Below are 57,036 nucleotides of genomic sequence, written 5' to 3'. Positions count from 1 at the left end.
GCCCTGGGCGGGTCGCATGCCGCTGTGCTACGGGCCTTGCCTCCCGCAGCGTACTGCCGGGCATCGCGAATCGATGCCCGGGAAATCTCGAAGTCGAATCGACGAAGGGTCAGTCGAGCGTCTTGGGGGCAGGACCGGAAAGGAGTTCGATGCGGCTGGCCAGCTTGCCCAGCGATCCGGTAATGCGCGCGTGATCGCAATCCGCGCCGACAAGGACACCAACACGGCGGCTCCCCGCCTTATTGCCGACCAGCGCCTGCTTGATGCGCAGCACCGTCGGCGCGTGAGGAAGACCGTTGCAGTCAAGAGTGAGCGAACGTTGCATTTCTTTGCTCCTTACCGGCCGTAAAGGCGGCAGCACGTCGGCATCTTTGTCGCTGGCAAGCCATGAAAAACGCACGCATTGCCGGACAGATACGTCCCGACGGCCAGCACAGGCCGGACTTGCGTTAGCCTGACGCACACAGACCTTCGGGCCTGGCATCAGAACATAGCGCCCGCCGTGCCAAAGCACATGCAGCGAGCCTGATTATAGTTCTTGTTGGAACGACAGAACCACCACTGTAACCAAACAGCAGACCAGCCAAGCCCATGCCTTTCACAACATGCGCTCCATCAAATGCTGTCGCCCTCTCCCGACGCCACAAGTCGCCACGCGACCTGAGCTAAAGGCGCCTAGTTCTTATAAAAGAATTTGTTTCTTTTTGCGAAACTCAACTTCAGGCTATGTAGGCTCCCCGGCCTTGTCAAGCGCATTCCCCCTTTCATGTCCACCTGACCAAACCGCGAATTTTCGCCACTTTCACCTACCCGCTCAGCTGCTATAGCCTGGGTCAAGCCGGTCAAGCAGACGCAGGTGTGCCTTCCATTCAAGGCCGATCTCGCTGTCGTCCTGGTCAAGCTCGTCATACTGGCTGACAACCCGCTCCGCGATCGCCGGGTCAAAGTGCTGTAGGGGCCGCCCCATCGCCAGCGCCGACTCCTGAATTTCGCACGCCTTGTTGAGATAGAACATCTTGGAAAACATGTGCGCTGCGCTCGCCCCCACGGTGAGAAGGCCGTGGTTGCGCAGGATCAGCGCGACGTTGGAGTCCAGGCTCGCGACCACCCGCTCGCGCTCGTCCAGATCGAGCGCGATGCCCTCGAAATCATGGTAGCCGATACGGCCATAAAACTGCAGGGCAATCTGGTTGATCGGCAGCAGCCCCTCCGCAAGACACGAGACCGCAACGCCCGAGCGCGTGTGCGTGTGCATCACCCAGGCCGCATCGTGACGCCCGCGATGAACCGCGCTGTGAATGGTGAACCCGGCCGGGTTCACACGGTAGGGGCTTTCAGAAACCTTGTTGCCATCGACATCAACTTTCACCAGCGAGGAGGCTGTGATCTCCTCCCACATCAAGCCGTAGGGGTTGATGAGGAAATGCCCGTCCTCCCCCGGCACGCGCGCGGTGATGTGCGTGTAGATGATGTCGGTCATCCGGTAGTGCGCGGCCAGGCGATAGCAGGCCGCAAGTTCGACCCGGGTCTGCCACTCGGCCTCGCTCTTGCCGGCCCGTTGCGAGCCCGGCGCCTTTACCAACTGCTGCGTCTCTCGTCCCATCGAATATCCGTCCCTTGCCTGTGTTGCCATTCGTGCGCGTGGCGCCGGGGAGCTGAAGATCCCGCACCGGGAAACATTCAGTTCGGGTTTACTCATTGATATACATTTGTATAAATTGACTAGCATCGAACGCACGCAAATTCCAGTCGAAGGTGCCTGCTGAGTTTCATGCCGCAGCACCGCACCGCCCTTTATCAGGCCCCAACCGGCCCGCCCAACCGCAGCCCGCGCAAGTCAGGAGAGACGAGAGAACATGGCCCCCACCGGAACGATCCACGGTGTTCTGCTGAGCGATACCTTCGACCTCAAGACCTTCTACAAGCTGGACTTCGAGGGGGTCCATGAGGACGTGCGCCTGCTCAATCCCGACGAGGTCGAAGACCCCGCCGCGATCCGCTTCGCCGTGTGCTGGCTGCCGGGACCGGATGCCTTTGCCCCTTACCCCAACCTCGAAATGGCGATGTCGGTGGGCGCGGGCGTCGACGACCTGCTCGCGCACGACGGGCTCAACGAGGGCATCGCGATCTGCCGCGTGCGCGACCCCTACCAGGCCGAACTTATGGCCGGATTCGCCGCCCACGAAGTCCTCCACCTTGAACGCGATTTTCCGGCCTATGCCGCCAATCAGGCCGAGGCCACCTGGAACCCGCTGCCCCTGCGCCCGCCCCACGCCCTGAAGATCGCGGTTCTGGGCCACGGCTCGATGGGAGCCGCCGTCACCCGCGCCCTCGCCGTGCTTGGCTTCTCGGTCTCGGTCGCCTGCCGCAGGCCTCCCGCCACCCCGATCGAGGGCGTCACCTATTGCACTGGCGAAAGCGCGATCAGCGAGGCTGCGAGCGGCGCCGACGTCCTCATCAACGTCTTGCCGCTGACGCCCGAGACCCACGGCATCCTTGCTCGCCCGCTGTTCGACAAGGTCGCGCCCGGCTGCTGGCTGGTCCAGATCGGTCGGGGCGAGCACCTGAACGAAGCTGACTTCACCGCCGCTCTCGAAGGCGGCCAGCTCAAGGGCGCGAGCCTCGATGTCTTCGCCACCGAGCCCCTCCCCGCCGGGCACGCGTTCTGGTCGGACCCGCGCATCCGCATCACCCCGCATATCGCCAGCGACACCACGCCCCACATCGTATGCGAGCAGGCCCTCCAGTCCGCGCGCGACGTGCTCGCAGGCAAGCGGCCCCGCCTCGCGGTCGACCGCGCGCAAGGGTACTGACGGGTCCGCCTGCGGCTTGCCCATATATTATTCGTGCGTATAACAGTGAGCATGACAGCCACGCTTCGCCCCGTCAGGACGGCCGCGGCATGAGCCGCAAGACCTTCCAGCGTCTCGCCCTCGACGAGCGGCGCCAGAGCCTCATGGAGGCGACGCTGACCTGTGTGGCGCGCCATGGCCTCGACGGAACGACGGTGCGGCGCATCACCGAGGAGGCCGGGGTGACCCCTGGCCTCGTGCGCCACTACTTCGGCTCCAAGGACGAGCTGATCAAGAACGCCTATGCCTACCTGATCGGCCAGCTGACCGCACGCGCCAGTGAGAGTGCGGACACGGATGAGGATGAGCTGCCCGCGGCGCAGCAATTGCGCCAGTTCCTGCTCGGCAATCTCACCAGCCCCAATCTGTCCGAGGACAAGGTGTCGCTCTGGGCCACGTTCATCGGCCAGATCCGGCACGATCCGTTCTTCGCCGAGATCCACCGCGAGGGCTACCGCGAGTTCCTCGAGTTCCTCGAGCGGCTCGTCGAAGGCGTCCTCATCGACCACGGCCTGCCGCACCGCGGACCGCAGTGCCGCCGCCACGCGATTGCCATCAACGGCCTGATCGACGGGCTGTGGATGGAGGGCTCGCTCAATTCCGGGCTCTATAATCGGGCGCTCCTGCCCGGTCTTGCCATCGAGGCGACCGAGCGGCTGCTCGGCCTGCCCACAAGGGCGCTCGGCACGGCCGGGCTCGCTCCCCATGCCACCGCTCCCCAGCTTCAGGAGGAAGACGCAAAATGCGCTATGCCGGAATAACCGACCGCCTTGCCGATCTCGGCGGCGAGAAATGGGCCGTCCATAACGCCGGGCGCGCACGCATGGCGGCGGGCGAGGAGATCATCGAGCTCACCATCGGTGAGCCCGACATCCCGGTCGATCCCGCGCTGATCGAGGTCACCTACGAATCGATGAAGCGTGGGCGCACCCACTATTCGAACGGACGCGGCGAGGACGGCCTCCTCGGCGCCCTTGTCGACAAGTACAAGCCGCTCTGGCCCGAGATCACCACCGACAACATCCTCGCCTTCCCCGGCACGCAGACCGCACTCTACGCCGTCATCACCGCGCTCGTCGACGAAGGCGACGGGGTCCTGGTGGGTGACCCCTATTACGCGACCTACGCGGGTGTAATCCGCGCGCCCGGCGCGCTGGTCCAGCCCGTCCCCCTCGATATCGCGAACGGCTTCATCATGCAGCCCGTCGACCTCGAAGCGGCCGTTACGCCCGAGAGCCGCGTGCTCGTCCTTAACACGCCGCACAATCCCACAGGCGCGCTTCTCGACCGGGAGACGATTGCGCAGCTGGGCCGGATCGCCACTGCGCATGACCTGTGGATCGTTTCGGACGAGGTCTACGAGGACCTCATCTTCACCGACGACGAATTCGCCTCGCCGCTGGAGATCGCCGAGTTGCGCGAGCGCACCATCGTCGTCTCCTCGATCTCCAAAACCTTTGCCGCAACCGGCTTTCGCAGTGGCTGGGCGGTCGGCCCGGCCGAGTTCTGCACGAAGCTCCTGCCGATCTCCGAGACGATCCTGTTCGGCAACCAGCCCTTCATCGCGGACATGACCGAGGCGGCGCTGCGCGGCACGTTCGACACCGCCGAGCGCATGTCGAAAAGCTATGCCCAGCGTGTGAAGGTCATCACCCAGGAGCTCAAGGAATGCCCCACAATCACCGCAGGCAAGGTCTCGGGCGGTATGTTCATCATGCTCGATGTCGCCGACACCGGCCTTGATGCCGAGGGCTTCGTGTGGGGACTGCTCGAGCAGCAGGGCGTCGCGATCATGCCCGGCACCTCGTTCGGCGAAAATGCCAGGACGCTGATCCGCGTTGCGCTGACCGTACCCGACGAGACCCTGCGCGAGGCGATGCGGCGCATCTGCGCCTTTGCCGCCTCGCTTCAGGAAAATGCGAACACGGTGCCTGCCCAGTAATCCAGTCGCGGAGCGCGCAGGGGCAATCAGGCTTCCGGCGCGTCCGCGCGCAAGGGACTGGCCTTCATCGCCTTCATGAAGGCCGCGACATGCGGCAGAAGCGGCGCGAACAGCGGATCGCGCCGGTGGCGCAGCAGGACTTCGGAAAAGAGCTTCACCCCCACGAGGAACTCCGCCGCCTCTTCGCGCGGCAGGAAGGCCTTGGCCTCGATGCGCGGGATCAGGCCCAGGATTTCGTCGTGGTTGGTCACCTCGAAGGTGACAGGCTCACGCGGCGCGGCCCCGCTTTCGGGCGCGGGCATGGGTTCGACGGTGATGCGGTAGGAATGGGACATGGCGCGGACTTTCAAGGCTATAAGTTGACTTAAATCAAGTCACACACTCAATTGCCCGAGTCAACCAACATGCTATGCCTGGGCCATGACTGAGAAACTCGCCAACCGCATGCGCAACATCGCCGAGTCCTTCCAGGACCATCTGGCGCACATGCCCGCGCTGCGTGAGCTTGCGCTGACACCGTTCCAGGCCCGGCTCCTGCGCGTCATCGGACAGCGTCCGGGGGTCTCACAGCTCGAACTTGCCCGCCGCACGCAGCGCGACAAGGCCCAGATCGCCCGCGCCATCAAGGAACTCGACACGCGCGGCCTCGTTGAACGCCGCGCCCATCCCGACGACTGGCGCAGCCAGTGCCTGTTCCTGACGCCAAGCGCATGCACCGCCCGCGAAAAGGTCGAAGACCAGCGCCGCGAAATCGCGGCCCTCGCCTTCTCCAGCCTTGGCGAGGCCGAACAGGACCAGCTCATGACTCTACTTGGCCGGATCGAGACTACCCTTGCCACGCATCCCGGCCTGTTTGCCAACTCACAGGCGGACGCGCCCCGCCCCACGCCCAACGAAAGCGCCGACGACACCTGAAAAGCGGATATTCATCAACGGCATGCCACCCTGCGCCAAAGTGTAATCCGCAGGTGATACAGCTGTAGCAAAGGCTCGCCCGGAAAGCTCCGCCCCCGCGTGCGCCCCGTCCGTAGCAGGACGAGCATCCCAATCTCTCGCCGCCTCGCTCCCGTTCTGCTGGGAACCGCCGTCCTTGCCCTGACGCCGTTGGTCGCCCAGTAACAGCCGGCCTCCGCTCCGCCGGCACGCCCTACGCCGCACGCAATCTGCCCGATCGCGTCGTCCTCACCCCTGCCGCCGCCCCCAACACCGTCTACGCCTACCGCCTCATGGGCAGCGCATGCTGGGGAGAATGGCGCCAGTTCCACACGGCAGCGACGGAAGCCAAACCCTTCCGCTTCCTCTACCTCGGCGACCGGCTCCAAGATGTACGGCCTCAACGACCGTGCCCCCAACCAGTCTGACCGGGTGGCCGAGGCGAACGAACTCTACCAGATAATCGACGTCGCCGATGACCACATCAGATTCCGCACCTACACCGCCTCGGGCAAGCTCTGCGACGGCTTCGAGCTCGAGCGCCGCGCCAATCGCAACCACCTGACCGAGATCGACGAACCCGTCATTGCCGAGCGAACCTGTCACGGCAGCGTTGGTCCCGACGGCGGCATGTGCATCGCCAAGCCAAGTAAGCGCGTAGCAAGTCACTGAGGCGGCAGCATTCTTACCGCCACCTTGCGTGATCTCCCTCGTCACAGCCTTGCCGTTCACCCGAAGCCGTGCCGGTCTCGCCTTCCTGCCGCGCGCGTGTCACCACGGGCACAGCGTACCGTCCCGGCGTCAAAAATGGCTCGGAACAACTGCGCGCGTCGTCCGATGTGTTGTGCACACAGTGGTCGAACGGGAAGGCGGAAGGTGGCTATGCGGCAGATCCTGCTTCCGGCGCTGACTCTGGCCGCGGCATTCCCCACCACGGCCGAGGCGCAGGAAAACAATCCGGAAAATACGCAGCAGGGCGAAAGCCCGGCGGCTGGAGGTATGCCCAAAGCCCCAAAACCCTCTGACGACGCCGACACCAAGGTCGACCGGTTGACCCTCACGCTTGGCGCGACACTCGTTACCAGTTATATTTCGCGCGGACTGGTTTTCGCGGCCGAGGCCAGTGTCCAGCCCTCCGCGCGCCTAAGCGTCGCGGTTCCCGAACTCGACACAGGCCCTGTATCGGACGTCAGCTTCCACGTGGGCACCTGGAACAACATCAAGATCGAACCCACACCCGAAGGCGTGGATCCCGACGATTCCAACCGCTTCTACGAGGACGATGTCTATGCCGGGCTCGCCTTTCAAGTGGCCGGAGACTGGAGCGTCTCGGCAACCTATTACCGCTATGGGTCGATCAGCGGCGCCTTTGCGTCGTACAACGACTTCGAGTTGATCGTCACCTACGACGACACCAAGCTGTGGGCGCACACCCCGCTTCTCAAGAACTTCAAGCTGAGCCCTTCACTGCGTTCGGTCCAGGAAGGCAGCCGCCCCAACCGCCGCGATGCTCTCTACCTGCAGCCCTCGATCACACCGTCCTTCGACGTCGATCTTGGCACGGGCAGCGTCCACGTCGCTGTCCCGCTGATGTTTGGGCTCTCCGATCACTATTACGACGGGCGCGAGGGCGGCACCTATGCATTCGGCTATTTTCGGACCGGCGTACAGTTTTCGGGCGAGCCCGCGCCCGACACTCTGCCGGGCCTGACCCTGAGCGCCGGCGCGGACCTGTGGTTCCCAAACACGAAGGTCGCGAGCGGCATCGATGGGCACCACTTTGTCGGTTCGCTCGGTATCAGCTGGACGCACTGACATTCTGCCTCTCACGGCGTCTGCCCGCGCACCAACCAGGAACGGGCCGCGGTAGTCGATGACCCGTTCCCCATGTCCTCGGGGAGTCGAACCCTACCCAGCGGGTACCTCGAAAGAAACATGCAACGCCTGATGGTACCCCTTGGCGGGGCTTTGTTGCGCAAATGACGGAGGGATTCCGTTTGTGAATCCAGTCAGTTAATGGTCCGCGATGAGCAAACCGCCCCGGGCCCGCTACCGCACGACGAACGGGAAGTCCGACAGGAGCCGCCTACTGCGGATCGAAAGCTGCCATGCTGATGACCACCAAAACAGCCGGGCGTGCGGCCGGTCCGTACGGGATCCGGATCAATGCAGTGCTGCCCGGAGCAGTCGAGCCGGCGATGTTCATGGTCAACATGACCGGCGATGACGATAGGAGGGACTTCCTCGCAAACACGCGTGGCGCGGCGATTTCTGGGGGGCGATCCCTGCCGATGGCGGCGCAATCCCCGGTGCATAAACGCACAACCGCCTGCGCGTTTCAAAGCGCAATCCCCTTTCTGCTTAGACGCGGACAGCCCGGCGGCCCCGGATTCCTGTCGGCAGTGCCGAGGCGCAGACAGCCCCCCCGCCAGGTTCCGGCCCGCGGCGGAAGATGGGCGAGTGATGCGCAGCCATGCCGCGCAAAATGCAAACAATTCGCAATAGCTATTGCAATGTGAGGCGTGGTAGCTAGGACGCCGCTGAACCTGCGAATAATTCGCAGCAATGTAGCAGGGGAGATACACGTGCTTTCATTCCGGGCCGCGCTCATCGCGTCGGCAGCCGCTTTCATTGCCATGCCCGCCGTCGCCCAAGAGGCCCGCGGGGAGTCGCACCAGAAGGCAACGCCCCTCGATGCCGCGGCCAAGGCCGCCGGGGACAGGACAACCGCGGACGAAATCCTCGTCACCGGCCGCGCGCAGCGCCTCTACCGTGTCGAGGAGACCACCGTCGGTAAGGTCGCGCAGGACCCGATGAACATTCCCCAAGCCCTCCAGGTCATCAACTCCGACCTCTTCGCCGACCAGGGCGCACGCGATGCGACCGACATCTACCGCAACATCTCGGGCGTCAGCTTCTTCAGCTATGCGGGCGTCACCTTCCGCGGCTTCCGGCAGGACCAGTCCTTCTACGACGGGCAGCGCGGCAACCCCTTCATCGGCTTCTCGGTTCCCCAGCTCTTCAATATCGAGCGGGTGGAAGTGCTCAAGGGCCCGGCCGGTCTGTTCTTCGGGCCCGGCTCGCCCGGCGGCATTATCAACTACGTCTCCAAGACCCCGTCCGAGGAAAGCGGCCTGCGCGCCGTCCTCACCGGCGGCACCTACGACCGGATCGGCCTGTCCGCCGAAGCGACAGGGGCGATCGACCGCGACGGAATCGTCACCTACCGGCTCGGCGGCTTCTACGAATCGATGGATCCCTACCGCCGCAACACCCAGAACAAGTCGCGCATCGGCGATGCCGGGCTTGCCATCCGCACCAACGAGGGCGGCAAGCTGACCCTGCAGGCCACCGTCTACGACAATGAACTGCAGGCCAATCGCCTGCGGGGGGTGCTTGTCGATGACAACGGCAACTTTCTCACCGACATCCGCTGGAACGCAAACGAGAAGACCGACTTTCTCAACCTACGCTCCGAAGCCTATCAGGCGCGCTACGAGACGCGCATCTGCGAGGCGGTGACCTTCAACGCGGGCGCGCGCTACTTCAAGGCGAAGGAAACGCAGCAGTACCACGAGCCGCGCGGGCTCGTGGCCGACAACCCAGACCTGGTCGTGCGCGAATTCCGCGACCAGATCCGCCCCGTCGACGGGCTTTCATTCATGGTCAACGCAGCGGCGCGGGTGGATCTGCTGGGCATGGAGCACAGCTTCCAGGCCGGGGCCGACTGGTACGATGAGACGAGCGTGCTGCATTCGCGCATCCTGCGCACCGACGTCGCCCCGCTCAGCCTCAGCAATCCGGTCTATGGCCTGGGAGCGGGCGACGCGCGGCGCGCCGCGCAGCTTCCTTATACCACCACGGACACGCGCACCCGCCGCAAGGGCGCTTATCTGCAGGATCAGATCAGCCTCACCGAAGCACTGCTGCTGGTGGCGGGCATTCGCTACGATCATTTCGAGGACGAAGTGATCCGCAGCCTTGGCGGCGCGCTGCAGGACCGTACGCGCTACGCCGACAGCGACGTGACGCTGCGCGGCGGCGCGATCTTCAAGCCGCGCTCCGACGTCTCACTCTACGCCAGCTGGTCGCAGAGCTTCGAGCCGCAAAGCGCAGCCGACCAGAACAGCGATGCAGGCGGCCCCTTTGCGCCTGTCACCGGCAACCAGATCGAAGGCGGCGTGAAGACGCAGCTCTTCGATGGCCGCCTCCAGGCCAACGCGGCGCTCTACCGGATCGTACGCCGCAACATCCTGCAGGTCGACCCCACCCTCCTGCCCGTCAACGGCGTCGACCAGCTCGCGCCCATCGGCGAGGTCACCAGCAAGGGCTTCGAAATCGACCTCACCACCGACATCACCCCCGACTGGGTGCTGATGGTGAACTACGGCTACAACGACACGCGCATCACCGACACGGTCGAGGGCCAGGCGATCACCAACGGCGTGGGCGACCGCTTCGCCAACGCGCCGCGCCACAAGGTCGGCTTCTGGACGCGCTACCAGGTTCCCGCCATCGCCGCTGCCTTCGCTTTCGGAGGCGAACATGTCTCGCGCCGCATCAGCCTTTCGGGCCAGACCGTAAAGCCTTACACCATCTTTGACGCCTCGATCACAAAGAGCCTGGGCTTTGCCGAGCTTTTGCTGCGCGCCGACAACATCTTCGACAAGGTCTACGCGGCCTCGGGCTTCTCCAATCGCAGCGGCCACTTCCCCGGATCGCCGCGCACGTTCCTGGCCGAACTGCGCGTACGGTTCTGAGCAGGACGGCACGCATGGCAAAGGCGCGCAAACCCAAGGGGCGTTCGCTGTGGTGGCGGATCCACAGCTGGGCGGGATTCAAGCTCTCGATCTTCATGACCTTCGTGCTGGCGACCGGCACGCTTGCGGTATTCGCCCACGAGATCGACTGGCTGGTAACGCCTGCCATGCACGCGGCCCCGCAGCCAGGGCCGCGCGCCAGTTGGGGCACTCTGGCGGCCGCTGCGGCCGAGGCCGTGCCCGAGGGACGCCTGCAATCACTGCACACTCCGATCGATCCATGGTTCACCGCCGAAGCCTGGGTCGACACCGGAGCGGGCTCGCCCCGCAGGGTTTATGTCGATCCGTGGAGCGGCAAGGTCACCGGCACGCATGGCTGGGCCAACGTGCACCGCTTCCTACGCCAGATCCACCGCCATCTGATGCTGCCGACGCAAGTCGGCATTCCCATCGTCAGCGCGCTGGCGCTCCTCCTCCTGGCCTCGCTCGTGACCGGCATCATCACGTACAAGAAGTGGTGGCGCGGATTCTTCAAGCGGCCGCGGGGCGGCGATGCCCGGCGCCTGAGCGGAGACCTGCATCGCCTCGGCGGGCTCTGGAGCTTGTGGTTCATCGCCCTCATTTCACTGACCGGCCTATGGTATCTGGTCGAAGCCCTGGGTGGCCACGCGCCTGTTCCCGAGCTGGCCCGGACCGAACAGCCGCGCGCCGCGCCGACAGGTGCGGCGCTGGACCGGCTTGTCGCGCGCGCGCGGCACCTGCGCCCTGCCCTCGACATCCGCGAGATCCGCTTCACGCCCCGGCAGGGCGTTATCCTGCTCGGGCAGGACGCCGCCTGGCTAGTGCGCGACCGCGCGAACGCGGTTGCACTCGACCCTGCAGACGGTGTGGTACTGACACAGCTGGCGGGTGAGGACCTGGGCCTGCATGAACGCATTTCGGAGATGGCCGACCCGCTGCATTTCGGCACCTTCGGCGGGCTCTTCACCAAGGTCATCTGGTTCCTCTTTGGCCTGATCCTCACCGGGATGTCGGTGACCGGGGTCATCATCTATGCCAAGCGCCTCGAAAAGGCCGAGCGCGGCGCGCGCGGCGCTGTCACCATGGGCTGGCAGGGGATGGGTGCCTGGGCCTGGGCCAGTCTGGCGCTGATCCTCCTCGCCCTTGTCCTCACGCCTTTTGCTATCGGCGGAGCCGTGTGAGCCAGCGCGCATCACACACAGGATTGCCAGAACGCACAAAGCGCCCGATACCCGGAGCATGAACGCCTCCTCACTGCTCCGCCACGCCCCCTGGGTCGGGCTCGCCCTCGCCGCCACCGTGTGCCTGACCGTGCTGGCCGTGTCGCGCGGGGAGGATGTCAACGCGCTGTGGATCGTGGTCGCGGCAGTCAGCAGCTTCCTGGTCGGCTACCGCTACTACGCGCTCTACATCGCGCGCCATGTGATGAAGCTCGATCCCCGGCGCGCGACACCGGCTCACACCCGTGCCGACGGGCTCGACTATGTCGCCACCGACAAGCGCGTCCTGTTCGGCCACCACTTCGCCGCCATCGCCGGAGCCGGCCCCCTCGTCGGGCCGGTGCTGGCTGCACAGATGGGCTATCTTCCCGGAACCTTGTGGATCATCTTCGGCGTGGTGCTGGCAGGCGCGGTGCAGGACTTCATGGTGCTGTTCATCTCGATGCGGCGCGACGGCAAGTCGCTGGGCGAACTGGTGCGTCTTGAGATGGGGCCGGTCGCCGGCACGATCGCGCTTGGCGGGGCCTTCCTGATCATGGTCATCATCCTTGCCGTCCTCGCGCTTATCGTCGTGCGCGCCCTGGCCGAAAGTCCCTGGGGCATGTTCACCGTCGCCGCCACGATCCCGCTGGCGCTTGCGATGGGGGTCTATACCCGCTGGATCCGGCCCGGTAGGATCGGCGAAGTTTCGATTCTGGGCTGCCTCGGACTGATCGCGGCCATCGTCTTCGGGCAGGATATCGCAGCATCAAAGGTCCTGGGTCCGCTCTTCACATTCAGCCCGGAGGCCTTGTGCTGGATCCTCATTGGCTACGGCGCGCTCGCCTCGCTGCTGCCGGTGTGGCTACTGCTCGCTCCGCGCGACTATCTTTCCACCTTCCTCAAGATCGGCGCGATCAGTGCCCTGGCCATCGGCATCGTGGTCATGGCGCCGCCGCTGCGCATGCCCGCGCTCACCCAGTTCGTGGACGGCGGCGGCCCGGCCTGGTCGGGCGCGCTCTTCCCATTCCTTTTCATCACCATCGCCTGCGGCGCGGTTTCGGGCTTCCATGCCCTCATCGCCAGCGGCACAACCCCCAAGCTGATCGCGACCGAAACCGATGCCCCCTTCATCGGCTACGGCGCGATGCTGATGGAAGCCTTCGTCGCAATCATGGCGCTGGTGGGGGCCACGATCCTCGATCCGGGCATCTATTTCGCCATGAACAGCCCCGTCGCGGTTCTCGGCACCGATCCCGCCAGCGCCGCGCAGGCGGTCTCGGCCATGGGCTTCCCGGTCACGCCCGAACTGCTGACCCGAACCGCGCGCGACGTGGGCGAACACACCATCATTTCGCGCACGGGCGGCGCCCCCACCCTTGCCGTCGCCATGGCTGAAATCTTCAGCCATATCGCGGGCGGCAGCGCGATGAAGGCGTTCTGGTACCACTTTGCGATCCTGTTCGAGGCGCTCTTCATCCTCACCGCAGTCGATGCGGGCACGCGCGCAGGGCGCTTCATGCTTCAGGACCTGATCGGCCTTGCCCTGCCTTCGTTCCGGACCGGAACCTCGTGGGTCCCGGGCGTCGTCGCCACGGGCTTGTGCGTCGCAAGCTGGGGCTTCTTCCTCTATCAGGGCGTCACCGATCCGCTGGGCGGGGTGAACACGTTGTGGCCGGTTTTTGGCATTTCCAACCAGATGCTGGCGGCGGTCGCGCTCATGCTGGCAACCTGTGTCCTGTTCCGCATGAAGCGCGAGCGCTTTGCCTTCGTCACCGTAATCCCCACAGTATGGCTGCTGATCTGCACGCTGAGCGCCGGGTTCCTCAAGCTCTTCTCGGCCAATCCCGCGGTCGGTTTCCTCGCCCACGCCGCCAAGTTCGGAGCTGCCGCGGCAAGTGGCACCGTGCTGGCCCCGGCCAAATCCATGGCCGAGATGGAGGCGATCATCTTCAACGACCGGGTGGACGCAGGCCTGTGCGTCATCTTCCTTGCTGTCGTCCTCTCGCTGCTCGGCTTCACGGTGCGCACATGCCTTGCGGCGCTGCGAAGCGAAGCGCCCAGTGTCCAGGAAAGCCCCGCGCAAGTGCTGGCCGCATCATGAAGATCCTGCGCGATACCTTGCGCCTCATGGTAGGGCAGCCCCCCTACGAGGTCTATCTGGCCCACATGGCCCGCCGCCATCCAGACGTTGCGCCGATGAGCCGCGTCGAATTTTTCCGAAACCGCGAGGCGGCCCGCTTCGGCGGTGCGGGCGGCGGCAAGTGCTGCTGAGCGCGCAACGCCGAACCGCGCTGCTGCCGCGCGGCAATTCAGACCTTCATCCACCGCCGCCAGAAGTCGAGAACGCAAATCCAGTGAAAGCGGATGACCCATCCATGCCAGCCTCTTTCACCAGCAAGGATTCTCAATCAGAAGTCGGCATCGAGGCCCCCCAACGATACAAAGCGGTCGAAAACCACTCTAGAAGCGAAAGCGCACACCGCCGGAGAAGCGTCGTCCCGTTCGGCGATACTCCTTGGTCCGGTTCGGGCTCACCGAATAGATGAACTCCTTTGCATCGTTGAGGTTGATTGCGTCCATGAAAACGGTGAAGCGCGGCGTGACTTCATAGGAGAGCCCCGCGTCAAGCTGGCCGTAGGCATCGAAATATTCCGGTTCGCCGTTGCGGCCAGAGGCGACCTGCAGGAAGTTGTCGCGCCAAGTATAGGCCACACGCGCCTGGATTCCGTACTTCTCATAGAATCCCACGAGGCTGTAGGATGTCTTTGACAGGCCTTCCAGTCCGTAGGATACGCCCGCCACCGCGTTCGTGTAGTTCGCGTTGGATTCGGTGTAGTTGAAGCTCGTTTGAACACCGAGACCATCGAGCGGCGAAGGCAGCCCGGAAAATGCCTGGCGGTAGCCCAGTTCGAAGCCCTTGACGGTCGCGCCCTGGCCATTGTCCGGAACGGTGACCTGGAAAGTGACCTCGTCAACCAGTTGCGGGGTAGTCACCAGCGTCACGAAAGAATCGATCTTCTTGTAGAAGGCCGCAAAGGACAGGAGCGAGCTGTCCGCGAAATACCATTCCGCGCCCACCTCGACCTGCTTGGCACGAAACGGATCAAGGTCAGGATTGCCGCGGCTGATCGTCTCGTTGCCGGGATTGGTCTGGATGGTCTGACGCGGAGAAAGATCGGTCAGCGTGGGCCGCGTCATGACCTTGGAGGCCGAAAGGCGCAGGATCAGGTCCGGGGTAGGCTCCAGCTTGATATTCAGTGAGGGTAGCCAGTCGTGGTACTGGCCCTTGAAGCCGACCGGCACGACATCGGAGACTTCAATGATGTTCTGGCCCTGGCCGTTCGGCCGCGCGCTGATGATTGTGCGCGAGGCCCCATCTGACGTGTAGCTCGTCCCCTCGTAGCGCAAGCCAGCATTGATGGTGAGCGGCATGTCTCCGAGCATCGTGCGGTAGTTGGCCATGACATAGCCGATCTTCACTTTTTCATCGACGACCGAGGAGGCCGCCGGGGAATAGACCGCCGGCGCGAAAGCAATACCGTCCTCTTCGGCGAAGGCGTCGATGACACCGATCATTTCCTGCGGGCTGTAGATGACCCAGTCACGCACAATGTTGTCCGGTCCGGAGCCTTGGAAGAAATCACGGCCCGTGGGGCGGAACAGGCTGGCTGAGAGTACCCGGTCGGAACCGCAGTAGGCGCATTGCTGCTCGAAGGGCATTTCATCCCCGGTCAGGGTCTTGGTCCGCCGCGCGTACATGCCGCCGAAGAACAGCGTCAGTTCGTCAGTCGCTTCCCACTCGGAATCGAAGCGATACTCGCTGATCTTGTCGTCAACGTCGTTGGTCGCGCCCCAGGTATAGTAGTGAGCGGTAATCCCCTGCGGGTTGGTGGCAGCGTTGGGGTAGGCCGGATTCGAAAAGCCATACTCGTAGATCGGACTGCCTCCCCGGCGGTCAAACCACATGTCCATGCCCTTGCGACGGATGGTGGTGAACAAGCCATCCTCCTTGCCGCGGCGTTCGGCCTTGGAGCGCGAAACATCGACATTCAGCTTGAGCCGGTCAGTGGCTATCCATTCGACATTGGCGCCGAACTGGGTGGTAAGCACGTCACGGTGATCGTACTGCACGATCTGGTCGACAAAGCCATTCTCGTAACGCTGATAGACCGCCTCACCATCCTCGACAATCTGCTCGACAAGGCTGCCTCCCGAAAAGTCATAGGCAAGGCCGGTCTGCTGTTCGGTGAAGTCGGCTTTCGAATAGATCCCGTCGAACGAAACCGTCAGATTGTCCGTCGGACGGAACTGGAGGGCACCCGAAAATCCGTAGCGTTCCAAGCTGCGCTCGAAGAAGAAGGGCGAGAGATTGGAGGGCATCGACACGTTGGCAAAGGGGGCAACATCAGGCCCGAGACGCCCTCCGGGAACCCCATTGGCATCGTAATAGGAATCATCGCTGGAACGACGGACATGGCCGGCCCCGATGGTGAACTCGTCGTTACGGGTGTCACGCTTGGTGTAGACCCCCGAGAGCGATATCCCCAGGGTGCTGTCCGCGTTGCGCCAGGACATGACGCCCGAGATTTCCGGGTTAAACTTGTCGGCGATCTCTGCCCACATCTGTCCAGCCGAAGCGCTGAACGCGAAAGCCTCGGACTGATCGATCGCGCGCAACGTGTGCACGTCAACGGTCGCCCCGATCGAGGCACCGTTCACGTTCGCTTGGGGCGACTTGTAGACATCGGCGCCCGAGATGATCTCGGAGGGCAAAACGTCGAACGAAAATTCGCGCCCGTTGTTGTCCGTGGCAAGGGTGCGCCCGTTGACCGTGACCGCGTTGAACTTGGGGCCGAACCCGCGCACCGTGATGTACCGCCCCTCGCCACGGTTGCGCTCGATGGTGACGCCTGCAATGCGCTGGAGAGATTCCGCGACGTTCTGGTCGGGCAGCTTGCCGAGGTCCTCGGCCACGATGGAATCGACCACGGAAACCGCATCGCGCTTGATGTCGATGGCCGCGCGCTGGCTGGCTCGGATGCCGCTAACGATAATCACGGCTTCAGCGTCAGGGGTACTTAAAGTGCCCTGCTCCTCCTCCGCGGCATCCCCGGCCTCCTGGGCAAAGGCCTGTGGCGCTGCGGCCAGGGCAAGAATGGCGGCCGAGCATAGCAGCGCGGTCGGCGCCGCGCGACGAAACCTTCCCTGAGTGGGCATTCTCTACTCTCCCTTATCTATTGTCTGATGTAATTACGCCTCCTTTTCGGAGAGTCAACATACATCATACGTATTATGGTTGTTGCAATCGATCCGACGCGTCAGCGAACTGATCGAATGGGCAGCACGCATAGGGCGGACCCGAAAACGAATACGATGGCGGTCACGAAGATGGCCCTGTAATCGCCCGCAAATATACCGAGCAGGACGGCCGCCATGACAGGGCTGATGATCTGCGGAATGTTGACAGCGGTGGTCAGTACGCCGAGGTCCTTGCCCTCGTCGCCCAACGCTGCCTCGGGCAGGACCTGGGTCATCAGGGCCATGTCGATCGACATGAACATGCCATAGCCCACGCCAATAATAGCGGCGTAGATCCACATGCCCGTCATCGTAGGATATAGAAGGGGCGCCAGCATGGCTGTCACCATGATCAGGCTCCCGGCGACGACGAACGGCTTGCGCCTCTGCCAGTGGTCCGACAACCAGCCAGACGCCAGCGAAGACACCACCAAGCACACCAGAGTGACCATCGCCAGGTTTGCAATGGCCCGGTTGGAGGCCGCGTCCTCAAGGCCGATATAGTCGCGCAGGATATAGAGCAGGTAGGCGGCGATGGCCTGATAGCCCATGTAGATCGTGAAGCGACTGGCGAAAGCCCAGGCGAAGTCGGGGTGGGCACGCGGGCTGATCCAGAAGCTCTTGGCAAAGGCGCCCCACTGGATCGGGCGGCGCGGCATCTGGTGGCTAGGCGGCTCGCGGTTGATAACCACGAAGACAAGGCACGAAACCGCGATGGCACCGGCAAACAAGCCGTAAGCAAGCCCCCGGTCCCCCGCGAGATAACCTGCAACGACGGTTCCCGCAGTAAGACCTGCCGTCATGCCCGCGCCCACGAGACCCGAGACCGCGCCTCGGGTCTCTGGCGCAAAGCGGTCGGCGATGAGCGTGGTCATGGCCGGCTGCACCGAATTGTAGGCAACCGAGGCCATGACCCACAACACGATCAGCGAAACCAACCCTGTCACACCGGAGATACCGAAAAGGCAGGCCGATCCGATCACCGATCCAAGCGCCATCCACGGGGCCCGCCTGCCCCAGCGAGTCCGGGTTCGATCCGAGAGTGCTCCGGCGATCGGCGTTGTCAGCGTGGAGAAGACCGATGTGATGGCAAAAAGGATCGCCAGGTTGGTCTCCTTGGAGGAGGGCGATATCTCGGCGATCTGGTTGGGTAGAAGGACGCCCAGAACCCCGCTGTAGAGCGCCATCAGCAGGAAGAAGTTGACCATCAGGGACAGTTGCAGCCGCCAGCGCCGGGCCCCGCTGACCCATGCCGTCCGACCTGGTGTGGTGGCGAAAGAGGTATCGTGTTTCAACGCTCCCTCCCTTGGTCAGCCGCAAGCCCGGCAGAAGGAGCAAGGCACAGCCCGGTGCGTTCGGCCCGCCGATGGGGGCCGCCGCGCACGTTCCAGCCCAGCGCGCTCGCGCGTTCGGCGATACGGGTCTCATCGAGTTCGATGCCAAGGCCCGGCCGATCCCCCAGCACCAGCCCCCCGTCCCGGATCTCCTGATCGACACTGAAACCTTCCGGGAAGGAAAAATCCTGGATCTCCAGGCCGATCATGTTCGGCACAGCGACTGCGGCATGAGCCAGCGGGTTGGCGTTGTAGGCAACCGGCGAGACGGGAAGCCCCTGCGCGTGCGCGGCCATCGCCACGCGCAGGAAATGGGTGATGCCCCAGCAACTGCCGGTCTGGACAATATCAACCGCGCGCTGGTCGAAGAGAGGGTTGAATTGCTCGATCCCGGTAAGATTCTCGCCCGTCGCCACCGCAGTTCGGCTGCAGGCTGCGATGCGGGCAAGCCCCGCCGCGTCCCAGCGCCGAACCGGCTCCTCGATCCAGGTGAGGTCCACCCGCTTCTCGATCTCCGCCAGATGGCGCAGCGCCTGCTTACAGTTCCAGGCTTCGTTGACATCGAGCATCAGGGCCGGGCGTGGGCTGTTGCGCTCAAGGATCGCGCGCACAGTCTTCAGGCGCGAAATGTCACGATCGAGATCGCGCCCCCCCTTCACCTTGGCCGCCGTGAAGCCAAGATCCGCCCAACGTTCGTAGTGGGCTGCAAAGGCGTCGTCCTCAAGGCCATAGCACAGGCCGGAGGCATAGCCGTGCACGAAACGGTCGCCAGCTCCCAGCGTCCGCCAGAGCGCTTCGTCCGCCATCTTCGCCTTCAGATCCCACAAGGCCATGTCCACGGCCGCGATGGTACCGAAGGTCGTCCCCGCATGGCCACTCTTGAAGACATGGGCCAGCATCGCATCATACAGGCTCGCCACTGCGCGCGGATCCGCGCCTTCCACAGCTGGGAACACGCGCTCTATCTCGGCATGGGCGCCAAGGCCGATGCCGGTCAGCCCTCCGTCGGTTTCGACAAGAAGGATCGGCACTTCGGTGATCCCCGATGGCACAAGCCCGTTCACGTCCCCAACCGGGCGCCCCCAGTCATGCAAGGCGACAAGGCTTCGAAAGCCGGTGATCTTCATCTATGCATCCTCTGCCCATGGCATCACTAGTAATTCATATTATGTATGATCTATCTGGTATGGCAAGCCTTGACGAATCTTTCCCGGTCGGGTCAGCGTTCCCGGGACGCCTCGGACGTCCAAGATCCAGAATTGAAGCGAGCACACAGCAAAATGCAGGACAAGGTAAGCAGCAATAGCCCGGTAAGCGTCCCCCCACGGCGCCGGCCCCGGCTTGCGGTTGCCGTGGTCGAGGAACTGGTCAATGCGATCGTGACCGAGGTCTATCCTGCGGGAACTGCCCTTCCCCCTGAAGCCATGCTGTGCGACCGTTTCGAGGTAAGCCGTACAGTGGTCCGCGAAGCGACCACCGCACTGACCGAAAAGGGCCTCGTCGTCTCACGGCAGGGGCGCGGTACGATCGTGTGCGACCAGTCAAACTGGAACCTTCTCGACCCGATGATCCTGGCCGCGCTGTTTCGTCGCAACGATGGTCTTGCCTACCTTGACAATCTTTCAGAAATCCGAGCCTCGCTCGAAGGCGGGATGGCCGCCAAGGCCGCGCGCAAGGCCACACCTGAAAACCTGTCCGAGCTCGAGGCCCAGATCACCAAATTGGAGAGCCTCGTCGAAATGCCGGCGGCCTACGTGCAGGAAGATGTACTCTTTCACGATGTCATCATGCGCATGTCCGGAGACCGACTGAGCAAGGCCATCATCGACCGCGTCCAGTCGCGCGCCCTCAACAACCACGGCTACGCCGGACGCCTCAGCGTCGCGCATGTCCGAGAAACGCAGGAAGCCCACCGCCGCATTTATGACGCGATTGCGGCGCGGGATCCGGAGTTGGCCGCCCGCGCGATGAAGGAACATATCGAGAGTTCCTGGGCAAAGCGTCGGGCCTCGGACAGACCTTCGGCCGCCCCCACCTGATCCCAATGGGGGCCTGATCCCCGTCGGGGTCGGTCCAACCCCAGAAGAACTGGGCCTGCCGTCAGGGTTGCTCGTCAAGAGCGTAGATCCGTTCCATCTCTACCCATGTCCGGTCCGAGGCTGCCGGAAGGGAACGCTGAAAGCGGGCCATGAGCGCGTTCCAGGCCTGCACGTCAGGATTGGCGGCATCGCGCGCGGCCTTGCCCGCATCGTCCTGCGCCTGCGCGGCATCCTGCTCCATGATCATGAACATCCGATCGGCCACGAGCCAGATCTGGAGGTCCCGCACACCATCGTCCCGGATCGCCTGGGTTACAGCTGCGGGCGGTCCTCCCGGCGCATGCCAGGCGCGGTAGCGTGCGATCAATTCCGGCTCATCGACGAGATCCACGGCAAAGCATCGACGTGTGATGTGAGACATTGAACTCTCCCTGTTGACGTGCCTCCCCTTCCTACGTATTCATCATACATCTTACAAGATGAAGGGAGCAGGAATGGCCTGGTTGTACGGGGCCCAAGTGCCACGAAGGCACCTTGCGGCGCACACCGGATCGCTTTCACAGTTCGCGGGCGTGCGGCTCATGACGCTGGCCGACGGGGCCGAGCGGGGCGTCAGAATGCTGGAATTCCGCACCGGCACGGGTCTGCGCTTCACCGTGATGGTGGACCGAGCAATGGACATCGCCGAGTGTGAACACGCCGGACGGGCGATCGGATGGCATTCACCGTCTGGCTTTCGCCACCCCTCCCTGCACGATTATGAAGGCGAGGATGGGCTCGGATGGTTTCGGGCGATGTCCGGGCTGAACGTGACCTGCGGGCTCGACCACATCCTGTTCATGCATGAGGATACGGCCAGCCACTACCACTACGCCCCGCGCGAGAAGGTCGCCTCCTCACTGCATGGCCGCGTCGGCACCATCCCGGCGCAATTGACCGGCTACGGAGAGCGCTGGACCGGGGATGTCTGTACATTCTGGGCCGAAGGCATCGTCCGCCAGGCCACGGTGTTCGGCGAAGACCTGCACCTCGTCCGGCGGATCGAGGCGGACCTGGGCAGCGACGAGATCCGGCTAACCGACCGCGTCGTCAACCACGGGTTCTACACGACCCCGCACATGTTCTGCTACCACATCAACGTCGGCCATCCCGTCGTTGCCGAGGGCGCGCGCTACGTAGCGCCTGTAAGTGAGGTGCTCTGGGCGGCTCACGCCGAGAATTACAGGAAGCAGGGTGTCGGCTACCGCACGCTGCCCGCGCCCATCGTCAACTTCCACGAACAGGTCTGGCAGCACGAGATGGTGCCCGATGCCCAGGGGCAGGTCGAAGTGGCCATTGTCAACGAACGGATTGGCCTTGGCTTCAGCGTCCTTACCCGCAAAGACCAGTTCCCGTGCATGTTCGAATGGCAAAACCTGCATGCCGGGCACTACGCGGTGGGCATTGAACCTTCGACAAACCACGTGCATGGCAAGGACTTCGCCCGTGAGCGCGGTGAACTGATCGAGCTCGACCATGGGGAAGAGCGGATCTATGAGACGGTCCTGCGCGTCCTCCCCGACGCCGACGCGGTATCCGCGGCCATCGCCCGGATCGAGGACTGCGCGCGCCAGCCTGCTGAGGACTATCCTGCGCCGACCGGGAACTTCCCCTCTCTGGCAGGTGCCCTATGAAGGGCCGCACCGTCCTCTACACCGGAGCGGCTGGCGGGCTCGGGCTCGAAACGAGCCTGCAACTCCTCGCTCGTGGCGCAAACGTCATCGCACTCGACAACAACGTGGCCAAGATCGCCGCCCTCGAAGCTGCCGCGCAAGGCCACGGCCCCGGCTCGCTTACAGTGTCGCGCTGCGACCTCGCCGATCTCGATGGACTGGAGGCCACACTCGACGGTTTCGTCGAACGCTTCGGGGGTATCGATGTCCTCATCAACAACGCGGCCATCTACCCCTCCAAGTCGTTCGAGGACCTTTCTATCGAGGAGTACCAGTACGTCCAGCGCATCAATGTCGATGCCGGGGTTGTGGCCGTGCAACGCGCTCTTCCGGGCATGCGCGCCAAGGGCTTCGGACGGATCATCAACATATCCTCCATCACCATTTCGGGCGGCTGGGCCAACCTTGCGCCCTATGTCGCGTCCAAGGGCGCACTGATCGGCCTGACCCGGGCCTGGGCGCGCGAGTTCGGAGGCTGGGGGATCACGGTCAACGCGATCGCTCCCGGCGCCTTCCCGACCGATGCCGAGAAGATCCATCCCGACCCGGCGGGCTACGAGGCGATGGTCCTTGAGGCGCAGGCAATCAAGCGGCGCGGGCGCGCCTCTGACATCGCCCACGCCATTGGCTTCTTCGCTGCCGACGAGGCAGGTTTCATCACGGGCCAGACGCTGCACGTCAACGGCGGTTGGACCATGTCCTGAAGGGCACCAGACACATGACAATTCTCAAGGATATCCGGGTACTTGACTGCTCCATCGCGATGGCCGGTCCTTTCGCCGCGCAACGGCTCGGCGACATGGGCGCGGATGTCGTCAAGGTTGAACCGACAAGCGGCGAATGGCAGCGCCATGCATCCGCCGGAGGGGCGCAGGGCAACCGCATCAACGTCTCCTTCCTCTCACTCAACCGCAACAAGCGCTCGCTCGCGATCGACCTCAAGTCGCCCGAAGGCAAGGCGGTTCTGCTCGATCTGGTAAAGAACGCCGACGTCTTCCTCCAGAACTACCGGCCAGGGGTGGCCGAACGCCTGGGCGTCGATTACGCCACGCTCAGCGCAATCAATCCACGCCTCATCTACGTCTCGATGTCGGGTTACGGCGAGGACGGCCCCTACCGCAACCTGCCGGGCCAGGACCTGCTGCTGCAAGGAATGTCGGGAGCCATGCTCTCGACCGGCGTGGAGGGCACTCCGCCCAGTCCGGCAGGGCAATACCTGGTTGATGCCGTGGCGGCCTACAACGCCTTCGAAGGGGCTCTGGCAGCACTCTTCCATCGCGAACGCACAGGCGAGGGACAGCTGGTTCAGGTCAATATGCTCGATGCAATCACGACCATACAGATGCAGGAGCTGTCCGTCTTCACCGTGGGCCACAAGCCCCAGTCCCGCTCGGCGGAACCCCATGCTCACAGCTACATCCGTGCGCCATATGGGGTCTTTGCCACCAGCGATGGCTACATGACGCTGGCCATGGCGCCGCTCAAAGCGCTCGCACGCGAACTTGACGACCCGTTCTTCGCCGAACTTGAGGAAGAGCGCGATGGTTGGACCCAGCGCGATGCTATCTTCGCCCGCGTGCGCGAACACCTCGTGACGGCCAGCACACAGCATTGGCTCGCAAAGTTTCGCCAGGCCGACATATGGTGCGGCCCCGTTTACGGCTATGCCGACCTCCTTGAGGACCCACAGATCAAGCACAACGGCACGTTCGTGGAGTACGAGCATCCCACCGAGGGCCGCGTGAAGGTACCCGGATTCCCCATCCGCTTTTCCGCCACGCCCTGTGCAATCACGCGCGGCGCGCCGCTGGTAGGTGAGCACAGCCACGACGTACTGGCTGAGACGGGACGCAGCGAGCAGGAAATCGCCAAGTTGATCGAATCGGGCGTGGTGCGCCAGCACGCATGAGCGCGCCTCGCTACCTTGGCCTGACCTGGGACCATCCCCGCGGCTATCAGGCACTTGATGCCGCAGCGGCCCAGGTCGCACCGGGGCACGGCCTTTCGATACATTGGCAGCGTCATCCGCTCGAAGGTTTCGAATCCCACCCCATCGTCGATCTCGCCGCGAATTACGATCTCATCGTACTCGACCACCCCCACATTGGGGAAGCGCTGGCTGGCGAATGCTTGCGCCCGATGGAGGACATTCTGGGTGCCGAAGACGTCGCGGCGCTGACGCGTGATACCATTGGCCCTTCGATGGCCAGTTACGGCTATGGCGGAGCGCACTGGGCCCTTCCGCTCGATGCGGCAAGTCAGGTCATGGCTTTCACGCCTGGTGCAGTGGAAGATGTTCCGCGCACCTGGGACGAAGTCCTTGCGCTTGCCGGCAAGCTGCGCGTCGCGCTCTCGTTGTCCGGTCCCCACGCGGCTCTGACCTTCCAGTCCATTGCCGCCGCCTTCCAGGGCCGCAGCCGGCCGAACGACCGCTTCGTCACGCCCGAGGCGGGACGAGAGGCTTACGCTATCATGCAGGCCCTGACGACACAGACCACCCGCGAACACGCAGGGCACAACCCCATTACGCTGCTAGAAGCCCTGGCTGCGGGGGATGATCTTGCGCTTGTCCCGCTGGTCTACGGCTATGTCAACTACGCAAGCAGCGGTCGCGTGCGCTTCGCCGACGCGCCGCGTGGTCCGGCCGGGATAGGGTCGATCCTGGGCGGGACGGGGATCGCGGTGTCGCGCCGGGCCCCCGTGACGGAGGCCCTGTGCCGGCATCTGCGCTGGCTCATGTCGAGTGAAACGCAATGCCGCTTCATTCCCGCCAACGCCGGACAGCCTGCCCTTCATGTAGCGTGGAGTGATAGCGCCTGCGATGCTGCAGCCGGGAACTTCTACAGCGCGACCCGTGCGACACTGGAAAACGCAGCTCTGCGCCCGCGGCACGATGGTGCCATCGCCTTGCAGACCGAGATCGCCCGGCGCCTGCGCGAAGGGCTCCTCCTCGGGGAAGGCAGCGGGCCCGTTCTCGACGCGATCGAAGCCGCGTATGCCCGTCACCACGAAAAAGGAACCAGGACATGAGCGCCCATCTGCGCTTCGAGATCGCCGACCACGTTGCCACGCTCACGCTGGAGCGCCCCGACAAGCTCAACGCGATGACGCCGGACATGGCCCGGGGGCTAGTCGAGGCCGTAGCAACCTGTAACTCCAGCGACGAGGTGCGCTGCCTGATCGTGACCGGGGCAGGGCCCAAGGCATTCAGTGCGGGCTCGGACATTTCGACGCTTGATGCGTATGCTACGCCCTGGGACTTTCGCAACCGCGAGGACTATTGCGATGCCCTGCGCGCCTGCCGCAAGCCGGTCATCGCCGCGATCAATGGCTATGCCCTTGGCGGCGGTCTGGAAACGGCGATGGCTTGCGATATCCGCATCGCCTCTTCCAGTGCCCGTTTCGCCGCCCCCGAGATCAAGCTGGGATGGATCGGAGGGGGAGGCATGGCCGTGGGGCTTGCCCAGTCGATGGGAATGTCGAACGCGGCCCTGATGCTTTTTACAGGCGAGATGGTCACAGCCGAACAGGCCCTGGCCTGGGGGCTCGTCAGCGAGGTCACCTCCCCCCAGACCTTGATGCCGCGCGCCCGTGAGGTCGCGACGCAGATCGCGCAGCGCGCGCCGATCGCGGCGGAGACGGCCAAGCTGAACCTGCGCGCCGCGCACCAGATGCCCTACGAGAAGGCCATCGAATACGAACGTGATCTCCAGGCCATCTGCTTCGCCACCGAAGACGCGGCAGAGGGGCGCGCGGCCTTCGCCGAACGCCGCCCCCCCGTTTTCAGGAGACGCTGAGCCATGCCTCTCGATCTTTCCCCTCGCGCCATCTTGCCCGAAGACCCCGCAGCCCTGCTCGTGGGACGTGTCTGGCGCCCCGACCTTGCCGGTCCGTCGGTTGTGCGCGTCGACGGTGAGCTGCTCACCGACATATCACATGCTTTCCCGACCGTTCGGGACTTGTGCGAGAGCGCCAATCCAACCGAAGCCTTGCGCGCCGCGCACGGGGAGAGCCTCGGTCCTGTTGACGTCATCCTTGGCAACAGCGACCCGCAGGCGCGTGAGCCGACACGGCCATGGCTGCTGGCTCCGGTCGATCTGCAGGCGGTCAAGGCTGCCGGTGTCACTTTCGCGACCTCGATGCTCGAACGCGTGATCGAGGAACGCGCCCGCGGCGATGCTGGTGCGGCCGAGACGATCCGCGCCCAGGTGCAGGCGCTGGTGGGCGATGACCTGCGCCGCCTCCAGCCCGGCTCGCCTGCGGCAATGGCGCTCAAGCAGACGCTGATCGAGGCTGGTGCCTGGAGTCAGTACCTTGAAGTCGGCATCGGTCCTGATGCCGAAATCTTCACCAAGGCGCAGCCTCTGGCAAGCGTAGGCGCGGGGCATCATATCGGCGTCCATCCGGCCTCGGACTGGAACAATCCCGAGCCCGAAGTCGTGCTGGTGATCGCCTCGGATGGCCGGATTCTGGGTGCGACGCTGGGCAACGATGTGAACTTGCGCGATGTCGAGGGGCGCTCGGCACTGCTGCTGGGCAAGGCCAAGGACAACAATGCGGCGGCCGCTATCGGGCCTTTCGTGCGCCTTTTCGAAGGTGATTTCGATCTTTCGGCCGTGGAGCAGCTCAGCTTGACACTGACAGTCCAGGGAGAGGACGGCTTTCGCCTGGAGGGCCATTCCCAGATGCGTGAGATAAGCCGCAGCCCCGCCGAACTTGCGAGCCAGGCCTGCAACGTCCACCATCCCTATCCCGACGGCCTGGTGCTCTTTCTGGGTACACTGTTCGCGCCGACCCAGGACCGGGGCGAGGTGGGACGCGGCTTTACCCATGCCGTGGGTGACGAGGTGCGCATCCACTGTGCAGCCCTGGGTACGCTTGCCAATCGTGTTCAGGCGACAGATGCTTGCGAAGCTTGGACGTTCGGTGCCGCCGCACTGATGCGAAACCTCGCGCAACGAGGACTGATCTGATGACCAGGCCCAGAATTCTGCTGACCCGTCGCTGGCCCCGCATCGTCGAGGAGCGGCTCGCCGCAACCTACGACGTGACACTGAACGAAGCCGACACGCCACTCGACGAAGCCGAGATGATTGCGGCAATGCGCTCGCACGATGCGCTCTGCCCCACCGTGACCGACAAAATCACCCGAAACGTCCTTGCCGCGGAGGGGCGGCGCGCGCGCATCGTGGGCAACTATGGCGCCGGCTTCGAACATATTGACCTGTCCGCCGCCCGTGAACAAGGTATCGCGATCAGCAACACGCCCGATGTCCTGACCGAAGCGACCGCCGACATCGCGATGACGCTTATCCTGATGGCCATGCGCCGTGCCGGAGAAGGGGAACGCGAACTGCGCTCGGGCGACTGGGCCGGATGGCGCCCGACGCACCTGCTGGGTCGCTCACTCGACGGCAAGCTCCTCGGCCTCGTCGGCTTTGGACGGATTGCCCGTGCAGTGACGGATCGGGCCCGCGCCTTTGGCATGGAAATCGCCTACCACAGCCGACGCGCAGTACCCGACATGCCCCAGGAGGCCTATTACGCCAGCCTTGGCGAGCTGGCCGAGCGTGCCGACGTGCTTTCCCTTCACGCTCCCGGCGGACCCGGAACACGTCACATGATCGATGCCGCAATGCTGACGCGCATGCCCGCCCATGCGGTGCTGGTCAACACAGGGCGCGGCTCACTGATTGACGAAGCGGCTCTTGCCAGGGCCCTTGCCAGCCGCACGATCGCCGCGGCCGCGCTCGACGTTTATGAGGCCGAGCCGAAGGTGAACCCTGCCCTGATGCGCTTGCCCAATGCGGTACTTCTGCCACATCTGGGCAGTGCGACGCTGGAAGCGCGTACAGCCATGGGCATGAAAGTGGCCGATAACCTCGATCGCTTCTTTGCCGGAGAACCACTCCTTGATCCCGTCGCCTGAAGCCTATCCGGCCGGGGAGGCCGTGCTCGCCGCACTGACCGGGTGGTTGGGACACGACCACCCGCGCCCGCTGATCCTGGGGCTATGCGGCGCACAAGGCTCGGGCAAGTCGACGCTGGCGGCCTGGCTCGCCGAGCGGCTTGGCGGAATGGGAATGCGCGCCGGTATCCTCTCGATCGACGACCTCTACCTTGGCCGAGTCCAGCGCCAGGATCTTGCCGCGACGGTGCACCCCCTGTTCGCCACGCGCGGGGTCCCCGGTACGCACGATGTCACACGCGGATGTGCCCTTCTTGCCGCGCTGCGGGCAGGCACCTTGCCGCTGGTCCTGCCCCGCTTCGACAAAGGCCGTGACGAGCCTGCCCCTCAGGGTGAGCCGGTTGACGCGCCGCTCGATGTTCTCATTTTCGAGGGATGGTGCGTCGGTGCACGCCCGCAGACCGAACCGCAGCTCTCGCCCCCGGTCAACGCGCTGGAACGCGAGGAAGATCCCGAAGGGACCTGGCGCAGGCACGTCAACACCGCGCTTGCGTGCCACTACGCACCGCTTTTCGAGGCCATCGACCGCCTTGTCCTGCTCGCCGCGCCCGGTTTCGAGGTCGTGAGAGGCTGGCGCGGAGAGCAGGAGGCCGAGTTGCGCACGCGCCTATCGGCTTCTTCGGAGGCAGGGCGCGAGGTCATGGATGCCCCGCGGCTCGACCGCTTCGTGCAGCACTACGAACGCCTTACCCGTAATATTCTCGACGAGATGCCAGCGCGGGCGGACCTGGTCCTGCAACTTGCGCCAGACAGAAGCCTGAGGTCCCAGCCATGATCATTTCCTCGCCCCTGGACTTTCGCGAAGCCGCACGGCGGCGCCTGCCGCCGTTCCTGTTCGACTATCTCGACGGTGGCGCCTTCGGCGAGGAAACATTGGCCGCCAATCAGTCAGCTCTCGGGCAGGTCCATCCGCGCCAACGCGTATTGCGCAATGTTTCCGATCTCAGCCTGAAAACGCGGCTGTTCGGCGAAGATCTGGCGATGCCGGTGATGCTGGCCCCGATCGGGCTGGGCGGAATGATGCGTCGGCGCGGCGAACTTCAGGTGGCCCGCGCGGCCCACGCGGCGAAAGTGCCCTATATCCTCTCCACGGTCAGCGTCTGCCCGCTCGCGGATGTCGTAGCTGCCAGTGGTGGGCAGGTCTGGTTCCAGCTCTATGTCCTCAAGGACCGGGGCTTCATGCGCCATGTCCTCGAACGTGCGCAGGCCTTAGGCGTGACCAAACTTGTATTCACGGTCGACATGCCGCTGCCCGGTGCGCGTTACCGCGATGCCCATTCGGGCATGAGCGGCCCGGCCGCTTCGCTGCGCCGCGCATTGCAGGCGATGACCCATCCGCGCTGGAGCATCGATGTAGGTCTCATGGGCCGCCCCCATAATCTGGGCAATATTTCGGACTATCGGGGCATGCCCACGGATCTGTCCGATTACATCGGTTGGCTAGGCGCCAATTTCGACCCCTCGATCACCTGGTCGGATCTCGAATGGATCCGCGACATGTGGAAGGGCGAGATGATCGTGAAGGGCATTCTCGATCCCGCGGACGCGCGCGACGCGGTTCGGTTCGGGGCTGACGGAATCGTGGTTTCGAACCACGGCGGGCGTCAACTCGACGGTGCGCTGGCCAGCGCAAAAGCCCTTCCCGCGATTGCCGAAGCGGTCGGGGATGACCTGACAGTACTGGTCGATGGGGGGGTGCGCACCGGGCTCGATGTCGTGCGCATGCTAGCGCTCGGCGCTCAGGGAGTTCTGCTGGGCCGCGCCTATGTCTATGCGCTGGCCGCACAAGGTGAGGCTGGCGTTGCGCACCTTCTCGACCTGATCGCCCAAGGCATGCAGGTCACGATGGCCCTGGGAGGTGTCACCTCGGTCGAAAAGATCGGCCGCGACATGCTTTCCTGACGCACTTTGCGACACCCTCGATACGACAAAAAAACGGCCATCTGCCGTTGGCAGATGGCCGTCAGGGAGGGTGGGTGCTCAAGAACTGGGACGAGGTTAGTTCGAACCTTCGGCGCGCGCCGCGCGGACACCGGCCTCAGCGATCACCCGCGCGGCTTGCGCGGGCCAGTCACGGTCGGGCACGAGGATATTGCCCCGTGCGTCGTTGCCGATCTCGGGAAGCCAGCGTCCGCCGGTCGTGTTCGTCGTATGCCAGTTGCCCGTGGCCCGGTTATCCGTAGAAACACGTCGCCGAAACATGTCGCCCGCGGTGTTGATGTTGAGCCACTTTCCGGCGGTTTCCACGACATTGCCGGTTACGGTGAAATGCTTGGAGCCTTCATCGAGATAGATCCCGATACGGTCGCGGATATCGAAGATGTGGTTGGCTCGGATCACGGCATCGGGATTGGCGGACAGGTTGTAGATCGCACCGCCGTCCATATACCAGGTCTTCACTCCATGAATTCGGTTGCCCTCCACAAGGGTGCCACGCAAAGTGGTGGGCGCTGTGAAACGAGGGTTGTAAACGTAGCCCTGCTGGTTCTCGGCGTAGTTCGGGTTGCCGCCCGCATCGTTGTAGCCCCAGCCCCAGCCCACTGCGATCCCATCGTAAGGCGCATCGGTAATGTCGTTGTGGAGGATGCTTGCGCCCTCCACATACGTCGACAGGATCACGGCATTGTCCTTGTAGTGCTGGCTGACGGTGGCGAAGGTGTTGTCCGCAATCATCAGGTCCTTGTTCACGAGATTGGGATTTTCCGGGTGATGGGCCTCCAGGCGTACCCCACCCGCCATGATTGCCCCTCCGGAAAGCACCGCGAAGCGGTTGCGCTGGACCGTGATGCGCTGCGTGGCCAGCCCCACCCCCGAGAGATTGGCGTTGGCATCGTTACCAATGCCTAGCGCGATCTGCCCGATTTGGGAGAACGTGTTGCCGGAGAAGGAGATGTCACGCGCTGCGGCCACCTGCACGGCCGCAGGCATCTGATGCCAGCGCTGGCGCAAGGATTCGAACTCTACGCAGCCCCAGTCACAGCTTTCCCAGGCATCCTTCGGACGCAACGGCGTCGTCTCAAGCAGGTACGCACCGCTCTGCTGGTTCGCATAACCGGTCCGCCGGGAGGCCCCCAGCCAACTGGTATGGGCAAAGCCAAGCCCCTCGAAATGCAGCCGCTCCACCGGGGCCTCCGGCGTTCCGGCAATGGAGACCAGCGCCTCAAGGCGCGGCACGATGATCGTGCGCTCGGCAATGTTCTCGTCCTCGCCGGTTCGGAGGTAAAGTTTGCCCTCCGCAGGATCAATCACCCACTGGTAGGGGCGTGCGTGCCAGTCGTTGGTGCGGCCGATGAACTCCAGAGCGTTGACGAGAAAGAGGCGGCTGTCGTCGGGAAAAATCGGCTGCGAGAGCGTATCGTAGCCCCAGGTGTTATTGTCCCAGGCGGGCTGCTGCATGGTAACCCGCGTGCCCGCGATCGCCTTCACGGGCGAATAGCGATCGGTGAAGAAGCCGGTGGCCTCCACTTCAAGGCGCTCGGGATGAACAATGCCACCCAACCAGGCCAGTTCTGGAGCTATGATGGTAAAGCCCTTCGCATCGAAGCGGACATCGCTGCGGGCAATTTTCAGCCAAGGGCGTTCGGCGGTCGTGCCGTCGACCCAGACGTCCCGCGTGTCGAGACCACGCGGGACGTCGGCCACCCAGATATGGCGCTCGGCATCGAAGAGGGTGAAGCCGGTGACCTGGAAGCCGCCCGAAAGAAGGGGATGCGCGCCAGGCTGTGCCCGCCAGGTCACGTCATGACCGTTCTGACCGCCGTCGGCCGTGCGAAATAGCAGCGGTGCTTCAAGGCGATAGGTCCCCTCCCCCAACAGGACCATGACATCGGCGTCGGCGTTCGCGCGCCGTACCAGTGTCTGTGCATACGGCAGGGTGCGTACCGGGCGGGCCTGGGTGCCGGGATTGGCGTCGTCGCCCTCGGGCGAGACATGGATTTCCACGGTCCGAGCCTCGGCCAGGACGGGCAGGAAGCTCGCTGTGGCCAGCGCACAGGCCAGCAGCGACACGCTCGCGCGCCGTTTCATCATCACTTCTCCCAATTGGTACCGCCGCGTCTCGCGGTCAGTTGGTCCATCCCCCGTCGATGACGTGCGTCATTCCCGAAGTGAATGCGGATTCGTCGGAAGCCAGGTAAACCGCGAGAGCCGCTACTTCTTCGACCCTCCCGAAGCGGCCCATCGCCTGGCGTGCCGTGAATTCAGCATAGGCCTTGTCGAAGTCTCCGGTGTCGCGCAGGCGCTGCAGCAACGAAGGTGTCTCGACCGTGCCCGGGCAGATCGCGTTGCAGCGGATTCCCCGGGTCACGAAATCCATCGCCACTGACTTGGTCAGGCCGACCACTGCGGCCTTCGTCGTGGCATAGGCGAAACGGTTGGGAACTGCCTTTACGCTGCCGGCGACCGAGGACATGTTGATGATAGATCCGCCCCCCTTTTCAAGCATATTGGGAAGGATCGCGCGGATCATGCGGTACTGCGCAGTCACGTTCAGGGAATTGGAAAAAGACCAGATGTCTTCGTCGCATTCCAGGATCGTGCCTGCATGAACGAAACCAGCGCAGTTGAACAGAACGTCGACCCCGGGATGTGCCGCCGCAATGTCTGCGACCGCCGACGCATCAGTGACGTCGAGGCGGACACAGGTGCACAGTGGACCAGCCAGATCCGCTAGCGCTGTATCGTCAATGTCGGTCGCAATCACCCGTGCCCCCTCACGCAGGAATGCCTCCACGCTGGCCCGGCCGATGCCCTGTGCTGCGGCCGTGACCAGCGCTGTTTTCCCGGCAAGACGCCCCATCATCACTCTCCTTGAATTACATAATATGTATTATGAATTATGGGGAGAGATCGAGGTTGTCAATCGGCCGCGACGAAATCCTGACGCTGCTCACCCAGCTTGGCGATTCCCAGCTTCACGACATCGCCATCCCTGAGGTACCAGGGCTCCGGCTTCTGGCCGAGGCCGACACCGGGAGGGGTCCCCGTGGTGATGACATCCCCCGGCAACAGCGTCATGAAGCGGCTCAGGTAGGATACGATCTGGGCCACGCTGAAGATCATGGTCGAGGTATTGCCATCCTGAACGCGCTTGCCGTTCACCTCCAGCCACATCGCAAGGCCCTGCGGGTCGCCCACCTCGTCGGCCGTCACCAGCCAGGGCCCAATCGGCCCGAAGGAAGGAAAGCCCTTACCCTTGTCCCAGGTCGCACCGCGCTCGGTCTGCCATTCGCGTTCGGACACGTCGTTGATCACACAATATCCGGCCACGTGGCTGAGGGCTTCTTCCTCGCTGACATTGTGTCCGGTAGATCCGATAATCACCCCAAGTTCGACCTCCCAATCGGTCTTTACCGATGCACGTGGAATGGTGACAGGATCGTTCGCCCCCTGGATGCAACTGACCCACTTGTTGAATACGACCGGTTCCTCGGGGATCGGCAGGTTCGATTCGGCAGCATGGTCAGCGTAGTTGAGACCAATCGCCACGAACTGACGGGTGCCCGCGACACAAGGGCCATAGCGCATATCATCGGGAAGGAGCGGGAGGCTGGCAGGATCGAGCTTGGCGAGCTGGGCGAGCCCGGCGGGTGAGATCGCGTCTTCGCCAATGTCCCGTACATGGCCGGACAGGTCGCGCAGCTTGCCCTCGGCGTCGATCATCGCGGGGCGTTCGGCCCCGGCATCCCCAACTCGGCACAATTTCATGAATCTGTATCCTCGGTCTTTGTGGAAACAGTGGCATGGACAGCCACTTGCAATGTTGTATGATGTCGTATGTTTGTTCGATGCGCAATAGGCAGCGAACAGCAAGGAGAGGTCATGTCTGCACAGTTTCCACGCGTCGACAGCCGCGGCCAGAACCATCAGGGGCTGCGAGTGCTCGATTCCCACCAGCATTTCTGGCGCTTAGATGCCCCTTGGTGCGTCTGGCCTGACCGCAATTGGCCGCGCCTGTACCGTGACTTCCTACCTGAAGACCTGGTCAGGCAGACAGAGGATCTTGCCTTTGCGGGATCGGTCCTCGTCCAGTCCCAGCCCGCGGACGAAGACACCGACTGGCTGCTTGCACTGGCCAGGGACGACCCCGCTGTTCTGGCCGTAGTGGGCTGGGTGGACCTCGCTTCCCCTCAAGCGCGCGCGCGCGTGAGCGACCTTGCCGGCAACGCCAAGCTGCGCGGGCTGCGGCCGATGCTCCAAGCCATACCCGAGACAGACTGGATCCTGCAAGACGACCTGCACTCAGGGCTCACGGCCATGTGCAAACACGGATTGCGGTTCGATGCCCTGGTGGAACCACGCCACCTCAAGGCGCTGATGGCTTTCGCGCAGCGCTGGCCAGAGCTTGCGATCGTGATCGACCATGGCGCGAAGCCTGATGCACGCGGCGACGTCCCGCCAACATGGAGCGCCCAACTCGCGGAACTGGCCACGCTTCCCAACGTGTGGTGCAAGCTCTCCGGGCTGCGCACGCAGCAGGCATGTGGCGATTCCGTCGCGGGCCTTGCGCCTTATGTCCGGCATATCCTCGAAAGCTTCGGCCCGCGCACCATGTGGGGCAGCGACTGGCCGGTAATGCACCACATGGACGCCAGCTATGAAGGGGCTCTGGACGACCTCCTTGCGCTTCTTCCCGAGCTAGACGAGGCGGCACAGGCCCGCCTGTTCGAAGGAGCGGCCCGCGAATTTTACGGTCTGTGAAGAAGGATGCTCAATCCATGCTCAATATCCCCGGAACGCTCGGCTTCGGCGCCGCGGCAATCGGCAATCTTTACAAGGCGATCTCCGATGGCGAGGCGCGTGCGGTTATCGACGCGGCTTGGGAGAAGGGAATGCGCTATTTTGACACCGCGCCCCATTATGGTTTTGGCCTGAGTGAAAAGCGCCTCGGCGTGGCGCTCGCGGAACTCGACCCCCATCAAGACGCCTTCATCTCGACCAAGGTCGGGCGCCGCCTAGATCCAGACCTGACGGGCGATTACGAGGAATTGCGGCAGGGTTTCGTTTCTCCTGAACCCTTCCAAAGTGTTTTCGACTATACCTACGATGCGGTGATGTCCTCCTTCGAAGAAAGCCTGGCCCGTCTCCAGCGTGACCGCATCGATATCATCTACGCCCACGACATCGGCAGCTATGCGCATGGCGACACGCACCAGGCCCGCCTGAATGAATTTCTTGGTGGAGGGCTTCGTGCAATGCAGGATCTCAAAGCGCAAGGATTGGTCGGCGCCATTGGGCTGGGAGTCAACGAGACGGCGGTGTGCGAGGAAGTACTCGGCTGCGCCGATCTTGACGTCATCCTTCTCGCGAGCCGCTACACGCTTCTCGAGCAATCGCCTCTCGACAGTCTCTTCCCGCTCTGCGCTCAGCGGGGAGTCCGTCTGGTCGCAGGGGCACCTTTCAATTCAGGCATTCTTGCCAAAGGCGTGCGCCATGGCACTCCGGCCAACTTTGAATATGGGCAGGCCCCCGAGGAGGTCATCGCAAGAGTAGGTCTTATCGAAGACCTGTGTGCAGCATTTTCCGTTCCTTTGGCGGCTGCAGCTTTGCAATTCCCGGTGCGTCATCCACTTGTCGATAGCGTAATCCCTGGCGTGGGATCCGTGCGCCATCTGGAGAAGGCCGTTGAACTGATGGCACATCCGATCCCTGAAACGTTCTGGATCGCCCTGATCGAGAACCAATTGCTCGATCCCCGAGCCCAGATGACAGACTGCGACCAGATCTAAGCCACGGCGAGGCAGGAATTGCTCGACGATGGCGTCCTTTCGTTGGCCACGTCTGCACTGCCTCTCTGTGCCGCGATGCAGACGAATGGATAGACCGGCAGTGGTAGCTTCCTTTCAGGAAGGACCAATAAGCAGACTGACCACTACGTCCCCAAAAATCTGCCCGTCATGGCGGTTTGACAGGACCATCCGACGCGATCCTGCCCGCAGTGACAGGTTTTGCGCATGGTGCAGCATGTCTTCGCCCATCCGAACACCTCTTCGATCCGTTTGCGATTTTTTCCCGAGAGAAGCCCTAGCCGGAATGGCATGTCGTGCGCCCGTCGATGGCAGAACGCCGGTTGGTGTTGCTGCCTGCTCGCCGCGGCCGGAGGCCGAGCCGCCGTCATCGTCATCCCCAGCGGCGCCTTCATCCCTCGGCCTGAAGCTCTTCACGCGGGTCAACACTTCGATCAACGTGCCGTCCACCGGGAAATGATCGTTCGAGAGAAGCGCCTGCACACGCGTCAGGCTGAGGATGGCCGACAGGACCTTGTCGGCAACGTCCCCGGACAGCAGCCTCTCGCGGGTTCCGGGTCAAGACCGTGACATCCCGGATCGGCGCATCCATCGCCAGACCCACGAACCAGCGGAAGAGCAGATTGTAGTCCATCTGCACCATAAACCGGTGTTCCGCGCAGATCAAAGAGAAGGCCTGCGCCAGCAACGCCCGAAGGAGTTACTCGGCCGGATCGAGAGCCTCACGACCCAAGAATACCGGCCGTCGAAATCCGCAGGCAGCACCTCCAGCGCTTCATCGACCATCGCCCGGATGGCGCGAAGGGGATGGTTCATAGGCACCCCAGCCTAACAGCTGACGTACGAAAACAGCCCCTCTCTGCGTTCATCACAGCCGCGCATCCCGATCCCTTCAACATCACTCTACGCAATTCTGGAATCAACAATGCCACCTCCAGGAAAGCGCCTTTTTCCGCTGCCTGTTGGGCGAGCCTCCTACCCCACTGCGACCTCAGAACGGCTTTACCGTGCCCAGGAATGCCATGACAGCCACCAGCGCCCAGATTGTCAGAACCGTAATGCGCAGCGGATCCCAGAAGGGGCGCGGGATATAGCTGCCATCGGCGGCCTTTCCAGCCTTGGGCGGAGCCAGCGCTCCACTCAGGATTAGGATGCGGATAATGACCCCCAGCAGAACAAGCGTACCGAACAGCACGAGCTTGGCCGCGAGCCAGCCCAGTTCCACAGGCGAACCGAGCAGGAAACTCGAGATGCCAAGGCCCAGGAACACCACGGTGACGATCACGCGCAGAGCAAGATCGGCCCAGAACAGCTTCTTGGCCAGGGGTGTGCCGCGCCGCAGGAACAGCCCCCAGACCAGCCCCAGCCAGACCAGATCGAGTATCCAGACGCCCGCCAGTTCGCCGGCGCTGAGCGGAAAGCCCCAGGCGCGCGCCAGCGTCAGGCCCACCGCGACCATCAGCACCATGCAGGTCCGTGGCCCCATGTCGACCCAGTCGGCCGCTTCGCGCAAGGCTGCACGCCCCGAATCCGAAATGCGCCCCCGGTTACCGATAACCCCGTTGAGAAGTACCCCGAGGTCGGCGCCGAGCCAGTACACAAAAAGCAGGATGTGAAAGAATACGACCACACGATGCATGTCGATCATGATTGTTTGGATGCCCCTGAGTAAGAACGTGAAAGAAATATCCGGCGTAAAAGACGCATGGCTTCCCGGTCTAGAGCGCCGCCTGAAGCCGTGCGATGCGGCGCTGAAGAATGGCGTGCCTCCGCGCGGTGAGCGGGAAGCGCAGAATGATGAGACCACCTGCTATCATCAACCCGCCGGGAAGCAACAGGACCGTAAACATGAGGCCGAACGTGGCCGAGGCATCGTTCACCGCACCTGCCCCGACTTCGTAGCCAAAGGCGCCCAGAAGCAGGAAACCGAACCCGTTGCCCACGGCCATGGCGATCTTCGTCACCAGGGAATAGAAGGCAAAATAGGAGCCTGCACGCGCCACCCCTGTCCGCCAGGTAGCGTAGTCAACGACATCGGCAAGGATCGCCGCCGGAGCAACAAAGGCGCAGGAGGTAGAAAAGGACACCAGCAGCAGCACGACGCCGCCATACATGGCGACCTGAACCTGCGAATTCTGGACCGGATCGATCAGCCAGAACGCCTGCAGCGACAAGGCTGCGATGAACGCCGAAGCCGCATAGGCCCGGTGCTTTCCGACCCGGTTCGAGATGCGTATCCACAGCGGGATCGAAAGCACCGTAATCACCCCGAAGCCGGTCATGAGGTAGGGATAGAACGGCCCCAGCTGGAGGTAGCTGTCATAGAACGTGAACAGCAGCCCGGTGATGCCTTGCCCCAGGGCCGTGACCAGAAAACTGGTGATATATATCCAGAAAGGGGGATTGCAGCGGACCGAGCGAAACAGCCCCTTCAGATCGGTCGACTTGCGCGAGACCTCGGGGCCGGGCGGAGTCTTGAGGACCGTGACCAGCGTGATCAGCGAGATAACAGGTAGCGCAATCCAGTAGAGGTAGGTGAACGATTCCATGGTGAACGCCGAACTTTGCGTCAGCCCTGCCCAGAACAGGACAATCGGCGCGACGCTTTTGAGTACGACGCCCAGATTCGTCGCGATCCCAGAATAGCCCGCGATGCGCGAGCGGTCCTCGTAGTTGGTGCTGAGTTCCGCCCCCCAGGCAGTGTAGCTCACGTGAAACAGCGTCCAGCCGATGTCGTAGACCACCCGCCAGGCCACGAAGTAGAAGATGTCGACATCGGCAGGAGGGATGAAAAGCTTGAAGCATGCTCCCAGCATCAAGGCCATGCCCAAGGCAATCCAGATCTTGCGCGAGCCCAGCCTGTGACGCGTCCAGTCCGACAGAATGCCTGCAACCTGGTCCAAGACGGAATCGATAATGCGGATCGCCAGAAGCGCGATACCCAGTTTGGCGAAAGCCAGCCCCAACTCCTTGGCATAGAGCTGCGGAAGCATGACGTTGATGACCAACTGGAAGATCGACGGCCCCAGTGTCATCGCGCTGTAGGCGACGAGTGGCAGCGTTGCCAATTGGGTCATATGGCGTTGAGTTGTCATAACGCGGTATTTCCGAATGCGCGGGAGGGCTGGCGTTACGCCGCAACAGACTCGCCCCTTGGCACGTGAAGACCTGCATCCGGCCTTATTCCTCGAAAGCCAAGGAACGTCGCCGAATGCAGGTCCTGACATGTCCGCGGGTCAGGCGAGCCCCACCTTCCGTTTAGAAGCCGAAGCGCAGGCGAACGCCACCTTCGCGCTTTGTCGGCATCGACAGGGCGACACCATTGCCTCCCAGCAGACTGGTGGTGGCCTGCGCTGCGCCGTACGTACGATTGTCGAACACGTTGTTGACGTAAAGCTGCAAGGACATGTTCTCGCCGGTCAGGCCCGTGCGCAGATTGACCGTGTCCTGATCCCCGATCCAGGCGAGATTCTCGTAAGTCAGATAGACCCGGCTGCGATGGGCGTAGTCGGCGCGCACGAACCAGCGGTAGTCATCGCTCACTGCAAAGCCGTATTCGGCGCCCACGTTACTGGAGAAAACGGGACCTGCCGGATTGATCGCACCGGCATATACGGTGTCGTTCCCCGAAATCGCGACGCACGATGCGCAGGGGATATCCGTGTCCAGCGTGACCTTGCTGTATCCCGCGTTGAAGTCGAAGGTCAGGTTGTCGCTTGCACGCAGGTTCCCCTCGATTTCGGCGCCCTTGACGGTGGAGCGTCCGGTGTTCTGGGTGACCGACACGCCGATGTCGCTGGCACCTTCCACCGAATTGGGGACCTGCAGCGAGTTGCTGATCGCCTGGTCCTTCCATTTGGCATAGAACACTGCGGCGCTGAGCGTCAGAGCATCGAACAGCGTCCCCTTGAAGCCCACTTCGTAGTTGTCGAGCGAGGCCGGCTTGTAGATGTTGGTGACGTCCACCTGCTCGGCCAGGTATGCGCGCTGCGCATCGGTAAGCGGGAGCACCGAAAGGTTGAAGCCGCCCTTGTTCATGCCCTTGGAATAGGTGGCATAGGCCATCATGTCGGGATCGAACTGGTATTGGAACGAGACGCGCGGTACGAAGCGCTTGTACTTGCCGCGGTCGCGGATCGTCTCGGGATCGCGGAAGTAGGTAGTCAGCTCTTCCTCGATGTAACGCCCCTCAAGGTTGAGCGTCAGTTCCTCGGTAATATCGTACGAAAGCGAGCCGAACACGCTCTTGTCGACCAGCGTATTGAGCGAACCGTCGGTGAAGGGGACAACCAGGTTCGGGAACATGCCTGCCACATAGCTGCGGTTGTCCAGCTTGAAGTAGTTGACGCCGATCATCCAGCGCAATGGCTGGTTGGAGCCGGAGGTAACGCGGAACTCCTGGCTGAAGTTCTCGTCGCTGCCCATCACCATATCGGGGTAGTTGATGTACGGGTCACCCACGAAGCCGGGAATGGCGGGTGTCGTGGTGTTGGGCAGCATGCTGGTGTCGCGCCCATCAAGATCCTGGTTCACCTGGTTGCGGGTCTTGTTGTAGCCGGTCAACGACGACAAGGTGATATCCGTGCCAGGCAGCGTCCAGTCGACGATCAGGTTGGTGACGTATTCGCGCCGCTCCATGCCCGGAAGCGTAGTGAACGGCGTGAAAATGGGATCGATCACCCCCAGCGAGTTGTTCACGACCTGGTCACCGAAGGCAGGTGTTGCCGGGTTCTGGCCAATGTCGGCGGCCTTGATCAGCGGGATCTGGCCACAGAACCAGTTGTTCGAACCATCTGCCGAACCGCCCGCATTGCAGTTGAACAGATTGCTGGGCTGCTGGCTCGCGAACGCGCCCGAACCGGGCCCGTCCTTGTCCTCAAGCAGCATGCCGAAGGCCTTGATCTTGAAATTGGAGGCCGGCGTGATGAGGAGCGTACCGTTGATCGAGCGCGTGCTCTGCTCGCCCAGCGCGCTGCCATCGAAGCTGTTGGTGTACTGCCCGCCATAGCTATAGCGACGTGCCGTCACACGCAGCGCCATCACGTCCTTGATGATCGGCGTCTCGATGCTGCCACGCACGTCTACGAGATCGTAAGCCCCGACCTTGCCATCGAAACTGAAATGAAGGTCATTGCCGGGATCGCTGGTGACAATGTTCATTGCGCCTGCAAAGGACTGGCGGCCAAACGCAGCGCTCTGCGGCCCTTTGAGCACTTCGATGCGGGCTACGTCGCTGCCCAGGTTGTTGAGCAGGTCGGCATTGACAGGCGCACCGTCCAGGAAGACGGAGACAGTCGGATTGAGCGTGTCCTTGATATTGCGGATGTACAGCACCGTACGGCTGCGGTCGGTGCGGCCAGATGCCGTCTGCTGGGCAAAGAGGCCAGGCGTGAAGGCCTGGAGGTCCAGCACGTTGTTGACGTTCAACTTCGCCAGATTCTCATCGGTCATCACGCTCAGCGTGACGGGCGTCTCCAGCAGGCTTTCCTCACGGCGACGGGCAGTCACGACGATGGCATTGCCCGCCCCCTTGTCGGCCGATGCGCTCTCGGGCGCAGGAGGGGCGGTGTCCGCACCCTGCGCCTGCGCGAGGTGCGGCACCGCAAGCGCCAGAGCCACGAGGCTGCCGCCCAGACCAAACTTGAATGCTTTTACCCTGAACTTTGTAGTCACACTTCATCCCCATGTTTTATTCTTGAATTCGTGTGCGCCCCCCTAGGACGTACAGCGATCGAATTGGCGCAGACGCGGGAAGAGATGCTCCCCCATCTGCGCGTTGTCCTCGAGCGGATCGAAGCCACTCAAGAGAAAGCGATTCACGCCCATTTCGTGGTAGCGCTCGAGCGCCTGAGCGACCGTGTCCGGCGTGCCTACGAGGGCACTTGCCGCCTTCTGGAAATCGGTGGCGCGGGCGATACCCACCCAGAGCCGATCATCGAGCACGTCCCCCTCGCGGGCACGCTGTTCGGCCAGGACATTCTTGCCCAGCGCCCCCACATCGGTGCCTTCGCGACGGGTCTTCTCAACCCCTGCCACCACGTCCTTGAGGATAGCCTGCGCCTTTTCCCACGCTTCGGCCTCCGTCCGGCCCAGGATAATCCGCGTCGACAGGCAGAAATCGGGCGCGTGGGTGCGCCCCGGCGTTGCCCGGGCCGCGGCGCGCACCTGATCGATCAGAGCGGCGATGGCATCGCGCCGGTCAATCCCCATCGCGTAGACATCGGCATGCGCCCCGGCGACCTGCAGCGCCTTCTCGGACTGACCGCCAAAGAAAATCGGCAGCGAAGTGCTCCCCTGCGGGGTAACCAGCGACTGGGCACCGCGCAGACGAAAGTGTTCGCCATCATGATCGAAACGCTCCCCGCTCCAGGTTCGGCGCAGCAAGGGAATATATTCCGCGCTGCGTTCATGGCGGCGATCACGTGTCATGAAATCCCCGTCAGCCTGGGTCTCGACATCGTTGGGCGCGGAAATGATGTGGACGCCCACTCGCCCCCCGCTCAATCGGTCGAGCGTTGCGAACATGCGCGCGGCCATGGTCGGCGCGATGAAGCCGGGGCGATGCGCGATCATGAACTTGAGACGCTGCGTCAGCCCGGCCAGATGCGTGGCAAAGACGATCCCGTCAGGCCAGCTCGCTGCCTGCGCGATCAACACCCGATCAAATCCTGCCTCTTCCATCCCCTGCGCGAGCCGGGCAATGAAGTCGGGTTCGATTTCGCCCATCGAACGCGGCCGCGTCTCCGAGGAATCACGGTGGTTGAAGGTTCCGATAATCTCGATGGTCATGCGAGCAGGGCCTCGTTACCGGACACACTCTGGCCAGGGTCCGGGAGTCTATAAAAAAGCAGGATCAGGACGATGCCGAGCCCCTGTGCCACAGCCGGGATCAACGCCATGGACAGACGCACTGCCTCAAGAGCGGCAGCGTCCTGCACGGCGCCAGGGCCGGAACGATAGCCGTTCGCCTGCAGGAGATAGCCAACAAGAAACGGCGCAATTGCAAAGGCCGCCTTCTGGAAGAATTCGAAGAATGCGGCGTATAAACCCTCCTTGCGCTGACCGCTGCGCACGACCCCATGGGCAATGGTGTCGGGCAGCATCGAAAGCGTCATCAGGAGGCTTCCCGTCGTCGCGAAGCCAGCCATTGCGCTCCGCGCGAGGAACACCAGGTCGTGCTCTTGCGCGCTGGCCAGAAGCCAGCTGGCGCTTGTCGCACACGAAAGGCCAAGCGCTGCGGCGCAGATCGCCGGCTTGCTCGCCCCGCGCGCGAGCCAGCGCCAAAGCGGCACGCTCAAAGTGCCCAGGATGCCACTGACAAGCGCGAACTGCGCCATGCCGACCTCGCCCCGCCCGAGGATATCGCGCATGAAGAACAGGCCGGTCGCACCGATCGCGGCGGATCCGACGAAGCCGCAGAACTTGACGCAAAGCAGCACGAGGAAGGGCCGGTTGGAAAAAAGCTGCCGAAACCCTGAAAGGCCATGGCGAAGCCCCGGCTGGGACGGCTCGCGCGTCAGGTCGCCTTCGGGAAGTCCTCTCACCGCGACGACGGAGGTGGCCATGGTCACGAAGACAAACGCGGCCATGGTATAACCCATGAGCGCGAAGGCCCCCAACGAGCTTCCGCCCCAGGCAATCATCGCCGGCGCTAGAGCCCCACCGGCCAGCGAGGCCAGCTGGATAAAGAACGTGCGCCAGGCCATCAGGCTGGTGCGCACCTCGGCGCTGCGCGTAATTTCAGCGGGCATCGCAGAGGCCGGAATGGAAAAGGTGGAATACCCGGTAAATGTCAGGAGCAGGCCGCAGATGAGAAAGGCGTTGCCCGCTGGCCCTTGTCCGTAAACGCCCGAAAACAGCATCGCCATGCCGAGTGCGCTGAGCACGGCTCCGGCGGCCATCCATGGACGACGGCGCCCCCAACGGCTGCGGGTCGCATCGCTGCCATGGCCGACCAGCAGATCGATGACCGCATCGTAGACCCGCCCGGCGAGCATGAAGCCCCCGGCCACGACCGGATCGAGGCCGAGCGCGGTGACCATGTAGTACATCAGGATAACGTTGAGCACGTAGAGGATCGTCGTACTCCCGGCCGATCCAACGGCCCATCCTATCTGCTTGCTACGCGCGACAGGTGGTTCTGGAGCCAAGTCTTGCCCTCTCTATTCATGCCGGAAGATACCGAATGCGATGCGCCGCCAGAGCAGGAGCAAGCTGAACTTGCGCGGAAGAAAACCCGCATCCGCTGTCTGACAGGCGGAGACTATCGTGGGCTGACTGGCTCGAATAATCGAAACAACGCCCTCTTCCATGCAAACAATGAATGACTGGAGGAAAAGCATGCAGTTACGCCAGCTCAGACATTTCCTTGCCGCCGTGGACACCGGCTCGATGACACTGGCCTCGAGTGCGCAGAACATTACCCAGCCGACCTTGTCGCGCAGCATCAAGACTCTGGAGGACATTCTCGGGGTGGAGCTGTTCGAGCGCGGGCATCGCGGCGTACGCCCCACCCGTTACGGACAGCTTCTTGCCGACCATGCCCGCTCGATCGTGCATGGCATGGAACAGGCGCTGGACGATGTGGGCGCCATGCGCGCAGGAGGGCTGGGCCACGTGCGCATCGGGATCGGCTCGACCGCGTCCGACGAGCGGCTGGCCGCCGTCTTTGCCGGCCTGGCGGTCTCCGAGCAGAACATCACCCTCTCGATCGAGTACGATGTGCCCGACATCCAGTTCGCCAAGTTGCGACGCGGCGAACTGGACGCGCTGATCGAAGCGCGCCGGTCCGACCTGGATACCGGCGACCTTGATTTTCGCCCGATCACCGACATCCCGATGATCCTGGTGGCACGCTCGCAGCATCCCGTGCATCGTCGGGAGCGCATCTCGGCCCGCACCCTCGCAAGTCTTCCCTGGGCCATCTTCCACCAACCGAACGCCGAGGCATTCTATCGCCGGTTGCTCGGCCTGGTCGAGGAGGAGCACAACATCCGCGTGCGCAGTTCCTCTCCCACGATGTTGCGCAAGTTCCTGCTGGAAGCGGATCTGATCGGCCTGATGAACCGCAACGAACTGACCGAGGACCTCGCCAACGGAACCTTGCGGGCCATCGACTGCGACGTCCCCGAAGTGGGCACGCAGCTGTGCCTCATCACCCGGCGCCGCACCCAGATGAGCGGAGCCCTGCGGGTCGTGACCGCGCATCTGCGCAAGGTCTTTGCCGAGAGCGCGCCCGAACCGGCGCCCCCCTATTCCAGCCATGCGCGTGCCGCATAGCAGCGGCGCGCATTTCGATTGGGCGCGAGGCTTCTTTGCCGACCATACTGCGCGCATGACACCGACACGACAGCGCCGCATTCCCGACGCGGCGAAGACAATCGCAGCAAAGGGCGCGGCAAAGGGCCCGCCGATGCCATGCTGAAAAAACTGCCTCGCGTCGCAGGAGCCATCGTGCTCCTGCTCGTCCTTGCCGGTGCCGCGTTTGCCGTGTCCGCGCGCCTTGGCGCCTTTTCCATTCCGCTCAAGGACCTGCGGGCGCGGTATGAAACATCCCATTCGCGCTATGTTACGCTGGACGGCGTCCAACTGCACGTCGACGAAAGGGGCACCGGCCCTGTCGTGCTGCTTGTCCATGGCCACTACCAGTCCCTGCGCATCTGGGACGACTGGGCCCGCGATCTCGCCCGCCACCACCGGGTCATCCGCATCGACATGCCGCCCTACGGCCTGTCTGGTCCCGACCCTTCCGGGCGTTATAGCCCGCAACGGGTGGAACAACTGATCGAACGGCTCGTGGAACGCGAAAAGCTTGGGCCATTCGCGATGGGCGGCATTTCCACGGGCAGCGCCATCGCTATGCGCTATTCGCTGGCCCACCCCGATCAGGTCCGCGCCCTGATCCTGGCCAATGCCCCCCTCGTCCCACTGCCCCCGGAAATGCGCCCCAAGACATCAGCCTCGTTCCGGTTCCTGGAAAGCAACGTGTTCAAGCCGATCTACCGGCCCAAGGCGTTCTACCGCTACCTGTTCGACCGGCTGATTGCCAACCGCGCGGTGCTGACGGACGCATTCATCCAAGAAAGCTACGACATGCACCGCAAGCCCGGCAACGAACGTAACCTGAAGACCTTCACCGATGCGCTGCGTTTCGAGGCCGAGGAATACGGAACCAAATCGAAATCGACAGCCGAGCAGCTTGCATCGGTCACCGTGCCCACGCTGGTGATGTGGGGCGATGCGGGAACCATGCTGCCGCTTTCCATCGGCTGCAAGGTCGCCACCACGGTATCGCCGAGTGCGCCCCTCCTGATCGGGTATCCGGGCGCGGGCCACTTCCTGCCGCGCGAAGCCCCGCGAGCCGGACGCGACATCGACTGGTTCCTGACCGCTCCGGAACGCCGCCTGGCGGGCGGTTCTCCACCTGTCGGCACACGGGAGGCCTGCACGTGACCAACCTTGTTTTGCGCGGCTTCCTGGCCGTGGCGCTTTCGCTTCTCCTTCCCAGCCTCGTCTCCAGTGTACCTGTACGCGCCGCGACAGAGCCCGCATCCGACTTACCGACAATCACCCTCACGCAGTTGCGGGAAAAGTACGCTATGCCGCGCACACGCTACGCCACGCTGCTGGACACGCAGGTGCACTATATTGATGTCGGCAAAGGCCCCGTGCTCGTTCTATCGCATGGGTCGAGTTCCTCGCTGCGCACCTACGCGGCCATGATCGATACGCTGAGCCAGCACTATCGCGTCATTGCCTGGGACGTGCCCGGCATGGGTCTTTCCAGCCCGCCCCCCGAAGCGCTGTACAACCAGCCCCTCTACCCCGTCCTGGTTCTCGAAGCCCTGCTCGATCACCTGAACGTGTCGCGCGCCAACCTCGTGGGCGTTTCAAGCGGTGGCGCGATTTCCTTCTATTTCGCCGCCCGCAATCCGGACAAGGTGGACAGGCTGGTACTTTCGAACACGCCCATCGGGCGCGCCGACGGCAAGGGCATGGAACTGAGCGCCGCGCTGGCCCGCGAACTGGCGCGCTCGACGCCCGCCACGGGCCGCAAGAGCAAGATCTTCCGTCCCCGCTCCTACTGGCGCGCCTATTTCGATTTCTATACCGGCGAACCCGAGCGCGCGTCCGATGCCATCGTCGATGAATACTACGACATGAACCGCCGTCCGCCTTTCCCCGACCGGCTCGCGATCGTCGAAGCGCTCGACGATGCCCCGGCAACCGCACAGGCCCTCGCCGCGATCCAGGTTCCGGTCCTCCTGATCTGGGGCACGCGCGACGCGGTGCTGCCGGTAGCCGCCTCGCGCGAACTTGCCGCCACTCTGGTGAACGCGCCTGTTTCCACCCTGCTTCTTCGCGATGTTGGACACTATCCCCCGCTGGAAGTGCCCGAACGCTTCGGCAACCTGATCGACGCCTTTCTGGCCGACGTGACCCCGGTCACGCCCCGTGCGGCCGAGCCTGCCGAGCGTTGAGGCACCACCTCGCAACGATCCACGAAACGGACACTCCATGATCGAATTCTTCGGCATCCTGCATTGGAACGACTATTCCGAAATTCGCCCGACGTCCTACGAGGACGTCGATACGCAATTCGTGGAAGACTGCGCACGGGCGCATGAAGAGGCCGGGTTTGCCCGCGTGCTCATCGCCAATTCCGCGCACCGGCCCGACAGCCTGCCCATCGCCACCTGGGCTGCCGCGGCGACCTCGAAGCTGGGCTTCATGCTCGCGCATCGCCCCGGCTTCATTGCCCCGACAATGGCCGCGCGCATGTTTGCGATACTCGACCGCATGAGCAATGGGCGTTGCGGTGTCCACATCATCACCGGAGGCGACGATGAGGAAGTGAAGGCAGACGGCGACTACACGACCAAGGAGCAACGCTACCGGCGTAGCCATGAATACGTCGAAGTGATGCGCAAGGCCTGGACGAGCCCGGCGCCGTTCGATCACGCGGGCGAGTTCTACACCATCGAGAACGGCTTTGCCCATGTGCGCCCGCAGGTTCGCCCCGCGAGTGCTGGCACGATACCGATCTTCTGGGGGGGCAGCTCCGAAGCCTCGCTCGACTACGGATCGCGCGTGGCGGATGTCTACGCCTTTCCCGGCTTCGCGGCCGAGGCGCTGCGCGCACCGGCCCAGGACGTGCGCGAACGCGCAAAGCGGCAGGGACGACCGATGGAACTGCTCACCTCACTCAGGGTCCTATGCGCGGATACCGAGGCCCAGGCCTGGGAGCGCGCGCACGCCATGCAGGATCAACTGATCGCCGAAGTCGTCGACAACGGCCGCTTTGCGCCCCTGCCCGGCGAAACCCGGGCGACCACCATCGCACGCGCCAAGGAAGAGTGCACCCGCGATGCCCTGGCCGGTCGGCTCTGGGCGGGCATTACCCGCGTCCCGACCGGACGTCCTGCGCTGGGATGCCTGGTGGGCAGCCATGACCAGGTTGCCCAAGCGCTGGCCGAATACCATGAACTGGGTTTCTCCAAATTCATCATCAGTGGCTACGATGCGATCACCGATGCCCGCCTTTTCGGCGCCGAACTGATGGATCGTACACGCAGGCGCTGCGCCGCCTGAAACCGCCCCCAGCCCTTGCCTCCTACTGTCGGAATGGATGGAAATGGCGATGTCTACGCATGAAATCGAACTGGTGGGCCTGGTCGCGCCCTATCTGTCCGTCGTCGAGACATTTGGCACAGATTGGGCCGTGGATTTCCGGAGAGCGAGCCTCATCTGAGGTTTGATGTTAGGCGGCAAGCTTGCGGTGAAGCAAGCGGCGATGTTCGATGGTCTTTCGCGTGATGGTTTCGCGGCGCTTGATGATGGCGAGCGCTCTGCCGAAGTAGGCGGCAGCGGGGGGCACGGTGTTCAGGCACTCGTGGTAGCGCTGGTGATTGTAGTGCTCCACGAACGCCTCGATCGGGGCTTCAAGGTCGCCGGGCAGGAAGTAATGTTCCAGCAGGATGCGGTTCTTCAAGGTCTGGTGCCAGCGCTCGATCTGGCCCTGCGTTTGCGGATGCAACGGGGCGCCACGGACCTGGCTCATGTGCTGAGCCTCGATGTACTCGGCAAGTTCACCCGCGATGTAGCTGGGACCGTTGTCGGATAGGAGCCGGGGCTCGTGCAGCACCGTGGCGCAGTCGCAGCCCGATGCCTTGAGGGCGAGGTCCAGCGTCTCGGTCACGTCTTCGGCCCGCATGTTGGTGCACAGTTTCCAGGCAATGATGTCGTGCGAGAAGTCGTCGAGCACGGTCGACAGGTACATCCAGCCCCACCCAATGATCTTGAAGTAGGTGAAGTCCGTCTGCCACATCTCGGTTGGCCGGGTGGTCTTCGTATGGAACTGCTCAGCGGCCTTGATCACGATGTAGGCCGGGCTGATGATCTCGAGCTTTTCTGCGGCGGGGTACCTCATTCGTCGTCGCCCCCATCCGCGATCATGCTTTTTTCAGCAGGCGGTTTTCCAACGTCAGATCGGCCACGCATTCCTTGAGTGCCCGTGCTTCGCGGCGCAGATCCTGGACCTTGCCCGTGGTTGCAGCACGAGCGGTGTCGCCCGCGAGCCGGCGCTTGCCGGCCTTCCATGAACTCCGTCGACCAGGTGTAGTAGAGGCTCTGGGCGGTGCCTTCACGCCGACATAGCTCGGCAATACTGTCTTCGCCGCGCAGTCCGTCGAGCACGATACGGATCTTGTCCTCGGCCGAGAAATGTCGCCGCGTCTGTCGGCGGATGTCCTTCACCACGGCTTCGGCTGAGGTCTTGGTTGGCGTTTTTCGCGAGGAGAGTTTGGGCTTCATTTTCGTTCCTTCAGCACTACGACGAAGCCCAAACCCTCCTTAAATCTCAACCCCTAATCTGTGCCATGGGCGCTGACGCCGGACAGGCCTGACCACGATATTCCTCACCCATGACCAGGAAGAGGCACTTGAACTGGCGGACCGTGTGATGGTGATGGAGGGTGGCCGGATCGAGCAGGTCGGCTCACCTGAGGAGATTTACATGGCGCCAGCCAGCCCCTTCGACGCCCGTTTCGTGGGCGAAAGCACGTGCCTCCCCGGTGGGCACTTGGTACGCGTACACGACATCGAGACGTCGGGCGACGTGGGACATCGAGTGCAGGTCGCGAATGTCTTTCGCAAGGGCGGCATCTGGCGGATTGAGGCACACAGCGAGGAGCTTGCAGGGCTCATCGAGTTCGATGCCCACGGGCGTCGCTCTCAGCCAGTCGCGGGCGACACAGTCCATATCCGTCCGCGCCGCTTTCACATCATTCACGGACTGGACGTAGTCGCGTCATGACGGCCCCGTCGCATATCACTCCCGCCGGTACATCTGACCATACACTTGAAACCAGCCAGGCGAGCGTGCGCGAGGCGCTCAGCGGCCTTGAGTTCGGCAGTGTCTCGCTGACCGTTCACGAAGGGCGCGTGGTCGAGATCGACGTGACTGAGAAGCGGCGCCTGGTGCCCGTACGATAGGTGAGACCGACCGCGACAGGACAGCCGCGCTCCTTCAGTGTTTGAAGGTGACAAGGCGGTAGATGTAATAGCCCAGAAGGCCAAGGAGGATCCCAGTGGTTGCGGGGTTGAGATAATCCTGCACCTTGCGGTACTCCTCTCCAAGCGCATAGCCAGCATAGGCAAGCCCGCCCTCCCAGAAGAGCGTGCCCGCCAGCGTCAGAGGCACGAAGCGCACAAGCGGCATGGCGAAAATCCCCGCAGGAATGGCAACGAGCGTACGCACTGTGGGCACAAGGCGCCCGCCAAAGACCAGTGGGGTGCCGAACTTGTAAAAGAGGCGCTCGGCCCATTCGATGTCCTGGACCGACAACGTCGTCCATCGCCCATGTTTCGCCGACCAGGCCTTCAGCCGCTTCCCACCCAGCCAGCGGGCCAGAGCGTACCACAGCAGCGCACCCGCCAGGGATCCGATGCTGCCAGCCAGGACCACGCCGACGATGGCAAGCTTTCCGTTCGCCGCCTCCGCTCCCGCCAGCGGCATGATGATCTCAGAAGGAATGGGCGGGAAGACGTTCTCCAGGAACATAAGGAGCGCGATGGCGGGATAGCCTCCCTCCGCCACGAAATCGCGTATCCAATCAGCCATCTGCGCATCCTCTTCCTGCGAGCAAGAGGAATGGCCGAACGCGTACCGGCGTTGCCTGGTCGTGGCCCGGACACACTTTGAAATACTTTTGCCGCGCACGAACCCCGAACAAATGCGCGTGCGGAACGTTTCGCCCAGTCCATAGCAAGGGGCTTTCTGTGCGCTACGCGATCCTGCCGGCTTGCCTGCTGGCCACGGCCTGCAATACCCACCAGTCCGCACTGGCCCCTTTCGGCGTGGAGGCCGGGGAGACGCGCACGCTCACGCTGGTCATGGCCTTGGTCGCACTCGGCCTCGCTGCGATCACTTTTGCGCTCTATTTTCGGGCGGTACGGGCACCCGAAGGCAGCCTCAGCCACACAGGCGGCATGAAGCTGGTACTCTGGATGGGCGCGATCGTGCCGACCGTGCTGCTGACCGGTCTCCTCCTTTACGCCCTCCCTGCCATGCGGCCGATGGACAGTGCGCCGGGCGATCTGGAGATCCGAGTCGAGGGCGAACAGTTCTGGTGGCGGGTCATCTACGATCCGCAAGACACGCAAGGGCGCCTCATCGATGCCAACGAGATCCGGATCCCGACCGGGCGCACCGTGGTTTTCACGCTGGCTGCGCACGATGTCGTCCACAGCTTCTGGATACCGGGCCTTGCGGGCAAGATGGACATGATCCCCGGCCGCGACAACCGGCTTGTCGTCAAGGCCACCAAGCCGGGCCGATACCGTGGGGTTTGCGCTGAACTGTGCGGGCTTGCCCATGCACTCATGGCTTTCGAGGTCGTCGCAATGGAGCCTTCCGCCTTCGACTCCTGGCTGGCCGAGCAACGGACGGGTACAGCCGCTTCCCCCACGGACAGGCGAGGAGCACGCCTCTTTGCGGACGAGGGCTGCGGCGCCTGCCACGCCATCCGGGGGACCCAACATACAGGCCAGATCGGCCCTGATCTTACCCGCTATGCGCACCGCCGGAGTCTTGGCGCGGGCACGCAGGAGCCCTCGCTGGCCAACACCGCCGCCTTTATCCGTGCGCCGCAGGACCTCAAGCCTGGCGCGCGAATGCCGACATACTCTGATCTCTCGCGCGAAGAGGCCATGGCCATCGCCCGCTACCTGAAAGGCCGCGAATGAGCCTCCACGATCAGGACGATCCGGCCCTGCGCCGCGCCCAGGAGGAACGCCTGCGTGCCGTCTGGGCCGCTCCCAAGGGCATCTTCCTCAAGTGGACGGACTGCAACAACGACGCCGTGGGGGCGTGGTACGTCCTGACCGGGTTCGTGTTCATGCTTTTTGCAGGCGTCCTCGGGCTTCTCATGCGCGCGCAACTGGCCGTGCCGGAAAACGATCTGGTCGGTCCGGCCACATTCAACCAGCTCTTCACGCTGCACGGCTCGATGATGATGTTCCTGTTCGCCGTGCCGATGTTCGAGGCGGTTTCGATCATCCTCCTGCCCCAGCTGCTGGGCGCGCGCGACTTGCCCTTCCCGCGCCTTTCGGCCTTCGGCTACTGGTCGTTTCTTCTCGGCGGCATCTTCGTGGGGGGCTCGATCCTGTTCAACGCAGCGCCCGACGGGGGCTGGTTCATGTACCCCCCGCTCACCACCCGAACTGACCTTTCGGGGCTTGGCGCGGATATCTGGATGCTGGGCCTCTCCTTCATCGAAGTCTCCTCGATCGCGGCGGCGGTGGAGCTGATCGTGGGCGTGCTCAAGTGCCGCCCACCGGGCATGCGCCTCAACCTCATGCCCCTCTACGCCTGGTATATCCTGGTCGTTGCCGTAATGATCCTGTTCGCCTTCCCGCCGCTCATTGCGGGCGATGTCCTGTTCGAGATGGAACGGCTCCTCAACTGGCCCTTCTTCGATGCCACGCGCGGGGGCGATCCGCTGCTGTGGCAGCACCTTTTCTGGATCTTCGGTCATCCGGAGGTCTACATCGTCTTCCTGCCCTCCATTGCGCTTTTCGCGATGCTCGTGCCCACCTTCGCGCGGCGCCACCTACTGGGCTATCCCTGGATCGTGCTGGCAGCGGTCGGCACCGCGTTCCTCTCGTTCGGGCTGTGGGTCCACCACATGTTCACCACGGGCCTGCCCAAGATCAGCCTCGGTTTCTTCTCGGCGGCTTCCGAGGCGGTCGCCATTCCAACAGCGGTGCAGATCTTCGTGTTCATCGCCACCTTGTGGGCGGGCCGGGTGACCTGGTCGACGCCGCTCCTCTATGCGACGGGGAGCCTTGGCGTCTTCGTCATCGGCGGGCTGACCGGCGTGATGGTGGCGGTCGCCCCCTTCGACTGGCAGGCCCACGACACCTACTTCGTCGTCGCCCACCTGCATTACGTCCTTATCGGGGGAACGCTGCTGCCGCTGTTTGCAGGGCTCTATTACTACTGGCCGCTGATCACCGGAAAGAAGTTGTCCGACAGGCTGGGACGCATCGCCTTCTGGATCCTGTTTGCAGGCGTGAACCTGTGCTTCTTCCCGATGCACCTCTCTGGCCTCATGGGCATGCCGCGCCGGGTCTTCACCTATCCGGAGGAACTGGGGCTGGGCGACCTCAACATGGCCTCCACAGCCGGCGCCTTCCTGTTCGCCTCGGGCGTCGCGGTGATCTGCCTCGACATGTGCCTGAGCCCGCGTCGCCCGCTTGCCGCGCGCAACCCCTGGCATGCGGGCACCCTCGAATGGCTGGCCCACCCGCAGGACGAGCACTGGGGCATCCGCTCCATTCCCCTCATCGAGAGCCGCTACCCGATCTGGGACCAGCCCGATTTCATGCGAAAAGTGGACGAGGGCCGCTATTTCCTTCCCGATGCCGAGGAAGGCCGGCGCGAGACCATCGTGACCAGCGTGATCGACGCCAGGCCCCTTGCCGTGATCCGTCTTGGCACCCCGGCCTGGGTGCCGATGCTGACGGCCTTCGCGCTCGGCTCGGTGTTCATCCTGACGACCTATCATCTCTACGGCATTGCGCTGCTGGGCGCCTTGCTGACGCTGGGCTGCGTGGTCTGGTGGCTGTGGACGGGCACCGCCGAGATCCCGGAAAAGCCCTCCAAGCCCATCGGCCATGGCCTCGAACTGCCGCTCTACATCTCGGGCCGCAGTTCTCCGGGTTGGTGGGCAATGTTCATCACCATGATGGCCGACGCGACCGCGTTTTCTGGTTTGGTCTTTGGCTACTACTTCTTCTGGACCCGCCACGAGACGTTTCCACCCATGGCGCTGGCCGATAGGCCGGGCTGGTTGTGGCCGATGGTGGCGCTGGCACTGGGGGTGGCAAGCTGGCTTCTCACTCTTGCGGCCCGCAGCGCCAACAGCCGGGGGAGAACAGGCGTGATGGCCGTGCTGTTGACAGCCGCGATGCTCACCGCAGTGGGCAGCGGACTTGCCGGGCTCGCCGGGCCCTGGCTTTCAGGGCTGGACCCCGAGGCCCATTCCTATCCCGCCATCGTATGGACGCTGACCATCTGGACAGTTGCTCACGCCGGGCTCGCGGTGATCATGCAGGCCTACGCCCTTGCGCGCGGGCTTGCCGGGCGCATGACCGTGCAGCACGACGCCGACATCCGCAATGTCGCCCTCTTCATGCATTTCTTCGTGCTGAGCGTCGTCGTCACCTACGCGACCATCGGCCTGTTTCCGGAGGTGTCGTGATGTCCGATCCCACGCCGAGCGGGTGGCGGCATCGCCTGCGCATCACCTTGTGGGTTCTGATCGTGCCGCCCACGGCCTGGGCCGCGCACTTCCTGTTCTCCTACCTGTGGGCGGCGATTTCCTGCGCCAAGACCGGCCACTTCGCGACGATGCCCTGGCTCTACATTGGCGGGACAGTTCTGGCGCTGGCGGTCATCGCGCTAGCGGGCTGGGTTGCCTGGCATCAGGCGCGCACGCCCGGCGATCCGCCTCCCCACGAAGAGAGCACCCGGATCGACCGCTTGCGCTTCCTCGCCACGGCGACGCTGCTTCTGGCCGCGCTCAGCGCCGTGGGGGTGCTCTTCACCGCGCTCCCCGTCGTCTTTCTGCGGGATTGCACATGAAGCGCGCGCCACTTGGGCTTGGCCTTGCGCTGGTCCCGCTGGGTGTCCTCGCCTCGCGGTGGGGCATGACCGGGCACATGGCCGGCCACATGCTGGCCGTCGCCATAGCCGCGCCGCTGCTCGCCTGGGGCCTGACGGGAAGCGGCATCGATCCTGCCCGCAGACACTCCGGTATCGTTGCGCCGCTGCCAATGATGCTGCTCGAACTGATGACGGTCTGGGGTTGGCACCTGCCGCTGCTGCGCGCCCTGGCGGACAGCTCGCTGGTGGTGGCCGTACTGGAGCAGGCGAGTTTTCTGGCAGCCGGCACGCTCTTGTGGTGTGCGGCACTGAACGTGCAGGCGCGCGCCGCCGGGATCGGCGCCCTCCTGCTGACCTCCATGCATATGACGCTGCTGGGCGTTCTCATCGGCTTGGCACCGCGCCCGCTTTACATCTGCGGATCTGGGCCCTTCGGTCTCGATGCCTTGAGTGACCAGCAGCTGGGCGGTGTGGTGATGCTGCTAGTCGGCGGCGCCAGCTATCTGATCGGGGGCCTTGCCCTCCTTTTAACCCTTCTGCGCGCTGGCCCCAAGGAGACCGCATGACCCTGCGCCTTACCTGGAAACGCGTCCTTGCCAGCCTTGCAGCGCTTGCCGCCGCAGGCCTGCTCTTCGCCTGGTCGGGCCTCTTCCCGCTAGCCGCGACAACGGGCCACTGGGCCGTGACCGAGTGGTTCCTGCATTGGACGATGCAGAATTCGGCACGCACCTATTCGGCGTTTCAGACCCCCGAGCACGTGCGCGACGATGATGCGCTCACTAGCGCTGCAGGGCACTTTCGGCAGGCCTGTCAGGTCTGTCACGGAGCCCCCGGCGAGGCCCCCTCCCCCGCCATGCAAAGCGCCACGCCCCACGCTCCCGATCTGGCCCGGACAGTTACGCATTATTCCGACCGCGAACTGTTCTGGATCGTCACACACGGGGTGAAATATACCGGCATGCCGGCTTGGCCGACACAGGATCGCCCCGACGAGGTGCGCCGCATGGTCGGCTTTCTGCGCCAGCTGCCGACGATGGACGCGGGCCGTTACGCCCAACTGAGCATGGCCACTTCGGACGTCGCAATATCTCCCCCCCTCGTCCGCCAATGCGCCGGATGCCACGGGAGCGATGGCCTTGGCCACGGCCAACCCGACATCCCCATCATCGCAGGCCAGAAGCGCGCCCATCTCTACACTGCGCTGCGCCGCTACGCGTCGGGAGTGCGTCACAGCGGTCCGATGCAGGTGGCCGCGGCCACGCTCACCGACAGCGAGATGCAGGCTCTGGCAACGCATTATGCGCAGCTGCCCGGACTGCACGATACGCCGCTCGACACCGCGCATCCTCTGGTAAAAGGAGGGGATCGCGCTCGGCAGCTGCCTGCCTGCGCGCGCTGCCACGCGCCGGGCAAGACCGCGCCGATCCTGGCCGGACAGCGGGCGGACTACCTTGCCGATCGCCTGCGGGCCTGGCAGGGGGACAAAACCGTCATCGACCTCCACAAGTCTCAGTTGCCCATGCCGGTCATCGCAAGGCGCATTCCCGAGGATCAGATCGAGCCTCTCGCTCGCGCTCTCTCGCAAGGCAGTCGTCAAACGCCGCCGTGACGGGTGCCGTTAGATCACGTTCTGACCCCGCCGCGATAGACGACATGCGCGAGGCTTTGTTGCGCAAATGAGGGAAGGATTCCGTTCGCGAATCCAGTCAGTTAATGGGCGGGGATGAGTAATACCAACCTGCATTGATCAAAACCTACGGGCCCATTTGCGGCGGCCGATGGTCATGATGCGCCAAGGCTGATCAACGAGCTTGTTCCAGGGCTGGCAGCAATGGTCGAGGATGTTGTCGGGAGAGGTAGAGATGCGGTTGGAGAACCAATTATCGCGCATGAACGGCCAGAGGTTCTCTACCGGGTTCAACTCGGGGCATTTGACCGGCAGCGCGACGATGCTGATGTTGGCGGGCACCTTGAGCTTGCCGGTCATGTGCCAACCGGCCTGATCCATCAGCACGACAGCATGCGCACCGGGGGCCACCGCAAACGCGATCTCGGCCAGGTG

General features: G+C 63.6%; 50 protein-coding genes and 4 pseudogenes. 34 read left to right on the top strand and 20 right to left on the bottom strand.

Annotated features, from left to right (window positions below):
* Nucleotides 1–109: 109 nt before the first annotated feature.
* Nucleotides 110–325 (bottom strand): hypothetical protein, encoded by a 216-nt coding sequence (locus FMM79_RS07270; protein ID WP_148626857.1) that lies wholly within the window; start codon nt 323–325, stop codon nt 110–112.
* Nucleotides 326–814: 489 nt separating this feature from the next.
* The gene (locus FMM79_RS07265; RefSeq protein WP_148626856.1) at nt 815–1,603 is read right to left on the bottom strand and encodes a class II aldolase/adducin family protein; all 789 of its coding nucleotides are present in this window, start codon (nt 1,601–1,603) and stop codon (nt 815–817) included.
* Between the two features lie 253 nt (nt 1,604–1,856).
* Here FMM79_RS07265 and FMM79_RS07260 point away from each other — a divergent pair, with 253 nt between their 5' ends.
* The 3 genes from FMM79_RS07260 (at nt 1,857) to FMM79_RS07250 (ending at nt 4,794) form a co-directional block, all read left to right on the top strand.
* Nucleotides 1,857–2,813, top strand: a complete 957-nt coding sequence (locus FMM79_RS07260; RefSeq protein WP_148626855.1) for an NAD(P)-dependent oxidoreductase — start codon at nt 1,857–1,859, stop codon at nt 2,811–2,813.
* An 89-nt stretch (nt 2,814–2,902) separates the two neighbouring features.
* Complete coding sequence (locus tag FMM79_RS07255; RefSeq protein WP_148626854.1) at nt 2,903–3,613, top strand: TetR/AcrR family transcriptional regulator; 711 nt, start codon at nt 2,903–2,905, stop codon at nt 3,611–3,613.
* A complete protein-coding gene (locus FMM79_RS07250) occupies nt 3,595–4,794 on the top strand; it encodes a pyridoxal phosphate-dependent aminotransferase (protein ID WP_148626853.1) in 1,200 nt (399 codons plus the stop codon). The genes FMM79_RS07255 and FMM79_RS07250 overlap by 19 nt, the downstream gene beginning before the upstream one ends.
* Before the next feature lie 26 nt (nt 4,795–4,820).
* On the opposite strand, the gene FMM79_RS07245 is transcribed toward FMM79_RS07250, so the two are convergent.
* A complete protein-coding gene (locus FMM79_RS07245; RefSeq protein ID WP_148626852.1) occupies nt 4,821–5,129 on the bottom strand; it encodes a DUF3861 domain-containing protein in 309 nt (102 codons plus the stop codon).
* Nucleotides 5,130–5,214: 85 nt separating this feature from the next.
* Between FMM79_RS07245 and FMM79_RS07240 the strand changes: the two genes are divergently transcribed.
* From FMM79_RS07240 to FMM79_RS07205, 8 genes and pseudogenes are all read left to right on the top strand, one after another.
* Nucleotides 5,215–5,709 carry a MarR family winged helix-turn-helix transcriptional regulator gene (locus FMM79_RS07240; RefSeq protein WP_148626851.1) on the top strand — a complete coding sequence of 165 codons (495 nt, stop codon included), beginning with the start codon at nt 5,215–5,217 and terminating at the stop codon, nt 5,707–5,709.
* A 408-nt stretch (nt 5,710–6,117) separates the two neighbouring features.
* Nucleotides 6,118–6,399 carry a hypothetical protein gene (locus tag FMM79_RS07235; protein WP_205466532.1) on the top strand — a complete coding sequence of 94 codons (282 nt, stop codon included), beginning with the start codon at nt 6,118–6,120 and terminating at the stop codon, nt 6,397–6,399.
* 210 nt (nt 6,400–6,609) lie between these two features.
* On the top strand, nt 6,610–7,542 hold the full coding sequence (locus FMM79_RS07230) for a hypothetical protein (RefSeq protein WP_162528456.1): 933 nt from the start codon (nt 6,610–6,612) through the stop codon (nt 7,540–7,542).
* A 257-nt stretch (nt 7,543–7,799) separates the two neighbouring features.
* A pseudogene (locus FMM79_RS22215) lies at nt 7,800–8,246 on the top strand (SDR family oxidoreductase); the annotation flags it as partial.
* A 66-nt stretch (nt 8,247–8,312) separates the two neighbouring features.
* Complete coding sequence (locus FMM79_RS07220; RefSeq protein ID WP_148626849.1) at nt 8,313–10,487, top strand: TonB-dependent siderophore receptor; 2,175 nt, start codon at nt 8,313–8,315, stop codon at nt 10,485–10,487.
* Nucleotides 10,488–10,501: 14 nt separating this feature from the next.
* A complete protein-coding gene (locus FMM79_RS07215) occupies nt 10,502–11,689 on the top strand; it encodes a PepSY domain-containing protein (protein WP_148626848.1) in 1,188 nt (395 codons plus the stop codon).
* Nucleotides 11,690–11,747: 58 nt separating this feature from the next.
* Nucleotides 11,748–13,811, top strand: a complete 2,064-nt coding sequence (locus tag FMM79_RS07210; protein ID WP_148626847.1) for a carbon starvation CstA family protein — start codon at nt 11,748–11,750, stop codon at nt 13,809–13,811.
* On the top strand, nt 13,808–13,981 hold the full coding sequence (locus tag FMM79_RS07205; RefSeq protein ID WP_148626846.1) for a YbdD/YjiX family protein: 174 nt from the start codon (nt 13,808–13,810) through the stop codon (nt 13,979–13,981). The genes FMM79_RS07210 and FMM79_RS07205 overlap by 4 nt, the downstream gene beginning before the upstream one ends.
* Here FMM79_RS07205 and FMM79_RS21595 read toward each other — a convergent pair.
* The 4 genes and pseudogenes from FMM79_RS21595 to FMM79_RS07185 form a co-directional block, all read right to left on the bottom strand.
* Nucleotides 13,970–14,083, bottom strand: a pseudogene (locus FMM79_RS21595) (IS630 family transposase); the annotation flags it as partial. The gene FMM79_RS07205 and the pseudogene FMM79_RS21595 sit on opposite strands and share 12 nt — an antisense overlap.
* 87 nt (nt 14,084–14,170) lie before the next feature.
* Nucleotides 14,171–16,927 (bottom strand): TonB-dependent receptor, encoded by a 2,757-nt coding sequence (locus FMM79_RS07195; RefSeq protein ID WP_148626845.1) that lies wholly within the window; start codon nt 16,925–16,927, stop codon nt 14,171–14,173.
* Between the two features lie 101 nt (nt 16,928–17,028).
* Nucleotides 17,029–18,303 carry an MFS transporter gene (locus tag FMM79_RS07190; RefSeq protein ID WP_240339039.1) on the bottom strand — a complete coding sequence of 425 codons (1,275 nt, stop codon included), beginning with the start codon at nt 18,301–18,303 and terminating at the stop codon, nt 17,029–17,031.
* Nucleotides 18,300–19,469, bottom strand: coding sequence for a mandelate racemase/muconate lactonizing enzyme family protein (locus tag FMM79_RS07185; protein WP_148626843.1), 1,170 nt, complete (start codon nt 19,467–19,469; stop codon nt 18,300–18,302). Before FMM79_RS07185 ends, FMM79_RS07190 begins: the two co-directional genes overlap by 4 nt.
* A 153-nt stretch (nt 19,470–19,622) precedes the next feature.
* Between FMM79_RS07185 and FMM79_RS07180 the strand changes: the two genes are divergently transcribed.
* The gene (locus FMM79_RS07180; RefSeq protein ID WP_148626842.1) at nt 19,623–20,381 is read left to right on the top strand and encodes a FadR/GntR family transcriptional regulator; all 759 of its coding nucleotides are present in this window, start codon (nt 19,623–19,625) and stop codon (nt 20,379–20,381) included.
* A 61-nt stretch (nt 20,382–20,442) separates the two neighbouring features.
* On the opposite strand, the gene FMM79_RS07175 is transcribed toward FMM79_RS07180, so the two are convergent.
* A complete protein-coding gene (locus tag FMM79_RS07175) occupies nt 20,443–20,802 on the bottom strand; it encodes an L-rhamnose mutarotase (RefSeq protein WP_148626841.1) in 360 nt (119 codons plus the stop codon).
* Between the two features lie 97 nt (nt 20,803–20,899).
* Here FMM79_RS07175 and FMM79_RS07170 point away from each other — a divergent pair, with 97 nt between their 5' ends.
* The 9 genes from FMM79_RS07170 to lldD are packed head-to-tail and all read left to right on the top strand — an operon-like array spanning nt 20,900 to nt 29,963.
* The gene (locus tag FMM79_RS07170) at nt 20,900–22,054 is read left to right on the top strand and encodes an aldose 1-epimerase family protein (protein ID WP_240339038.1); all 1,155 of its coding nucleotides are present in this window, start codon (nt 20,900–20,902) and stop codon (nt 22,052–22,054) included.
* Nucleotides 22,051–22,797: an SDR family NAD(P)-dependent oxidoreductase gene (locus tag FMM79_RS07165; RefSeq protein ID WP_148626839.1), complete on the top strand. Its 747-nt coding sequence runs from the start codon at nt 22,051–22,053 to the stop codon at nt 22,795–22,797. The genes FMM79_RS07170 and FMM79_RS07165 overlap by 4 nt, the downstream gene beginning before the upstream one ends.
* Before the next feature lie 14 nt (nt 22,798–22,811).
* Nucleotides 22,812–24,002, top strand: coding sequence for a CaiB/BaiF CoA-transferase family protein (locus FMM79_RS07160; protein WP_148626838.1), 1,191 nt, complete (start codon nt 22,812–22,814; stop codon nt 24,000–24,002).
* On the top strand, nt 23,999–25,123 hold the full coding sequence (locus FMM79_RS07155) for an extracellular solute-binding protein (RefSeq protein WP_148626837.1): 1,125 nt from the start codon (nt 23,999–24,001) through the stop codon (nt 25,121–25,123). The genes FMM79_RS07160 and FMM79_RS07155 overlap by 4 nt, the downstream gene beginning before the upstream one ends.
* Nucleotides 25,120–25,890, top strand: coding sequence for an enoyl-CoA hydratase/isomerase family protein (locus FMM79_RS07150; RefSeq protein ID WP_148626836.1), 771 nt, complete (start codon nt 25,120–25,122; stop codon nt 25,888–25,890). The genes FMM79_RS07155 and FMM79_RS07150 overlap by 4 nt, the downstream gene beginning before the upstream one ends.
* Before the next feature lie 3 nt (nt 25,891–25,893).
* Entirely contained in the window at nt 25,894–27,066 is a 1,173-nt protein-coding gene (locus tag FMM79_RS07145) for a fumarylacetoacetate hydrolase family protein (protein ID WP_148626835.1), read from the top strand.
* Nucleotides 27,066–28,022, top strand: a complete 957-nt coding sequence (locus FMM79_RS07140; RefSeq protein ID WP_148626834.1) for a D-glycerate dehydrogenase — start codon at nt 27,066–27,068, stop codon at nt 28,020–28,022. The genes FMM79_RS07145 and FMM79_RS07140 overlap by 1 nt, the downstream gene beginning before the upstream one ends.
* Nucleotides 28,006–28,836 (top strand): kinase, encoded by an 831-nt coding sequence (locus tag FMM79_RS07135; protein ID WP_371710877.1) that lies wholly within the window; start codon nt 28,006–28,008, stop codon nt 28,834–28,836. Before FMM79_RS07140 ends, FMM79_RS07135 begins: the two co-directional genes overlap by 17 nt.
* The gene (lldD, locus tag FMM79_RS07130) at nt 28,833–29,963 is read left to right on the top strand and encodes an FMN-dependent L-lactate dehydrogenase LldD (RefSeq protein ID WP_148626833.1); all 1,131 of its coding nucleotides are present in this window, start codon (nt 28,833–28,835) and stop codon (nt 29,961–29,963) included. The genes FMM79_RS07135 and lldD overlap by 4 nt, the downstream gene beginning before the upstream one ends.
* Before the next feature lie 96 nt (nt 29,964–30,059).
* Here lldD and FMM79_RS07125 read toward each other — a convergent pair whose 3' ends face one another.
* The 3 genes from FMM79_RS07125 to FMM79_RS07115 are packed head-to-tail and all read right to left on the bottom strand — an operon-like array spanning nt 30,060 to nt 33,767.
* On the bottom strand, nt 30,060–32,090 hold the full coding sequence (locus tag FMM79_RS07125; RefSeq protein WP_148626832.1) for a right-handed parallel beta-helix repeat-containing protein: 2,031 nt from the start codon (nt 32,088–32,090) through the stop codon (nt 30,060–30,062).
* 34 nt (nt 32,091–32,124) lie between these two features.
* The gene (locus tag FMM79_RS07120) at nt 32,125–32,859 is read right to left on the bottom strand and encodes an SDR family oxidoreductase (RefSeq protein WP_148626886.1); all 735 of its coding nucleotides are present in this window, start codon (nt 32,857–32,859) and stop codon (nt 32,125–32,127) included.
* Nucleotides 32,860–32,918: 59 nt separating this feature from the next.
* Nucleotides 32,919–33,767 carry a fumarylacetoacetate hydrolase family protein gene (locus FMM79_RS07115; protein ID WP_148626831.1) on the bottom strand — a complete coding sequence of 283 codons (849 nt, stop codon included), beginning with the start codon at nt 33,765–33,767 and terminating at the stop codon, nt 32,919–32,921.
* Nucleotides 33,768–33,881: 114 nt separating this feature from the next.
* Here FMM79_RS07115 and FMM79_RS07110 point away from each other — a divergent pair, with 114 nt between their 5' ends.
* Together FMM79_RS07110 and FMM79_RS07105 are read left to right on the top strand one after the other, a co-directional pair.
* Nucleotides 33,882–34,760, top strand: coding sequence for an amidohydrolase (locus FMM79_RS07110; protein WP_148626830.1), 879 nt, complete (start codon nt 33,882–33,884; stop codon nt 34,758–34,760).
* Between the two features lie 17 nt (nt 34,761–34,777).
* On the top strand, nt 34,778–35,788 hold the full coding sequence (locus FMM79_RS07105) for an aldo/keto reductase (protein WP_148626829.1): 1,011 nt from the start codon (nt 34,778–34,780) through the stop codon (nt 35,786–35,788).
* Nucleotides 35,789–35,973: 185 nt separating this feature from the next.
* Here FMM79_RS07105 and FMM79_RS07100 read toward each other — a convergent pair.
* The 6 genes and pseudogenes from FMM79_RS07100 to FMM79_RS07075 all read right to left on the bottom strand — a co-directional run.
* Nucleotides 35,974–36,628: pseudogene (locus FMM79_RS07100) on the bottom strand (transposase); the annotation flags it as partial.
* 169 nt (nt 36,629–36,797) lie between these two features.
* A complete protein-coding gene (locus tag FMM79_RS07095; protein WP_148626828.1) occupies nt 36,798–37,454 on the bottom strand; it encodes a hypothetical protein in 657 nt (218 codons plus the stop codon).
* A gap of 70 nt (nt 37,455–37,524) precedes the next feature.
* The gene (locus FMM79_RS07090; protein WP_162528455.1) at nt 37,525–38,901 is read right to left on the bottom strand and encodes an MFS transporter; all 1,377 of its coding nucleotides are present in this window, start codon (nt 38,899–38,901) and stop codon (nt 37,525–37,527) included.
* A gap of 163 nt (nt 38,902–39,064) precedes the next feature.
* Nucleotides 39,065–41,479, bottom strand: coding sequence for a TonB-dependent receptor (locus tag FMM79_RS07085; RefSeq protein ID WP_148626826.1), 2,415 nt, complete (start codon nt 41,477–41,479; stop codon nt 39,065–39,067).
* Nucleotides 41,480–41,521: 42 nt separating this feature from the next.
* On the bottom strand, nt 41,522–42,595 hold the full coding sequence (locus FMM79_RS07080) for an LLM class flavin-dependent oxidoreductase (protein WP_148626825.1): 1,074 nt from the start codon (nt 42,593–42,595) through the stop codon (nt 41,522–41,524).
* On the bottom strand, nt 42,592–43,956 hold the full coding sequence (locus FMM79_RS07075) for an MFS transporter (RefSeq protein ID WP_240339037.1): 1,365 nt from the start codon (nt 43,954–43,956) through the stop codon (nt 42,592–42,594). Before FMM79_RS07075 ends, FMM79_RS07080 begins: the two co-directional genes overlap by 4 nt.
* A 190-nt stretch (nt 43,957–44,146) precedes the next feature.
* Between FMM79_RS07075 and FMM79_RS07070 the strand changes: the two genes are divergently transcribed.
* The 4 genes from FMM79_RS07070 (at nt 44,147) to FMM79_RS07055 (ending at nt 48,397) form a co-directional block, all read left to right on the top strand.
* Nucleotides 44,147–45,085, top strand: a complete 939-nt coding sequence (locus tag FMM79_RS07070; protein ID WP_148626824.1) for a LysR family transcriptional regulator — start codon at nt 44,147–44,149, stop codon at nt 45,083–45,085.
* Nucleotides 45,086–45,223: 138 nt separating this feature from the next.
* Nucleotides 45,224–46,258: an alpha/beta fold hydrolase gene (locus FMM79_RS07065; protein ID WP_148626823.1), complete on the top strand. Its 1,035-nt coding sequence runs from the start codon at nt 45,224–45,226 to the stop codon at nt 46,256–46,258.
* A complete protein-coding gene (locus tag FMM79_RS07060) occupies nt 46,255–47,286 on the top strand; it encodes an alpha/beta fold hydrolase (protein ID WP_148626822.1) in 1,032 nt (343 codons plus the stop codon). The genes FMM79_RS07065 and FMM79_RS07060 overlap by 4 nt, the downstream gene beginning before the upstream one ends.
* Nucleotides 47,287–47,323: 37 nt before the next feature.
* Nucleotides 47,324–48,397, top strand: coding sequence for an LLM class flavin-dependent oxidoreductase (locus FMM79_RS07055; protein WP_148626821.1), 1,074 nt, complete (start codon nt 47,324–47,326; stop codon nt 48,395–48,397).
* 169 nt (nt 48,398–48,566) lie between these two features.
* On the opposite strand, the pseudogene FMM79_RS07050 reads toward FMM79_RS07055, so the two are convergent.
* A pseudogene (locus FMM79_RS07050) lies at nt 48,567–49,618 on the bottom strand (DDE-type integrase/transposase/recombinase).
* 148 nt (nt 49,619–49,766) lie between these two features.
* Between FMM79_RS07050 and FMM79_RS21590 the strand changes: the two are divergent.
* Nucleotides 49,767–50,120: a hypothetical protein gene (locus FMM79_RS21590; RefSeq protein WP_205466530.1), complete on the top strand. Its 354-nt coding sequence runs from the start codon at nt 49,767–49,769 to the stop codon at nt 50,118–50,120.
* Nucleotides 50,117–50,299, top strand: coding sequence for a YezD family protein (locus FMM79_RS07040; protein WP_148626820.1), 183 nt, complete (start codon nt 50,117–50,119; stop codon nt 50,297–50,299). The genes FMM79_RS21590 and FMM79_RS07040 overlap by 4 nt, the downstream gene beginning before the upstream one ends.
* Before the next feature lie 34 nt (nt 50,300–50,333).
* On the opposite strand, the gene FMM79_RS07035 is transcribed toward FMM79_RS07040, so the two are convergent.
* Nucleotides 50,334–50,927, bottom strand: coding sequence for a DedA family protein (locus FMM79_RS07035; RefSeq protein WP_148626819.1), 594 nt, complete (start codon nt 50,925–50,927; stop codon nt 50,334–50,336).
* 158 nt (nt 50,928–51,085) lie between these two features.
* Between FMM79_RS07035 and FMM79_RS07030 the strand changes: the two genes are divergently transcribed.
* From FMM79_RS07030 to FMM79_RS07010, 5 genes are read left to right on the top strand one after another with little or no spacing between them, the layout of a single operon-like run.
* Nucleotides 51,086–52,051 (top strand): cytochrome c oxidase subunit II, encoded by a 966-nt coding sequence (locus FMM79_RS07030; protein ID WP_240339036.1) that lies wholly within the window; start codon nt 51,086–51,088, stop codon nt 52,049–52,051.
* On the top strand, nt 52,048–54,570 hold the full coding sequence (locus tag FMM79_RS07025; RefSeq protein WP_148626818.1) for a cbb3-type cytochrome c oxidase subunit I: 2,523 nt from the start codon (nt 52,048–52,050) through the stop codon (nt 54,568–54,570). Before FMM79_RS07030 ends, FMM79_RS07025 begins: the two co-directional genes overlap by 4 nt.
* Nucleotides 54,570–54,953: a hypothetical protein gene (locus FMM79_RS07020; protein ID WP_148626817.1), complete on the top strand. Its 384-nt coding sequence runs from the start codon at nt 54,570–54,572 to the stop codon at nt 54,951–54,953. The genes FMM79_RS07025 and FMM79_RS07020 overlap by 1 nt, the downstream gene beginning before the upstream one ends.
* Nucleotides 54,950–55,540, top strand: a complete 591-nt coding sequence (locus FMM79_RS07015) for a cytochrome c oxidase assembly protein (protein ID WP_148626816.1) — start codon at nt 54,950–54,952, stop codon at nt 55,538–55,540. The genes FMM79_RS07020 and FMM79_RS07015 overlap by 4 nt, the downstream gene beginning before the upstream one ends.
* Entirely contained in the window at nt 55,537–56,583 is a 1,047-nt protein-coding gene (locus FMM79_RS07010) for a c-type cytochrome (protein WP_148626815.1), read from the top strand. Before FMM79_RS07015 ends, FMM79_RS07010 begins: the two co-directional genes overlap by 4 nt.
* A 138-nt stretch (nt 56,584–56,721) precedes the next feature.
* Here FMM79_RS07010 and FMM79_RS07005 read toward each other — a convergent pair.
* A partial coding sequence (locus FMM79_RS07005) for a transposase (RefSeq protein ID WP_205466528.1) occupies nt 56,722–57,036 on the bottom strand: 315 nt, incomplete at its 5' end.

Source organism: Novosphingobium sp. BW1 (assembly GCF_008107685.1).
Taxonomy (GTDB): domain Bacteria; phylum Pseudomonadota; class Alphaproteobacteria; order Sphingomonadales; family Sphingomonadaceae; genus Novosphingobium.
Note: the sequence above shows the minus strand (reverse complement) of the source record. Positions and strands in the feature narration are given on the sequence as shown.

Excerpts from the sequence above, each read along its gene's own strand:
- FMM79_RS07255 (WP_148626854.1), top strand. The coding sequence starts at position 2,903 with ATGAGCCGCAAGACCTTCCAGCGTCTCGCCCTCGACGAGCGGCGCCAG.
- FMM79_RS07080 (WP_148626825.1), bottom strand. The coding sequence starts at position 42,595 with ATGACCATCGAGATTATCGGAACCTTCAACCACCGTGATTCCTCGGAG.
- FMM79_RS07140 (WP_148626834.1), top strand. The coding sequence starts at position 27,066 with ATGACCAGGCCCAGAATTCTGCTGACCCGTCGCTGGCCCCGCATCGTC.
- FMM79_RS07110 (WP_148626830.1), top strand. The coding sequence starts at position 33,882 with ATGTCTGCACAGTTTCCACGCGTCGACAGCCGCGGCCAGAACCATCAG.
- FMM79_RS07250 (WP_148626853.1), top strand. The coding sequence starts at position 3,595 with ATGCGCTATGCCGGAATAACCGACCGCCTTGCCGATCTCGGCGGCGAG.
- FMM79_RS07260 (WP_148626855.1), top strand. The coding sequence starts at position 1,857 with ATGGCCCCCACCGGAACGATCCACGGTGTTCTGCTGAGCGATACCTTC.
- FMM79_RS07195 (WP_148626845.1), bottom strand. The coding sequence starts at position 16,927 with ATGCCCACTCAGGGAAGGTTTCGTCGCGCGGCGCCGACCGCGCTGCTA.
- FMM79_RS07265 (WP_148626856.1), bottom strand. The coding sequence starts at position 1,603 with ATGGGACGAGAGACGCAGCAGTTGGTAAAGGCGCCGGGCTCGCAACGG.
- FMM79_RS07235 (WP_205466532.1), top strand. The coding sequence starts at position 6,118 with ATGTACGGCCTCAACGACCGTGCCCCCAACCAGTCTGACCGGGTGGCC.
- FMM79_RS07180 (WP_148626842.1), top strand. The coding sequence starts at position 19,623 with ATGCAGGACAAGGTAAGCAGCAATAGCCCGGTAAGCGTCCCCCCACGG.
- FMM79_RS07270 (WP_148626857.1), bottom strand. The coding sequence starts at position 325 with ATGCAACGTTCGCTCACTCTTGACTGCAACGGTCTTCCTCACGCGCCG.
- FMM79_RS07035 (WP_148626819.1), bottom strand. The coding sequence starts at position 50,927 with ATGGCTGATTGGATACGCGATTTCGTGGCGGAGGGAGGCTATCCCGCC.
- FMM79_RS21590 (WP_205466530.1), top strand. The coding sequence starts at position 49,767 with ATGGTGATGGAGGGTGGCCGGATCGAGCAGGTCGGCTCACCTGAGGAG.
- FMM79_RS07125 (WP_148626832.1), bottom strand. The coding sequence starts at position 32,090 with ATGATGAAACGGCGCGCGAGCGTGTCGCTGCTGGCCTGTGCGCTGGCC.
- FMM79_RS07095 (WP_148626828.1), bottom strand. The coding sequence starts at position 37,454 with ATGATCGACATGCATCGTGTGGTCGTATTCTTTCACATCCTGCTTTTT.
- FMM79_RS07090 (WP_162528455.1), bottom strand. The coding sequence starts at position 38,901 with ATGACAACTCAACGCCATATGACCCAATTGGCAACGCTGCCACTCGTC.
- FMM79_RS07240 (WP_148626851.1), top strand. The coding sequence starts at position 5,215 with ATGACTGAGAAACTCGCCAACCGCATGCGCAACATCGCCGAGTCCTTC.
- FMM79_RS07175 (WP_148626841.1), bottom strand. The coding sequence starts at position 20,802 with ATGTCTCACATCACACGTCGATGCTTTGCCGTGGATCTCGTCGATGAG.
- FMM79_RS07015 (WP_148626816.1), top strand. The coding sequence starts at position 54,950 with ATGAAGCGCGCGCCACTTGGGCTTGGCCTTGCGCTGGTCCCGCTGGGT.
- FMM79_RS07115 (WP_148626831.1), bottom strand. The coding sequence starts at position 33,767 with ATGAAATTGTGCCGAGTTGGGGATGCCGGGGCCGAACGCCCCGCGATG.
- FMM79_RS07120 (WP_148626886.1), bottom strand. The coding sequence starts at position 32,859 with ATGGGGCGTCTTGCCGGGAAAACAGCGCTGGTCACGGCCGCAGCACAG.
- FMM79_RS07020 (WP_148626817.1), top strand. The coding sequence starts at position 54,570 with ATGTCCGATCCCACGCCGAGCGGGTGGCGGCATCGCCTGCGCATCACC.
- FMM79_RS07070 (WP_148626824.1), top strand. The coding sequence starts at position 44,147 with ATGCAGTTACGCCAGCTCAGACATTTCCTTGCCGCCGTGGACACCGGC.
- FMM79_RS07185 (WP_148626843.1), bottom strand. The coding sequence starts at position 19,469 with ATGAAGATCACCGGCTTTCGAAGCCTTGTCGCCTTGCATGACTGGGGG.
- FMM79_RS07205 (WP_148626846.1), top strand. The coding sequence starts at position 13,808 with ATGAAGATCCTGCGCGATACCTTGCGCCTCATGGTAGGGCAGCCCCCC.
- FMM79_RS07010 (WP_148626815.1), top strand. The coding sequence starts at position 55,537 with ATGACCCTGCGCCTTACCTGGAAACGCGTCCTTGCCAGCCTTGCAGCG.
- FMM79_RS07040 (WP_148626820.1), top strand. The coding sequence starts at position 50,117 with ATGACGGCCCCGTCGCATATCACTCCCGCCGGTACATCTGACCATACA.
- lldD (WP_148626833.1), top strand. The coding sequence starts at position 28,833 with ATGATCATTTCCTCGCCCCTGGACTTTCGCGAAGCCGCACGGCGGCGC.
- FMM79_RS07105 (WP_148626829.1), top strand. The coding sequence starts at position 34,778 with ATGCTCAATATCCCCGGAACGCTCGGCTTCGGCGCCGCGGCAATCGGC.
- FMM79_RS07245 (WP_148626852.1), bottom strand. The coding sequence starts at position 5,129 with ATGTCCCATTCCTACCGCATCACCGTCGAACCCATGCCCGCGCCCGAA.
- FMM79_RS07055 (WP_148626821.1), top strand. The coding sequence starts at position 47,324 with ATGATCGAATTCTTCGGCATCCTGCATTGGAACGACTATTCCGAAATT.
- FMM79_RS07025 (WP_148626818.1), top strand. The coding sequence starts at position 52,048 with ATGAGCCTCCACGATCAGGACGATCCGGCCCTGCGCCGCGCCCAGGAG.
- FMM79_RS07230 (WP_162528456.1), top strand. The coding sequence starts at position 6,610 with ATGCGGCAGATCCTGCTTCCGGCGCTGACTCTGGCCGCGGCATTCCCC.
- FMM79_RS07065 (WP_148626823.1), top strand. The coding sequence starts at position 45,224 with ATGCTGAAAAAACTGCCTCGCGTCGCAGGAGCCATCGTGCTCCTGCTC.
- FMM79_RS07165 (WP_148626839.1), top strand. The coding sequence starts at position 22,051 with ATGAAGGGCCGCACCGTCCTCTACACCGGAGCGGCTGGCGGGCTCGGG.
- FMM79_RS07215 (WP_148626848.1), top strand. The coding sequence starts at position 10,502 with ATGGCAAAGGCGCGCAAACCCAAGGGGCGTTCGCTGTGGTGGCGGATC.
- FMM79_RS07155 (WP_148626837.1), top strand. The coding sequence starts at position 23,999 with ATGAGCGCGCCTCGCTACCTTGGCCTGACCTGGGACCATCCCCGCGGC.
- FMM79_RS07150 (WP_148626836.1), top strand. The coding sequence starts at position 25,120 with ATGAGCGCCCATCTGCGCTTCGAGATCGCCGACCACGTTGCCACGCTC.
- FMM79_RS07210 (WP_148626847.1), top strand. The coding sequence starts at position 11,748 with ATGAACGCCTCCTCACTGCTCCGCCACGCCCCCTGGGTCGGGCTCGCC.
- FMM79_RS07145 (WP_148626835.1), top strand. The coding sequence starts at position 25,894 with ATGCCTCTCGATCTTTCCCCTCGCGCCATCTTGCCCGAAGACCCCGCA.
- FMM79_RS07160 (WP_148626838.1), top strand. The coding sequence starts at position 22,812 with ATGACAATTCTCAAGGATATCCGGGTACTTGACTGCTCCATCGCGATG.